This is a genomic window from Williamsia phyllosphaerae, from assembly GCF_014635305.1.
Taxonomy (GTDB): Bacteria; Actinomycetota; Actinomycetes; order Mycobacteriales; family Mycobacteriaceae; genus Williamsia_A; species Williamsia_A phyllosphaerae.
This window is the reverse complement of the sequence record NZ_BMCS01000001.1, coordinates 969,441-1,024,468: the sequence shown is the minus strand read 5'-3', so window position 1 is coordinate 1,024,468 and position 55,028 is coordinate 969,441. Positions and strand designations below refer to the sequence as shown.

The following is a 55,028-nucleotide window of genomic DNA, read 5'->3' as shown; positions in this document are numbered from 1 at the left end:
CGACGACGGTGTCGGCGTCGAGCCCGCTCGGGATGGCGCACTGCGTACCGACGTGGGCGCGGGTGTCCCGGCGGAACCGCGGGAGGGTGACGAACCCCTCGGTCACGATCGCGGCGACACCGGCACGCAGGATCAGTCGAGCGTCCTCGCAGCAGAGGAACCGCGGCGTCCAGGTGGGCAGGTACTTGTCGTTGGACCGGTACAGCGACTCCATCTGCACAAACCGTGAGGCGAAGGTGAGGACGCCGTGGGCGCCCTTCATCACCGGCCCGGCGCCGATCTTCTCGCCGTACGCGAACACCTCCCGGAAGGCGGCGAAGTTCAGCGAGATCCGGGTGATGTTGAAGTTCGATGCACCGGCCGCGAGTTCGGTGACCATGGTCTCGACGATCCCGTTGATCGAATCGCGGTCGCGACGCATCAGGTCCAGGGAAACCCCGGTGCGACCCCACGGCACGAACGACAGCATCCCGACGACCTTCTCGGCGTCGGTGTCCGCGTCCGCCACCGCCTCCACGAGCAGGCAGTCGTCGTCGAGGCGATCACCGAGACGGCTCAACGCCATCGCGAACCCGCGCTCCTCGTCGGTGTCGCGCCAGGCGTCGGCGCGGGCGATCACGCCGGCCATCTCGGCGTCGGAGAGATCGCCGTGGCGACGTATCCGCACGGTGATCCCGGCGCGCAGGCAGCGCGTCACGGCCTGGCGCACACCGCGCATGTCCGGCCCGGCGAGGCTGTAGGTGCGGGTGTCGACGATGGCTTCGTCGCCGATGTTCAGCGCGGTCATCCCGGCCGCGGAGAACGCCGTCGCGCCGCGTTCGCTCGCCCCCATCGCGGCGGGGTGCCAGCCGTACTGCTCGCACAGGGCGAGGAACTCGGCGATGGCGTCCGGCCAGTGTCGTGGGTCGCCGATGGGGTCGCCGCTGGCCAGGCAGACGCCGACCTCGACGCGATAGGTGATGGCGGCGTGGGCGTTGGGTGCGAACACGACCGCCTTGTCGCGCCGGGTGGAGAAGTACGCCAGCGAGTCGTCGTCGTTGTAGGCCTCGATGAGCGCACGGATGAGTCGTTCGTCGGCGGGGGTCAACAGGCCGGCGAGCCGCTGCGACCGGAACAACACGATGGCGGCGAGGATCAGCGCGAGGGCGCCCAGCAGACCGAGCAGCGAGTTGATGACGGTGTAGGTGTGGTTGCCGTCGAAGGTGCCCTTGTCGACCGAGGAGAAGGTCACCACCCGGTTGAACGCGTAGGCGAGACGTTGGTCGGCGGTGAGGCTGCGGGGGAACGCCTCGACCAGTCCCCAGCCGACGAGGGTGGCCGCCAGCAGTCCGCCCGCGAGGACCGCGAGCGCCTTGAGCAGCGCACCGCGACGCACCCGCGTGTAGAACTGCCGGTAGGTGATCGCCAGGAACACCAACACGGCCGCATCGAGACACAGTCCGATGACCAGGCTGACCCGTCCGGCCATCGTGACGTCGTACTCACGACCGATCTCCGGGACCAGCAGCAGCGCGTTGGTGCCCGCGAAGAGCAGCAGGTAGAGCGCGGTCAGCCACCACGCCACGCGTTTACGCGCCGAGAGCGCGACCGCCAGCAGGGCCAGGACGAACGCCCAGGCGAAGCTGGTGTCCGGGGCCGAGATGACGTAGAGGTCCACCCAGTCCCGCGGTATCGCGATGATGTGACGGAAGGTCACCGAGACGCTGCTGACGAGCGAGATCGCCGCCAGTGTCCCCACCACGAGGCCGGCGTGGTGGGGTGCCCGTCCACCGATCCCGCGCGGCGTACGGATCCGGTCGAGCAGCCGTACCGAGCGTTCCACCGAGTCGCGGCGGGTACCGGGGGAGTCGTCGGCGGGCGTGGCCGACCTGGTCGGGATGAGCGAGGTGAGTCCGGCCATGGTAGTAGACAGTAGTGATCACCTGCGCCCGTCACGACCACAACACAGACGCGGGGATCCCCATGCGGAGGGAAGAGGTCGGTCGATGAGCGCGGTACCCGGGGTCCCGATCCGAGACGACACGATCCGGCTCGGCCAGTTCCTGAAGTTGGCCAACCTCATCGAGAGTGGCGCCGAGGCGAAGCTCGTCATCGCCGACGGCGAGGTGAGCGTCAACGGCGAGACCGAGATCCGACGCGGCCGTCAGCTCGTGGTGGGCGACGTCGTCGAGATCGGTGGGATGGCCGCGCGGGTCGAGGGCGACCGACCCTAAGCTGGCGCACATGAGCGAAGCCACCTTCACCGCAACCGCAGACCTGGTCGACGAGATCGGCGAGGACGTGCGCAGCTGCGACACCCAGTTCCGCCAGTTCGGGGGCCGACGCGAGTTCGCCGGACCCGTCCGCACGGTCCGGTGCCACCAGGACAATGCCCTGCTCAAGAAGGTGCTGGGCACCCCGGGTGACGGAGCGGTCCTCGTCGTCGACGGCGGTGGGTCGCTGCACACCGCCCTGGTGGGCGACCTGATCGCCGAACTCGGCCGCAGCAACGGCTGGGCTGGGATCATCGCGCACGGCGCGATCCGCGACTCGGCGGTCATCGCCACGATGGACATCGGCGTCAAGGCGTTGGGCACGAACCCCCGCAAGTCCACCAAGACCGGGGCGGGCGAGGCCGACGTCGACGTCGCGTTCGGTGGCGTGACGTTCCGGGTGGGCGACATCGTCCACAGCGACGACGACGGCATCGTGGTGACGACCGCGTCCTGACCGACCACGGGCCGGTGGGGGCCGCAGAGGCCCCGCTTATACTTGAAACAACCGCGTGTCAGATCGGCACGCCTGCCCGAGGAGGGTTCTCCATGGCGAAGCCGACCACCGCAACGTTCGAACGACTCGCGCGCCTCGTCGCGATCGACGATGCCGACGCACGTCCCACCCGTCCGGTCCTCGAGGCCTTCTCGGGCCAGGAGATGACGACCATCCCGATCGGCACCGCCGACGACCTGCACGTCGCCGTGCAGCGTGCCCGCGCGGCGCAGACCCGCTGGGCCGCGCTCGCGCCCAAGGAGCGGGCGAACGTCCTCGTGCGTTTCGCCGCGCTCGTCTTCTCCCATCGTGACGAGCTCATGGACATGGCGCAGGCCGAGACCGGCAAGGCCCGCGCGTACGCGCAGGAAGAGGTCCTCGACGTCGCGCTGACCGCCCGCCACTACGCCAAGGTCGGACCGAAGGTGTTGTCGGCCAAGCGAGTCAAGGGCATGATCCCCGGCGCCACCGACGTGCGGGTGCGCTATCAGCCCAAGGGTGTCGTCGGCATCATCTCGCCGTGGAACTACCCGGTGACCCTGGCGGCGTCGGACGCCGTCGCCGCGCTGATGGCCGGCAACGCCGTCGTCATCAAGCCGGACAGCCAGACCCCGTACTGCGCTCTCGCGGTCGCCGAACTGCTGTACGCGGCCGGTCTCGAGCCGGAGCTGTTCGCCGTGGTCCCCGGACCGGGTTCGGTTGTGGGACAGGCGATCGCCGAGACCGCCGACTACCTGATGTTCACCGGGTCCTCGCAGACCGGTGCGACGCTGGCCGAGCAGGCCGGTCGTCGACTCATCGGCTTCTCCGCCGAGCTCGGCGGCAAGAACCCGATGATCGTCACCGAGGGTGCCGACATCGATCGCGCCGTCGAGGGCGCGGCCCGTGCCTGCTACTCGAACTCCGGCCAGCTGTGCATCGCCATCGAGCGTCTCTACGTCGAGAAGCCGGTCGCCGACGAGTTCTCCCGCAAGTTCGCCGCCAAGGTGTCGGCCATGAAGGTGGCCCCCGCCTACGATTTCGGCTCCGACATGGGCTCGCTCGCGTCGGCGGCGCAGGTCGACGTGATCGACGAACACGTCGCCGACGCCACCTCGAAGGGCGCGACCGTGCTGGCGGGCGGCAAGAAGCTCGCCGACCTCGGTCCGTTCTTCTACGCCCCGACGGTGCTGTCCGGCGTCAACGAACACATGACGTGCTTCGCCACCGAGACCTTCGGTCCGCTGGTGTCGATCTACGAGGTCGACTCGGTCGACGAGGCCATCAAGCTCGCCAACGACACCGACTACGGCCTCAACGCCAGTGTGTTCGCCGGGGACAGCGCGCAGGCCCGCGAGATCGGTGCGCAGCTGCGTGTCGGCACGGTCAACATCAACGAGGGTTACGCCGCCGCGTGGGGGTCGACCGCAGCGCCGATGGGCGGCATGGGCATCTCCGGTGTCGGCCGTCGCCACGGCAACGAGGGCATCCTCAAGTACACCGAGCCGCAGACCATCGCGACCCAGCGGGTCATCGGCATCGACGGGATCCGCGGCGTGCCGCGCAAGCTGTTCCTCAAGCTGGTGCCGACGTCGATGAAGGCGCTGCGCTTCCTCCCCGGACGCTAGGTCGCGGGGCGCCGCACCGGCGTACTCCGATCGGTTGAATTCTCGGCCCGAAGGGCCGAATAGTACGAATGAACGATGGTTTGCCTCCGTCGGTCGTCGATAGCGTCGTGACGCATCAGTCGAAGACCAACGGAGGAAATGCTGTGGGAAACAAACGATTTCGGCGCGTCGGTGTCAGCGTGCTCGGACTGGGCTTCGCGGCCACGGCCCTGACGGGCACGGGCGCGATCGCCGGTGCGGCGCCGGTGCCCGGGACCGGGAGCTCGTCGGGCAGCAGTGAGGGCGACGTCCTCGATCTGCTCAACACCGGCAGCGCGATCCTCAAGGGTGAGGGTCCGTCGGGACCGCCCGCGGTGCAGCAGTGCAACGAGTCGACCAAGTCCGGCGGCGACGGTGTGACCGACACGATCCACCAGCTCGGCCGGTCCGGGCCGACTTCTTTCGTGCTGCGCTACGAGACCTATGACGTCCCGGACCGCATCGAGGTCTTGTACCAGGGTGGACGCGTGGCCGACACCGGGTTCGTCGGTGACGAGACCAACGAGGGAACCGGCTCCATCACCGTTCGCCTTCCGGCCGGACTCGCGCAATCGGTCCTGGTGCGCGTCACCGGCGGCACCGGCACCGTGTGGGACTACACCGTCGGCTGCCCCGCGTAGTTCAGGCCCGACGCCGCCGGCGTCGACGCACCACCAGCAGGGTGAGTCCGAGCCCGGCGGCCGCCACGACGTAGGGCACCGGGTTGATCGGGTCGGGATCCGACAGCGCCGTCGGGGCCGTCCGCCGGAGCTGGGTGAACTTCGCGTGCGCCTCGTCCGGATCGGTCATCGCTCTCGAGGCTCCTCTGGGGTCGTCTGCGCGTATGCCGTTCGGGTCATCATGCCCGACGCGGCCGACCGGCACGGTGCGTTGCGCGCACCGTGCCGGCCCGCGCTCAGCTCCGCGCGCGCCGTCGCAGCACGAACACGCCGCCGACGGCGACGATGACGATCACCGCGCCGACGATGAACGGCCACGCCGGGGTGCCGCCATCGCCGTCCGACGACGCGGTCGCCGACGGTCCCGGTGTCCCGGTGCCTGCCGTGGACAGGGTGAACTCGACCTGTCCGCGTACCGGATGGCCGTCGGCCGAGGTGACGCGGTAGTTCACCCGGTAGACCCCGGCGGGCCCCAACGACCGCAGGTCGACGCTGATCCTGGCGCCGACGACGCTCGCGTCGCCCTGTTGCCAGAAGTTGCCGTCCGGGCCGACGACGTTGAGCACGTCGTAGGACTCCTGCAGCGCCTCGTTGAAGGTCAGCGTGACGCTGCCGGGTCCGGTCGACACCGTCGACCCGTTCGCCGGGTCCGACGACTCGAGGACCGAGTGCGCCGAGGCCGTCGAGGCGCCGAGGAACGACAGCCCGACCGCCAGCAGCACGGCGGCCAGCAACGTCGAGGCGGTGCGCACTCCTGCTGCGCCCCGACCCGACCTCATGGCTTGCGCCGGATGGCGACGCCCGCCGCGGCGATGCCGAGGACACCGACGACGAGGCCGGCGCCACCGAGCCAGCGTGCGGTGGTGTCGGAGGTGTCCGACGCCGCGGTCGTGGCCGTGGAGTCGCCGTCCTCGTCGTCGGTGGCGGCGGCGAGTTCGATCTCCGGTGCCGGGTGATCCGGCTCGGAGCCGTCGGCGTTGGGCGGCTGGTTCCAGTCCACCGACTCACCGTCGGTGTACTTCTGGACGGCCGGGAACTTCACCGTCTTCTCTTTGGGCAGCGGGCCCGCGTTGAGGACGAACTGTCCGAACTCGCCGACCGCGATGCCGGGCGAGCCGGGGGTCGCGGTCCAGGTGACCGAGGTGGCCTCCTCGGTGGTCGCGTCCTTGGAGACGACGGCCCGCCATCCCGCCATCGGCTCGGTGCGAGCCGACTTGAGGTTGGGCAGCGTGACCGTGACCTCGGTGGTGGCGGCGTTCGTGTCCGACTCGTTGGGGACCCGGAACGTGATGACGCCGTACCCGCCCTGGGCCAGGCCGGGTGCGACAGCCGAGACGTGTGCGGACGCGACCGCGGGAGCAAGCGCCGAGCCGAGGGCTATGACGCCGGTGGCCGCGACGATGGCGACCGGGATCCGCGCATGGCGGAAGACACTCTTGTGCATGGGATTTCCTTCGTGGAGAGCAGAACTGATTCGGTGGATTCGTCAGGCGATCAGTACCGGCGGTCCACGTTCTCCGGCTCCGGCGCCACGGTCGATGCGATGCCACCGCACGATGTCTGCCCGGGCGACGACGGAGGCGACATGGCCGAGGACCGGGGCCGGCGAGCCGCGCAGCACCGCGAGCACCGAGGTGATGACGGTGAACACCGCGACGGCCGCGGCGATGAGCAGCGCACAGAGGGGGATGGCGATGAGGTGGGTCAGCAGCATGGTCGTGCCGTCGGCGCCACCGAGGTGGGACATCTCGGCCAGATGGTCGGAGACCAGACCCAATGGCCCCCCGTGCACGTCCGCGGGCATCGACATCCCCGCGTGGTCCATCCCTGCGTGGTTCATGCCGGTGTGGTCCATGGCAGCACTCGCGGGCACGCTGACCGCCAGCGCGAGGTGGGAGAGGAACTGCGCGGCGGACAGGACGGCGAGCAGGACGACCGCACCGCAGCGCCCGCCGGTACACACGCCGGCGAGCACGCCGATCATCAGGCAGAGCGCGATCCCGCCGAGACCGGGTACCGCGCCGGAGGCGACACCGTGTGCGGCGATCGCGAGGGTGGGCACCGTGACCACCACCGCGAGACGTCCGACCAGTGCGCCGGGCCATCCATGGTTCAGGGGCGTACCCCGAGTCGGGCCAGCAGATCGGCGTCGATGGCGGTGAGCTCACGGGTGATCGCCTGGTGCGCCGCACGACGACGCGTGGCCGGCATGTGCTCGGCAGCGCCGATCGCGGCGGTGAGGTCGGTCAGCCGTGCCGAGATGGTCGAGACGAACTTCGTGGTCTCGGCGTCGTTGCCACGCGTGCTCGACAGCGTCTGCAACGACCGCTCGGCGCCCGCGACGCGCGCCGACAGCGCCGCGCCGTGACCGCTGTACTTGTTCAGTTCGTCGATCGGCACGCCTGCACGGTTGGCCTGGTACGACGTGATGCTCTCGCGGGCCAGCGTCGAGGCGCGATAGGCGAGGGGTACGGCGATGGGGGCGACCACCTTGGCCACCGACAGGTAGCGCTTGACCTTGCGCGGCGTCAGTGACGTGCCGTTCGACGCCGCCTCGGCGTTGGCCTTGGCGATCTTCAGGTTGGCCTTGTTGGTGTCGGACACCGTCTTCGCCGCGGTCTTGGTGGCGTTCTTCTCGGCCTTGATCAGCTTCTTGCCGAGCGTGCGCTCCAGGCGGCGACGCTTGCGACGGTCCTTGCCGATGCCGCGCGAGTCGAGCCGGGCTTCGAGCTTGGCCTTTGCCTTGAGCGCCTTCGCGTGGGCTTTCTTCTGCGCACGGCTGGTGCGGCTCGAGGTGAACAGACCCATGTGGGGACCCTCCCGGTCGCTGCGGATGACGAAAATGTCTGGCCACTACGGTAGAAGAAGTAGCTGTACCAGCATTACACAGGCCCGATCGGGCGTGGGCTCGGGCGTCGTAGCGGTGCCGCGGACAAGACGAGGGATGGTCGTGATCGATGAGCTGCACCCGACGATGACCCTCCCGCTGCTCACCGCTCGTGATCTGGCCGGGTGCGAACATCGGCTGGCTCTCGATCACCTGCATTCGCGCGAGGCCGTCGCCGCGGCCGACGATCCCTCGGTCACCCGTCGCAAGGAGGCGGCCGCGGCCCACCGCGCGACGGTCGCCGAGACGTTGGCCGGCGTCCACAGCGACGAGCCGGGGATGTTCGTCGCTGTGGACGCGGGTCCGATCTCGGAGCGAGTGGCCGCGACACTGGCCGCCTGCGCGGCCGGTGCGGGCTGGGTCTTCAACGCGGCGTTGCCCGCAGACCGTCGTGCCGGTCGTCGGGGTGGGTCGGAGCTGTTGGTCCGGGTGGGCGACGGGTACGTGCCGGTGATCGTCGTCAACCACCGCGTCAGCGTGCCGGGCGGCGAGGGGACGATCCGGACGAGTCCGCTGTTCACCTGGCTGCCCACCGACGACCCGACGCGGTCGATGCGCAGCCACCGTCGCGATGTGCTGCGGCTCGCGCACCTGACGCGGCTGCTCGAACACGCCGGGCTGTCCACCGACACCGGGTTGGGCGGATCCATCGGACTCGACGCCGACTGCATCGTGGTGCACGACCTGACCCCCGCCATGCCCAACTACGACGAGACGCTGGCCCGGCGGCACTCGATCGCGGCGGGCGCGCTGTCCACCGCCCCCAGCCGGATCGGTGAGTGTCGGACCTGCCCGTGGTGGGTGCGGTGTGGGCCCGAGCTCGTCGCCTCCCGCGACGTGAGCCTGGTGATCAACGGGAACCAGGCCCGGGTGGCCCGCGACGCGGGGCTTCTCACCGTCGACGACCTGGCCGAGTACACCGGTCCCGCTCCCGAGGACTGGTCCGGCGGCGACATCGCCGACGCGGTGGTGCTCGCCCGCGCCTGGCGCCGCGGGGTGTCGCTGGTCCGCCGGGTCGAGGTGCCCACCGTGGCCCGGGCCGACGTGGAGGTCGACGTCGACATGGAGAGCTACGGCGAGGACGGCGCCTATCTGTGGGGCACCCTGCTGACCGACCGCACCGACCCGACCCGACCGGTCCGCTACCGCCCGTTCGCGACCTGGGATCCGCTGCCCACCGTCGACGAGGGACGGTCGTTCGCGGAGTTCTGGGCGTGGCTGACCGCCGAACGCGAGGCCGCCGCCGCCGCCGGGAAGACGTTCGCCGCCTACTGCTACTCCCAGTCCGCCGAGAACCGTTGGCTGCTCGGATCCGCGTCGCGCTTCTTCGGTCTGCCCGGTGTGCCCACCCTCGACGAGGTGAAGGCGTTCATCGCCTCGCCGCAGTGGGTGGACGTCTACGAGGCGGTGGGTACCAACTTCATCTGCCCACAGGGCAAGGGACTCAAGAAGATCGCGCCGGTCGCCGGTTTCGGGTGGCGCGATCCCGACGCCGGGGGCGAGGCGTCGATGGAGTGGTATCGGGTCGCGGTCGGTGTCGCCGACGGCACTCCCGACGCCGCGCAACGCGACCGGATCCTGGCTTACAACGAGGACGACGTGTGGGCCACGAAGGTGCTCCGCGAATGGATCACCGACGGTGCGGCGGAGCAGATCGTGCACCGCGACGACCTCTGAGCCCCCGGCGAGAAAAGCTCCGACGGTAACGCCCAGGTGAGAGGTCGTATACGCTGCACCCAAGTCTGGCGGTTGCGTGGGGGAAACGATCGCGATCGTCGGGCCCGTGCCGCGCATGTCTCAGGGGTGAGTCGTAGGAGATGCGTGGCATCGACATAGTCGGAGTCACTAGGGGTGGAGACACACATGTCTGCGGAGCGAGATTCGGCTGTGGCCGACAAGGATCTGGAATCGGTCGAGCCCGGTTTGTTCGCGCGGCGGCTCGAGGAGCTGTTCCGAACGGTACCCGGTCCCAACGGACGGGCGTACAGCGCCAAGGCGATCGCCGCGTTGTCGACCGACCGCGGGTTCCGGCTGGGCGAGTCGTACCTGAGCCAGTTGCGGTCCGGTAAGGCCAAATCGCCGTCGTTCCGAACGGTGGAGGGCATCTCCGCCGCCTTCGGCGTCGATGTGCACTACTTCCTCGAGGACCACGCGGCGCAGCGCACCCGCGACCAGATCGATCGCATGCGGATGCAGGCCGACACCACGGTGCAGATCGCCGCGTTCGGACTGGCCGGGCTGTCGAGTGACTCGGTGTTCGTCGTCAGTGAACTGATCAAGATCCTGCGGGTCCAGCAGGGCTTGCCCGCCGACCCGCCCGACCTGGTCTCGGCCATGGCCGAGGGAACGCACAGCGGCCTGCGGATGGTGCAGCGCTGAGCACAGCGCCCCGGTGGATCAGGGGTGTCGCGTCGACTCCGACGTGACCAGGTCGGCCTCGCCGGCTGCGCGGACGGCACGCGCACGTCGCACCACGACGATGTAGGCGGTCCCGAGCGCGAGGATCACCACGGTGGCGCTGATGGCCGCGACGGTGACCGGGGTGCTGGCCGCGGCGACGATCCCCTCGGTGAGCAGCCAGGCCGCGAAGACGAAGAACAGCACTGCAGCCCCGATGGAGATCGCCCGTTCGGGCAACTTACGGCCCAGCGTCGCGCCGACGATGATCGCGAGCGCGTCGGCGGCGACCATCCCGATGGTGGACCCGATCCAGACCCCGACCCAATTGTTGTCGGTCGAGAGCGTGATGGTCGCGAGCATCGTCTTGTCGCCGAGCTCGGCGAGGAAGAACGACGACATCACCGCGAACATGACCGATGCGCCGGTGCGTTGGGCCCGGGCGGATTCGGACTCGTCGAGTTCGTCCCCGCGGATCGTCCACAGACCGAAGACCAGCATCGCGAGACCACCGACGATCGAGATCAGATCGGTCGGGATGGACAGGCCGAGGAAGTGTCCGACGAACACCGACACCGCGTGTACGGCGGTCGTCGCCACGGTGATCGCGAGCAGGACGACCCACCAGCGGTAGCGGATGGCATAGGTCATCGCCATCAGCTGTGACTTGTCGCCGAGCTCGGCCACGAAGATCACGCCGAAGCTGAGGAGCAGGGCGGTGAACATTGCGCCGACGCTACGGGCGATCGTGAGCAGGTGCAACAGTTCCTGAACCCGCATAACCCCAGTTCGGAAGCCCTTTTCACCCGAGTTTGGGCACCCTTATCTCTGTGCGCGGGTCGCCGGTGCGGCGACGTCGGTGCTCAGGCGGCCAGGAGCATGGCCAGCACGGCGGTGTCGGGGTCGGAGTTGGGGTCGACGCCGATCTGGTTGCGCAGGGTGACCACGGTCCCGTCCGCCTCGGCCTCCGCCCAGCCGGCGCGGTGTTCGAGGCCGAGCTCGGGGACACCGGGCAGCAGCACGCACCCCGACGCGACATCGGAACACTCCGGGAGCGAGGCACGCGTCTGCGACGGGGGATGCAGCATGACCAGTGCCGGGGCGTGGGCCAGGAACGGGTTGTCGCGGACGAAGTCGTCGCTGGAGACGTCACCGATGGCGAGCATCATCCCCACGGTGTCGGGATCGCAGTGCTCGGGGCGGTCCTCGATGACGCCGAAGACGGTCGTCGTGCGGAGGAACCCGGGACGGCACGCGATCCGCACCGACGCCACCAGCGTCTGGGTCCATTCGAGGGTGGTGTCCGGCCAGCGGCCGGAGATCAACATCCCGCGCAACTGACCGTCACGGTGGAACGGGGTGAGCCCGATCGGCACGAGCGAACGCGCGGAGTAGTCCATGGCTCATGATGCTCGTCAGAGCCGCTGGCACACAAGGGGAGTCGAGTGCTAAACGATCGCTTGACGGCAGCGTTACGTCTGCATGTCCCGAGCGGCCACCGACAACACCGCCCCCGGACACGTGGTCCGGGGGCGGTGTCGTGGCTGTGCGTGAGATCAGGCGGGAACGATGAGGCCCTTGCCCTGGCTCTGCGCCTTGGCGAAACGCTCGCCGGCGTCGGCCCAGTTCACGACGTTCCACCATGCCTTGACGTAGTCAGGCTTGACGTTCTGGTAGTCGAGGTAGAAGGCGTGCTCCCACATGTCCAGCATGACGATCGGCACGAGGCCGACCGAGGTGTTGCCGTGCTGGTCGGTGAGCTGCTGGATGACCAGCTTGCCCTCGATGGTGTCGAATCCGAGGATCGCCCAACCGCTGCCCTGCAGTGTGGTGGCCGCGGCGGTGAAGTGCGCCTGGAACTTGTCGAACCCACCGAACTGGTCGTCGATGGCGGCCGCGAGGTCACCCTCGGGCTTGTCGCCACCGTTGGGCGACAGGTTCTTCCAGAAGATCGAGTGGTTGGTGTGGCCACCCAGGTGGAACGCGAGGTTCGCCGAGAGCTGGAAGACCTTGTCCGCGATGGTCCCGTCCTCGCGAGCGGCGGCGGCCTTCTCCAGTGCGGTGTTGGCGCCCTTGACGTAGGTGGCGTGGTGCTTGCTGTGGTGCAGCTCCATGATCCTGCCGGAGATGTGCGGCTCGAGTGCCGCGTAGTCGTAGTCCAGATCCGGCAAGGTGTAGTCAGACACGTTGTTCCTCTCCTCGGGGGCTCTACCCGTTGTGGTCGCTGTTACTTGTCCAGCCTACGTAGGGGCGGGGGTAATGCAACAGAGTCGAGCATAAAGACTTCAACCATGGTTGAAGTCAAGCGAGCCCGCAGCCACCTGCGTCGAGGCAGGTGAGGGGCGAGGAGCGGCCGGCTCAGAGCAGGATCAGCGCGAGCAGCAGCGCGACGAGCGCAAGGACGCTGACGCCGGTAGTGATGCAGCGGGCGCGGATGTTGAAGTCCTCGCGCGTCGCGGGCCGGTTGTGTCGACCGAGGGTGCGGATCAGATCGGGGTGGGAATGCGTGGCCACTCACTTCTCCTGTCGTCGTCGACACGGCGGCCGTGAGAACGGTCACACCGGTGCTGTGATCGCCATCATAGGCACGCGGTGACCGCGCGCCAAATCGCGCTCGGGCGGCGTGCGTAGCATGACTCCCATGACCTGGTTTGATCAGCTTCTCGGACACCGCAAGAAGGAACTGATCTCGGCCGACAAGGCGTTGGCCGGGCGCTCGGAGGCGGTCCCCGTGGCGGACCGGCACGTGGTCAACGGACACCCGATCAGCGGTCCGTTCGATCCGAGGTACTCCGCGGTGATCCTCGCCGGCGGCTGCTTCTGGGGCGTCGAGGAGATCTTCTGGCAGGTGCCGGGGGTGTACTCGACCGCTGTCGGCTACGCCGGTGGATTCACACCCAACCCGTCCTACGACGAGGTCTGCAGCGCCAGGACCGGGCACACCGAGTCGGTGCTCGTGGTCTTCGACCCGGCGGTCATCGACCTCGAGGGGATCCTCACGATCTTCTGGGAGACCCACGACCCGACCCAGGGGATGCGGCAGGGCAACGACGTCGGGACGCAGTACCGGTCGGCGATCTACACGTTCGACGACGCGGATGCAGCCGTCGCCCGGGCGTCGGCGGAGAGGTTCGCCGGCGTCGTCCACGCGGCGGGGATCGGCGAGGTGACCACCGAGGTGAAGCCGCTCGCGCAGGCAGGCAGCGGACGCTTCTACTACGCCGAGGACTATCACCAGCAGTACCTCGCGAAGAACCCACACGGATACCGCTGCCATTCGGCGACCGGGTTGAAGTACCCGGCCTGACGCCTCAGCCCCGTCGGCCCGCACCCAGTACGTCGGCCAGTGCGCCGTCGAGGTCGGGGTGGGCGAAGCGGAAGCCCGCGTCGCGCAGGACGGTCGAGCGGGCTCGTCGGCCGGTGAGCCCGAGTTGTGCGTCCGAGCGCAGCACCACCGCTCCCAGTCGCAGCAGGAACGTCGGCGTCGGCGGTGCCGGCGGACGGTGCAACAGCCTGCGCAGGGTCGCCATCAACTCCGCGTTGCGGACCGGGTGGTCGGTCGCGGCGATCACCACGCCCGACGGCAGCGTGATCTCGGGGTCGAGGCCGAGTCCCGCGCGGACCACGGCCAGCCAGTCGTCGATGTGGATCCAGCTGACCCACTGACGCCCACCGGCCACCCGCCCGCCGAGTCCGACCCGGACCAGCCGTGTGAGACGTTGCAGTGCAGGCGATCCCGGGTCCAACACGATCGATGTCCGAAGGACGACGACGTGGTCGCACGGTGCGTCGTCGGCGGCCGCCTCCCAGGGCGCCGCGACACCGGTCATCTGCGGCAGGCCCTCGGGGACCGGGGTGTCCTCGGTGCACCATGTCTCGCCCGCGTCACTCCAGATCGCGGTCGTACTGGCCTGGATCCAGTGCGTCAGGGGCGTACGCAGTCCCCGGGCCGCCTCGACCAGAGCGCGGGTGGGCTCGACACGCGACCGTCGTAGCTCCGCGATGTTCGCCGCCGTGGGTCGGCAGTCGACCAGGCGCCCGGCCAGGTTGATGACGGCGGTCGGTGTGCCGGTGTCCAGCGCTGCGGCCCAGTCGCCCTGACCCCGACCGTCCCAGAGCACCTGTCGGTGCGGCGACCGCACATCGATCGTCCTGGTCAGGATGGCGATGTCGATCCCCCGGGCGGCCAGGTCGTCGGCCACCCGGCGTCCCAGACCTCCGTTGCCTCCGGCGATGACCACGGTGCGCGGCGAGGGGGCGGAGTTCGAAACAGTGTCCGACATGGGCCAACGCTAACGCCCTCGAGCCGGAGTCGGGGCAGCCACTATCCTTCTCAGGGAACCGCGGCGGTTCGCCCGACGTCGAAACGCAGCACACGAGAGACGGAGGTGAGATGGTCCGCAGCAATGAACGTGACGGTGCTGCGACCCTCTACGCCGCGTTCTCCGAGAACGCCGACGCCGACGTGACGCTGCGACTGCTGCGGTCGCGCAGCGCGATGGTCTACCTCGCGATGATGGCGGCGCGCCTCGCCGACGGGCAGGTCGACGGCGATCACCTCGCCGACGGCATCGACGCAGACCTCGCCGACCTCGCCGCGCACTGGACCGATCGCGGTCTGAGTGTCCCCACGCCCGTCGAACTGCTCGACCGCTGGGTGAAGGACGGATTCGTCGCCCGCACCCTCGATCCCGACCGCCACGTGGAGCGCTATCAGCTCACCCGCGGCGCGACGACGGCGATCACCCAGGTGCAGGCCGTCCGCCACGACCGGTCGGTCGCCACCGAGACGGCGATGGAGATGGTGATCGGTCGCCTGTCGAACATCGCGGTCGCGATCAATCCCGATCCGGGAGAACACATCCGAGATCTCGACGCCAAGATCGCCGAACTGACCCGTCGGCGGACCGAGCTGGCCGCCGGTGCCGTTCCCGCGGTCGACGCCCGGCGGTTGTTCGACGACATCCGCATGGTGACCTCGTTGGCCGAACGCATGCCCGCCGACATCATCGGCTACGGAGAGAAGCTGCGGGAAAACTCGCGGGCGCTGATCACGCAGGGGCTCGACGAGCGTGCGGGGGCCTACGCCGAAGCCCTCAACCGGATGTTCGACGGCCACGACGAGCTGGGGAAGACCGCCGAGGGCAACGCCTTCGACGCGTTCTACACGCTGATCTCCGACCACCGCCTCCGCGAGGGCCTCGAGCGACACATCGACGACATCCTGTCCGGCCTGCCCGACCTCCCGCCGGACCTCGCCGACACCCTCGCCCGGTTCATCGACCGGATGTGGGACGAGGTGCAGCACGTCGACGAGATCCGTGGGCAGGTGTACCGACGCATCAACACCTTCGTCAAGGGCGGCGACTTCCTGCACTACCGGGCGCTGCGCGAGCAGATCGGTGAGGCGCAGCGTGCCGCCGCGGCGGCGTTCGAGCACGCGGGCGCCGGTCGTGACGTGGGCATCATCGTGCCGATGGCCGTGGCGGACACCAACTCCGTCGGTGCGCTGTCGATGCACGACGGCGTCATCGACATCCCCGACGGGGTCGAGGTCACCGCGGGTGAGATCGAGATCGACCCGGCGGAACTGGTCGGGTCTGAGACGATCGACTGGCAGGTGCTCACCGATGCCGTGAACGCCGCGGTGCGTTCCGGCACAGCCGACCTCGCCGCGGTGCTCGCGCACGTCGGGTCACCGCGCGTCGGCGACATCGTCGGGGTGTGGTCGCTGGCGCAGCGCCACGGGGAGGTCGACACCGCCTCGGCCCGGACCGTCGTGGGGGCGCACACCGTACGCGGGATCCGCGAGATCCACATCCCGGCCATGACGTTCACGGCCGAACTGCCCGCACTGACCGGGGCGCCGGTCCCCACCGCGGTCCACCTGCTCGACGACGCGAAGGGAGGCCGTCGATGACCGCTCCCGACGACACCGACACCGACGACATCGAGACCACCGACCACCCCGAGCAGACCGGCGACGACTTGTTCGTCGACCACCCCGGTGCGGAGGCGGATCCGTCGGTCGATCTGTCGCACTTCAGTTTCGACGGGTCGGCGCCGGTCGGTGACGTCTCGGAGTCGCGTGTCGCCCCGCGGTTCGACGGCGACACCTCGGCGCTGCCCGCGCCCGTCTGCTACGCCCTGCAGGAGCTGATCGCCGCCGCCCACGTCAGCGCGAAGTCGCGGAACTGGCGTGCCATCGAGGCCAACGAGGAGATCATCCGGTCGCGCCTGTCGGAGCTCAACCTCGGGCTCGAGATCAACGCCGAGCACCGGTACGCCTACACGCGTCAGATCACCGAACCCGATCCGCGCCAACGCAACATCCTGCGTGCCTCCACCCTCACGCTCGCGGCGTCGGTGCTGGCGCTGTTCCTCCGACAGAAGTACCTCACCGGTGTCGACGAGACCGTGACGGTCGAACGGTCGGAGATGGTCGACCACATGCTCACGTTCAAGCCGGTCCGCGACACCGACGAGGCCGGCTTCGTCCGCCGCATCGACGCCGCGATCAACGTGCTGGAGAACCGGAAGATCATCCGCGCGTTGCCCGGAACCGATCGGTACGCGATCTACGGGGTGATCGCGTCGCTGCTGACGCCCGAGCAGGTGCAGGCGTACACCACGGCCTACCGCACCCTGGCCGGCGGCGGACCCGACCTCGCCGAGCTCGACGAACCCGACAGCGATCCCGGCGCGCTCGACGACGCCGGCCCGGACGCCGATGATGACGAGGACCCCCGATGACCGACACCATCGCAGATCCGATCGCGACGACGCTGCCGTCGGAGAGCGGGCAACACCGACGCACGATCAACATCGGGCAGTTCCGACTGACCCGTATCCAGCTGGTCAACTGGGGAACCTTCCACGGCTACAAGAACTTCCCGATCGACGAGCGTGGGGTGCTGCTGACCGGGCCGTCCGGGTCGGGCAAGTCGTCGATGATGGACGGTCACTCCGTCGTCCTGCTGCCCACCTACGACCAGGGGTTCAACGCCTCGGCCGACCTCACCGCCAAGGGCGCCAAACGGGCTGCGCGGTCGATGGCCGACTACGTCCGCGGCGCGTGGGCCGAGAACGACGACGAGTACAACCAGTCGCAGGTGCAGTATCTGCGCGGCACCGGGGCCACCTGGTCGGCGATCGCCGCGACATATGACAACGGCGCCGGGTCGGTGACCACGGCCATCGCCATCAAGTGGTTCCCCGGCTCCGGCAACGACGGGGCCACGCTGCGGTCCTGGTACCAGCTGCACACCGGTGACGTCGATCTGTTGAGCCTGAACGACTGGGCCACCGGCGGTTTCGACATCCGGGCATACCGCGCCGCCCATCCCGACGTCGCCTGCTTCGACGTCCAGAGCGCGTATTCCGAGGCGTTGCGTCGGCGCGTGGGCATCGGCAGCTCGTCGGCGGCGCTGTCGCTGATGGGCAAGGCCAAGGCGATGAAGAACGTCGGTGACCTCAACCTCTTCATCCGCACCTACATGCTCGACCGCCCCGACACCTACGCCAAGGCCGAGCGGCTGGTGGAGAACTTCACCCAGCTCGACGAGGCCTACCAGGCCGCCGCCCGGGCGCACGCACAGGAGAAGGTGCTCCGCCCGATCCCGGAGGCGTGGGAGACCTATTGCGGTGCAGAGGAATCCACCACCCGCGCCGGGGAGCTGCTCGGACCGCCGATGCGGGCATTCATGCGCGAGCACCGCATGACGCTGCTGCGCGAGAAGCTCGACCACATCGAGGACGCGCGCACCGCCCTCGACAACGAGGTCGCCTCGTGGGAGAACGTCGCCGACGAGCGCGAGGACCGGCACACCTCACTACGGGACCAGCTCACCGTCGACAAGGGTGAGCTGACGTCGCTGGAGTCCGAGCTCAAGTCGTTCGAGGCGCAGGTGACCGCACGGAACCGTGCCTACGAACGGTATTCGGCGGTGGTGTCGCGGCTCGGCGAGCAGACCCCGGAGTCGCGCGAGGAGTTCGAGGCCCTGCGCGGTCGCGCCCCGCAGATGGCGCGGGCGGCCCGGGAGGCGGCGCAGTCGTTGAACGCGCGGGCACACCCGGTGTTCAGCGCCGAGACCGACGCCCGTCGCGAGCACGAGGCCGTCGCCGAGGAGTTGGCGACGCTGACCGCGCGGCGGTCCCTGCTGCCGCGCGAAGCCCTCGCGCAGCGCGACGCGATCGCCACGGCCACCGGCATCCCGGCGCAGGAACTGCCCTATGCGGCAGAGCTGGTCGAGGTCGCCGAGGAGTACCGCGCCACCTGGGCCGGTGCGGCCGAACGCGTACTGCGCGGTCTGGGCATGACCCTGCTGGTGCCGCACGAGCATCGCCGGCGGGTCGCGGAGTTCGTCAACAAGACCGACCTCGGCGGTGTTCTCGAGTTCCGCGCCTACGACGAGAACACGTCGTACGAGGCGCCGCGGCCGGGGTCGCTGGCGGAGAAGATGACCGTCGACCGCGCGCACCCCGCGGGCGCCTGGCTGTCGGGTGTGGTGGCCCGTTCGGCCGATCACACCTGCGTCGACAACCCGATCGAGCTCGATCGGCACGACCTCGCGGTCACGCCGCAGGGCCTGGTCAAGGCGGGCCGCGACCGCTACCGCAAGGACGACCGTCGCCGCGTCGACGACCGCACCCACTGGATCTTCGGCACCAACACCGACGGCAAGAGGGCCGCGCTGGAGGAATCGCTGGGCGTGCTGCGCCACCGGTTCGACGAGGCCCGCCAGACCTCGCAGGACATGCGGGATCTGCTGGAGGACAACCGCGAACGCGCCAAGGCCGCCGATGCCCTGGGCGCCTACTCCTCGTGGACGGAGCTGAACTGGTGGTCCTCACGCCGCGACGCCGACGAGCTCAACCGGCGGATCGACGCGGTCCGCGAGAACCGCGTCGACCTCGCCGAGCTCGAGGAGCAGGTCGACATCGCCCGCGCCGACTGGCGGGAGGCCGTCGCACGGGTCGGCGCGATCAACGACCAGCTGCGTCACATCGGGTCCGACTGGGACCGGTGGCTGGCCGAACTCGAGCAGAACCCCGAGACCGACGACCTCGCCGACGACGACCGCGACTACCTCGAGCGGGTACTGACGTCGGTACTGGCCGGTGGCCAGAAACACCTCACGCTGGCCACCTACGGCGAGGTGCGCTCGGATCTGCGCAACGCGCTCGAGTCGATCCAGGCCGACGCCAACGCCGAACGCGACACCGCCGAGAACCGGATCGTCCGGGCCGCGGAGGCCTTCGTCCGCGAGTGGCCGTCGGCGGCGAACAACCTCACCGCGACCATCGAGTGCGCGAGCGACCTCGTCTCGATCCACTCCGGTCTCGTCGAACACGGTCTGGCCACCACCCAGGAGCGGTTCCGGCAGCTCATCACCACCGACATCTCGCACTCGGTGTCGAACCTCTACAAGGAGATCGGCGACACCAACAAGCGGATCCGTCGCGGCATCGCCGAGGTCAACTCCGGGCTGCGCCGTGTCGACTTCAACACCGGCACGTATCTGCAGATCGCGGTGCAGCACAACCCGACCGACGAGGCGATGGAGTTCGGACGCATCGTCGACGCGATGATCCGGGACGCGCCCTCGGCACGATCGGGTGACGGCGCGGTCCTGGCCCGGCAGTTCTATCGGATCAAGAACCTCATCGTGCGTCTGACCGCCACCGACACCGAGGGGCGGCGTTGGTGCGACAACGTTCTCGACGTCCGCAACAGTTACTTCTTCTACGGCAAGGAGATGTCGGTGGCCGACGGCGCCGACGCGCCGCCGGTGCACACCTATCGCAACACCGCTACGAACTCCGGTGGTGAGCAGGAGAAGCTCGTCGCGTTCTGTCTCGCTGCGGCACTGAGCTTCTCGCTGAGCAGCCCGGACGATCACCGGCCGGGTTTCGCCCCACTCATGCTCGACGAGGCGTTCAGCAAGTCCGACGAGACGTTCTCCAGTCAGTCGCTGCGCGCGTTCGAACAGTTCGGCTTCCAACTCATCATCGCCGCACCCATCCGCATGGCAGGCATCGTCGAGCCGTTCATCGGTCAGGTGATCCTCGTCGACAAGCGGGTCGACGCCGACGGCGCCCGATCCGACGCGCGCACGGCGACCTTCGGTGAGATCGCGTCGGCCCGCTCGACCGGCGGGCGCTGATGGCCGACGAGGTCACCCTCGCGCAGTGGAACCGGACGTTGCTCTCGCGCCAACATCTCCTCACCCGTGTCGACGAGGACGCCGTCGAGGTCCTCGACCGATGCGTGGGGCTGCAGTCGCAGGATCCGCGGGCGGCGTTCTACGGGTTGTGGTCACGGATCGAGGGTTTTGACCCGACCGAGCTCGACGACCTGATGACCGACCGCGAGGTCGTCCGGATGGCGCTGCTGCGCAGCACGGTGTTCCTGATGGACTCGCAGGACGCGCGCTGGGTCCGACCGCTGGCCCAGGCCGCGCTGGAGGGTGAGGTCCGCAGCAATCACCTACGACGTCTCGTCACCGTGACCGCCCCCGACATCACCGCCCACGCCCGAGAGCTACTGTCCGGCAACGAACTCACCGCGAAGGAACTCGGTCAGAAACTGGGACAACGGTGGCCCGACGACCCGCCGTCGACGCTGACCGCGGTCGCGCGGTGCACCCTGCCGCTCGTCCAGGTACCGCCCCGTGGGCTGTGGAACGGCCACGCCGGCGCCACCTACCGACTCTTCGACGACTGGGTGGGTCCCGGGGAACCGGCGGTCGAGGGCGATGAGGCCCGTAAGGACCTGATCCGGCTGTACCTGCGGGGATTCGGACCGTCGACGATCAAGGGCATCCAGACGTGGGCGGGCATGACCCGGATGCGGCCGCTGGTGGAGGCGATGGAGGCCGACTGGGAGCTGAACCGCTTCCGCGGTCCCGACGGCGCCGAGCTGTTCGACCTCGACGGCATCGACATCGTCGACGGCGACGGGCCGGCCCCGGCGCGACTGCTCGCCCCGTTCGACAACGTCGTCACCGCCCAGGCGGACCGACGCCGCATCATCGACGACGAGGTGTACGCACAACTCGTCACCCCGAACGGGCTGATGCCCGGCCTGGGACTCGTCGACGGTCGGGTGGTCGCGCGCTGGTCGGCCGACGACACCGGAGCGGTGCGGATCGAGCCCCTGGCCCCGATCAACGCCTCGGACACGAGAGCACTGGACGACGAGGCGCAGCGACTGACCGAGTTCCACCGGGCGCACCCCGCGACCTGAGACGCCTCAGCGCAGGGTGCGGGCGAAACCGATCAGAGCCGCGCTGACCTCGCGCGCGCACTCGGCCATGATGAAGTGACCGGCACCGTCGTAGGTGTGCACCGCGCGCAGGCACGGCATCGTCTCGCGCATGCGGCCCATCGTCTTCTCGCCCGCGATGGCGAGCGCCGGGTCGTTCTCGCCGTTGAGGAAGTAGGCGGGGACATCGAGAACCGGGTCGTCGTCGGCCATCTCGGACCAGTTGACGTCGGCCGCGCGATACCAGTTCAGTCCACCGGTGAACCCGGTCGCGGCGAAGGTGGTCTCGTACACGGCGAACTCGTCGGAGCTCAACCACGGCCACGGCAGCGGCGGGGCCGTGGGGAGCGCGTCGAGATAGCCCACCCGGACACCGTCGTGCACGCTCGGGTGGTCCCACGTCTGCAGGTAGGGCGCGTCGCCGGACAGCGCGTGGAAGACGCGGGCGAGGAACTCCCCGGGGGCGGAATCGAGTTCGGCGTCGGCGACCCCGGGCTCCTGGAAGTAGTCGAAGTGGAAGAAATGCTTCTGCGCCACATGGGCGTACGCCTGCGTCGGCGGCACCGGCAGCCGATCCGGGGCGTACGGCATGGCCATCAACATCAACCCGCGCACCCGATCGCGGTGTCGCCGGGCCAGCGTCCACGCCGCGGGCGACCCGAAGTCGTGGCCGACCGCGAGCACGTCGTCGATCCCCAACTCGTCGAGGAGGGCGACGATCCGCCCGGCGACCGCGGCGAACGAGTACTCGGCGATCTCGACCGGTCGGTCGGTGCCGCCGTACCCGGGCATGTCGAGGGCGATGGCGCGAAAACCGTTGGCCGACAATGCGTGGACCTGGTGTCGCCAGCTGAAGGCTAGACCGGGGAAGCCGTGACACAGCAGGACCACGGGCCCGTCGCCCTGGTCGATCATCCGCCAGGTGAACCCGTCGACGACCACCGTCGAGTAGGTGAGTGGCTCGGTGGTCATGCGGTGGGCAGTTCGCCGGTCCGGGGATTGCGCGAGGTGATGCAGTAGCGCCGCCCGGTGGGATCGGCCATCACCGTCCAGTTCGGGAACTCGGCGAGCACCTCCGCGCCCCAGTCCTCGTGTCGGGACACCTCGTCGGAGGGGTGGGTGCTGGCGAGGTCGACGTGCCCGCCGATCTCACCGGAGTCGATGCACTGCAGCAGTATCCGGATGGTGATGTGGTTCGGCCGATCGAGATGGCGGAACGCGGGACTGTCGTTGTCGGTCAGCTCCCATCCGGTCAGTCGGTGCCAGAACTCGCATTCGGCCTCGAACGCGCGGGCGGGGATGTCGATGCTGACCTGGTCGATGATGCTGATCGTGTCGCCCGGCCAGCGGATCGGACGTGACCGGGTCTTCTGGCCCTCCCAGGGCACGAGGCAGAACACGAACCCGCCCGGCGACCGCATCGTCACGACGTCGTCGTACCGGTGCACCTCGGTGGCGCCGAGCCGGCCCGCCTCCGTGGCCGCGGCGTCGAGATCGTCGACGTGGAGGTCGAGATGTACACCGCCGGGCCCGGATTCGAGTCGTTGGACTCTCAGATGCGGATCGCCGTTGAACGGTTCGAGGGTCGCGAACTGTCGCTTGTCGCCGCGCGGCGGCGACACCGTGCTACCGGCGATCGCGCGCCAGAACGTGACCTCGCTGCCGAACTCGTCGGCGGGGAAGTCGAGAAACGCGGTCAACCAACGAACTTCGAAAGTACTCATCGTCCTCGTATGCGGTGTCGGCGGTGCCAGTTCTCCAACACGGCGGCGTCGCCCCGGGAGGAGACGATGTCGCCGCCGCGGTTCCACAACCCGAAGTACAGTGCGGCCGCGGTCCCGGTCCACCGGACCTCGGCGTCCTCGTCGAACCCGCGCTCGGCGGTGAGTGCGGACTCGGTCACCCGCAACGTCCAGGCGTGGTCGGTGTCGTCGGGGGCGATGGCGATGCTGAACGGGGTGCCGTCGAAGAGCTTCGACCGACCGCGGGCCAGGAAGCTGACGACCAGCTCGTCGAGACCGTCGGCGGCGAACGCGGGTGTCACGCCCATCGCGGAGACCGGCGCGATCTCACCGCGGGCGGCGCCGACCGCGTCGAGGGCGTGGACCGTCGTCTCGTGGGCCTGGCGACGCGCCCAGAACTCCAGTGGGGTCCGACCGGTCTCGATGAACACGAAGGCGTCGAGATCGGCGGGTGCCGCCGCGAGTGCGTCGACGAGTTCGTCGGATCCCTCGGCCAACCACTCCGGCAGATCGTCGGGATCGACCTCGGCGAGGACGGCGGGGCCGTCGGCGAACGGCGGTTCTGTCGCGGTGACGTGCGCGTGGGCCCAGCGGTGGACCATCCCCTGGTGGGCCAACAGATCCGCGACGGTCCACTCCGGGCAGGTCGGTACCGCGGCGTCGGGACCGGCGGCGAGCGCGGCGGCGGTCATCCGACCCGTCGCGGCACCGATCGCACGCAGATGATCGTCGAGGGCCACCGTGGCTGACATGGGAGTCAGTCTGACACGTCGGTGGCGGCGCCTACAGCTGCGGCAGTACCTGTGAGCCGATCAGTTCGACGTGCGCGAGATCGGACAGGTCGAGCACCTGGAGGTACGCGCGGGTGGCGCCCACGTCGCCGAATCGGCCGATCTTGTCGACGATCTCCGCGGGCGTACCGGTCAGACCGTTCTCCCTCAGGTCCGCCACGTCGCGTCCGATCGCCTCGGCGCGGCGCGCGATCTCGGCGTCGTCGCGACCGCAACAGACGACCTGCGCGGCGGAATGCCGGATCGGGGTCGCGCGCTCGACCTGCTCGCAGGCCTCGTCGACACGGCGGTAGAGCGGGGCGGCGTCCTCGGGCGACATGAACGGGGTGTTGAACTCCGTCGCGTACCGGGCGGCGAGCGCCGGGGTCCGCTTCTTGCCCGCGCCCCCGATGATGACCGGCGGGCCGGGCTGCTGGACCGGCTTGGGCAGCGCGGGGGAGTCGGTGAGCTGGAAGTGGCTGCCGTCGAAGGTGAACCGGTCGCCGACGGGTGTCGACCACAACCCGGTGATCACGGCCAGGTACTCCTCGAGGCGGTCGAAGCGCTCGCCGAGGCGGGAGAACGGGATGCCGTAGGCGGTGTGCTCGGACTCGTACCAGCCGGCACCGATGCCGAACTCGACCCGACCGTTCGACATCGCGTCGACGCCGGCCACCGAGATCGCCAGCGGGCCGGGCAGTCGGAAGGTCGCCGAGGTGACCAGGGTGCCCAGCCGGATCCGCGACGTCTCCCGCGCGAGACCGGCGAGGGTGATCCAGGCGTCCGACGGGCCGACGCCGTCGGCGACGTTCATCGCGAGGTAGTGGTCGGAGCGGAAGAAGCCGGTGTAGCCGGCCGCCTCCGCCGTCTGCGCGACGGCCAACAGCTCGTCGTAGGTGGCACCCTGTTGCGGCTCGGTGAAAACACAGATCTCCATGACCTCCAGCCTAGAGTGGCTCCCATGAGCGACGGACCGCTGACGAGGCTGAAACACGCGCTGGGCACCCCCCGTCCCGATCGGGTCGCGGTGGTCCGGCTCGAGGGCCACATCGGTGCGGTCGGTGTGGGACGCGGAGGTCTGACGGCCGACGGCGTGGAGAGCGTCCTCAAGCGAGCGTTCACCGGCGACCGGGTCAAAGCGGTCGTCCTGGTCATCAACTCCCCGGGCGGGTCGCCCGCACAGTCGGAGTACATCGCCGAGCGGGTACGTCAGCTGGCGTCGGAGAACGGTGTCCGGGTGCTGGCGTTCTGCGAGGACGTCGCCGCCTCGGGTGGCTACTGGATCGCGTGCGCGGCCGACGAGATCTTCGCGGCACGGACGTCGATGGTCGGATCCATCGGCGTCGTCTCCTCGGGGTTCGGAGCGACCGAGCTGATCGGCAAGATCGGACTCGAACGCCGCATCTACAGCGCGGGGAGCAACAAGGCGCGCCTCGACATGTTCTCCGACGAGAAGCCCGAGGACGTCGAGTGGTTGTCGGGCATCCAGGCCGATCTGCACCAGGCGTTCATCGCGTGGGTGCGACAGCGTCGGGGCGCCAAGCTCTCCGGCGACGACGAGACCCTCTTCTCCGGCGACGTCTGGATCGGACGCCGAGCGGTCGAGGTCGGACTGGTCGACGCCGTCGGTGTCCTCCGATCGGTCATCGCCGAGCGGTACCCCGACGCCGAGGTCGACGTGATCGCGCCGTCGAAGCCACTACTCGCCCGGCTCACGGGCGGTCAACTCGAGATGGCGGCTGTGATGGACGGCGTTGTCACCGGGGCCTGGTCGGCGATGGAGAAGCGCGCCCGCTGGTCCTCCGTCGGTCTGTGAGCAACTGCTGTGACCTTCGGAATCTATCCACAGGGGCGGGGTCGCGTCGCAGGCACGGGGCGTGGCGATGGACCCTCAACCTGTGGATGAGGCTGTGGAAACTGTGGACAAACCGGGGCCTGGAGATCTTTTTAGTGAGCCTGGTCACTGAAATTCGTGCAAGTGGGCCGGTTTCATTGAGCGGAGCAAACCATCGTTTGCATACCGCGCAGAATGGATCCGCCGCCGAACCTGTGCATAACTTGTGGAGCAATCCGGTCACGGGACGTCGCGACGGGTGTCGTGCCACCATGGACGGGTGATGGACTTCTGTCCGCGCTGTCGCATCCAGGCACCGCACGACGCGCGTAGATCAGGATGCCCGCGCTGCGGTGGCCCGCTGATGGTCGTCGACGACCCGTCTCGCATCCCGCCGCCCGGGCGACCCCCCGCGCCTCGGCCACCGGTGCCCCGTGCGGCTATGCGTCGTCCCGACCGCCGAGTGCGTTGGGTGGCGCGACGACCACCCGAGGCGAGGCCGGGTCCGCGCGCACGTCGATCCGTCGCGGCGGGTCCGACCCCGCGCTACACCTGGATTCCCCGGTGGGGGCTCGTCGACGAGATCGAGCCGCCCCCGGAGCCGACGCGGGACCGCACCGCGCGCTGGGCGCAGGCCCTGACGCCGATGGTGCAGACGCTGGCGACGTTGCTGGCGGTCACCGCCCTCGCGCAGGCGTGGATCTACGGGTTGCTCGTCGTCAACCGCAGCCGACCGCTCGACGGGACCCTGGTCGCGTGGTCCTACGCGATCACGTGGGGACTCGGCGTCGTGTCGGTCGCGATGGTCATCGCCTGCCTCGTGGCGTTCGTGGCGTGGTTCCGACACCACCGCGAGCGGGCCTACGCCGACAACGACCGCATCGACCCGCGTCCCGGGTGGCATCTCGCCGTCGGATCGCTGGTCCCGGTGCTGAACCTGGTCGCGCCCGCGGTGTTCGTGCACGAGTTGGCGAACTGCGGCCACCAGCTCCCCGCCGATCGCCTGGTGCGCACGCTGCGGCTGTGGTGGGCGGGCTGGGTGGCACTCAATCTGCTCGCCGCCCTGACCCTGGTCATCCGGTTCACCGCCGACTCGATCCAGTGGGGCGCCAACGCGGTGTTGCTGACCGTGCTGTGTGACGCCGCGGGTGCGGTGTTCGCGCTGGTGTCGGTCCGTCTGTTGCACCGCGCGTTCGATCCGGCTGCGCGGGGAGAACCAGCCACGCGGTGGCTGGCGGTCTGATGACGCAGGGGGGCGACGACACCTCGGACCCGCTGCCGGACGCGGCCCGGATCAAGCGTCAGCGGCGCCCGGCCGTGGTGGCCCATCGGGGCGCGTCCGGCGACCGACCCGAGCACACGCTGGCCGCCTACGAACTCGCGTTGGCGCAGGGCGCCGAGGGACTCGAGTGCGACGTCCGCCTGACGCGTGATCATCAGCTCGTCTGCGTCCACGACCGCACCATCGACCGCACCTCGTCGGGCACCGGGGTCGTCAGCGAGATGACGTTGGCGGAACTGCGTGAGCACGACTTCGGCAGCTGGCACCGATTTGGTCGGCCCGCCCAGGTGCTGACCCTCGCCGAACTCATCACGCTGACCCTCGACTGGAGCAGCCCGGCGCGGCTGTTCATCGAGACCAAACACCCGGTGCGCTTCGGTGGTCTGGTGGAGCAGTTGTTGCTCGCCGAGCTGCACCGGTTCGGCATCGCGTCGCCGCCCTCGGCCGATCACAGTCGGGCCGCGGTCATCTCGTTCTCCACCGCGGGTGCGTGGCGGATCCGTCGCAACGCTCCGCTGCTGCCGACGGTCCTGCTCGGCGACACCGCGCGCATCCTGGGGGGCAGCGCGGCGACGGCCGTCGGAGCCACCGGGATCGGCCCGTCGATCGCGACGCTGCGCGACCATCCCGACGCCGTCGACCGCGCCGCGGCGTCGGGGCGGGCGACCTACTGCTGGACCGTCGACGAGTACGCCGACGTACTCCATTGCGCGCGAATCGGAGTCGACTTCGTGGCCACGAACTTCCCCGGCCGCGTCAGGGAATGGCTGGAGCCCTCGCGCCGGTCGTGACCCGCACCCGCAGGGGCTGCGTAGGTGTCGCCGGTTGCGCGTAATAGGTTCGACACCATGGCAAAGAAGAGCAAGCGCGGAACTGGACGTCCCGGCAGCGACCGTGCGGAGCGCGTCGCGGCACGCAAGGCGCGGCAGGCGGAGGCGTCGGCCGCACCGACGCGCCCGTTCGCCGGCCTCGCGGCGGAGTGCGATCTGGTCGCGTTGCGCAGCTTCGTCGCATCGGCCACCGCATCGATCACGGTGCACGGTGACGGCGTCGGGACCAACTCGGTGAAGCTCGCGACGATCCTGCCCGGCGCCGTGCAGGCGTTGACCCGCGACGTCGACGGCGCCACCGAGGGTCTCGTCGCGCTGCAGACCGAGTTCGACACCGCCGCCGATGTCGCGGGCGAGATCGCTAGCGCGCTGCGGTGGGCATCGCAGGCTGCCGGCGGGGACCCGTACGTCGCGTCGTCCGAGGCCGAGGGCGACACCGCCGCCGGGATCGCGGATCTGGCCGCCACTCTGGGCGCCGACACCGACCTCGACATCACGCTGCACGACGACTTCACATGGTGGTTCGCCGATCAGGCCGACGTCACCACCGAGATCGCCGCGATGATCGAGCAGGCCAGCACCTCGATCATGCCGACCGCCCGTATCCCCGGCGGTCTGTCCGGCGCGCCGTGGTGGGTCGACGCCGGCGAGCGCGCACACCTGCGATGGGTCCGCCCCGAGTCGGAGGACGACGTGATGAGCGCGCTCGCGCGGATGCACGCGGCGGGCAAGCTCACCCTCGGTGAGGGCTCGAAGTTCGCCGGGTCGTTCCGTACCCACGGACTGCTGGTGCCGGTGTTCGACCTCGACAACGAGATGCACCCCGACGAGTGGACGACGCCGTGTGCGACGTTCGAGGCCGACCTCGTCGCCGCCCTCGCCGAGACCGGCGATCTGACCGGCGAGCAGCGACGTTCCCGCGACGGGATCCGCGGGCGTCAGGTCACATTGCGCTGAGACAACTGAGCCGCCCCACGGTGTGTGGGGCGGCTCAGTCGGGGCTGCAGAGTGGTCTGACTACATGCTTCCGCCGGCGATCGACGGCGCGGTCGCGTCGGCCTCCGCGGTGACGTTGAGCTCGCGCTGGACGAAGTTCTCCAGGTCGAAGGTGTTGCCGTTGCAGCGCTCGGCGACGGTCTCGAGGGTCGTCATCACGGCCACCTCCTCGACCTGCTCCTTGAGGAACCACTGCATGAACTGCTCGCCGAGGTAGTCGCCCTCGTCACGGGCGGTGCGGGCCAGGGCGATGATCTGGTCGGTGACCGTCTGCTCCTGGTGCAGCGCAAGCTTGATCGGCTCGCGGAACTCGCTGAAGTGGCTCTGCGGCTCGGCGATCCCGGGCACCGCCACGGCGATGTCGCGGTCGAGGAAGTACTGGATGATCATCATCGCGTGATTGCGCTCTTCGACCGACTGGGCGTAGAAGTGCTTCGCCAACTGCGGGAGATCCTCGTTCGCGTAGAACGACGCGAGGGCGATGTACTGCTGCGACGCCGCGAACTCGTGCGCGATCTGGTCCTGGAGGAGCTGGTGGAAACGGGTCATGGTGCTCGCTGCTGAGCGCGTGGTGACGGACATGTGGACGACCCTAGGACGCCCGAAATGTCTTGTCATCCAAGTTGAACCTTAGTAAGGATGAACTTGCCTGCTTCGCACAGGCAATCCTAAGCAACCGTCCGATTCATCGGAACCTTTGCGCCGCAACGGGATCGGCGATCGCTAGCTGATGGCGCCGCCGGTGTTCTGCAGAAGCTGAGCGGGGACCGTCACATCCTTGGCGATGTAGTCGAAGAACGTGGTGGTGTCGTCGTCGACCGCGAGTGCGTCGCCGCTGTCGGTGTTCTCCGACCCGCCGTTCGGGGTCGTGGTGGTCAGCGGACTGCTCCGCAGGGCCCACGCGAGCAGCGCGAGATTCCAGATGTGGTCGCCGTTGTCGACGGTGATCGACGAGACCGTGCCGCTGACGAACGGGAACAGCCGGAACGGGTTGAGCACCGTCGACGCCCCGGACGCCTTCGACATCAGGGCGCTGAGGAACTTCCGCTGATTGACCACCCGCTCGAGGTCGGCGTTGGGGAAGGCTCGTGTGCGGACCAGGCCGAGGGCCTGCTGCCCGTTGAGGTCCTGGCAGCCGGCGCGGAGTCGTAGACCGGCCTTGGGGTCCCGCAGCGGTTGATCGAGACATATGTTGACGCCACCGACCGCGTCGACGAGCGTGTCGAAGCCGCCGAACCCGATCTCGGCGTAGTGATCGATGTGCACCTTCGTGAACGTCTCGATGGTCTGCACCAGTAGCTTCGGACCACCGTTGAACGCCGCGTTGATCTTGTCCGGCCCCTGCCCCGGGATGGTGACGTAGAGGTCGCGGGGGATGGAGATGATCATCGCCTTCCCGCTGCTGGGGATGTGGATGAGCATGATCGTGTCGGTGCGTTTGCCGTCGCTGTCGCCGGTGGCGAGCTGCCGTTTCTGCTCGGCGGAGAGGTCGGCGCGCGAATCCGAGCCGACGAGCAGCCAGTTGGTGCCCGGGGTGTCGCGGACGCGACCGGGGTAGCTGCTCAACGCGTCGACGCGGTTGAGCTTCGAGTCGTAGTAGAACGTCAGTCCGGCTACGCCCACCACGATCACCAGGAGCAGCACCAGCAGGCTGCGGACGATCGGGATGCGACGACGCCGGCGGGGTCGCCGCGACGGCGGACCAGGTTGATCGGCCGGTCGGCGCGGCGGTGGGGGTGGCGGACGACGGAACCCGCCCGGGTCGGGCGAACGCCGATCGCGGCCCGGAGGAGGCGGGACCGGGCCGCGATCGGGACGAAAGGGCTCCGGCTCCTGGCGCGGCGCGTATCGACCGGCCGGGGGCGGAGCGGGCTTTCCACCGCGGTCATCGGGGGACTGCGACCACGCCCGTGGCGGGTCGTAAGGCTGCCCCGGCACCACGCGACGCCGCTCGGGGCCGCGTGGATTGCCGGGGGTGGGCCCGGACCCACCGGGACGCCGGATGAAGGGCCCGTCCTGCTCGTTCACAGCCACGACTGTACGGAGCGTCCCCGGGATGAGACGGGAACTACAGGCGCCCGACGACCTTGCGTGCCGCGTTTAGCGTGTCGCCGTTAACCGAGTACAGGACGTGCAGCGCGTTCGGGCCGGCCAGGCGGGCACCGTTGCAGATGTTGTCACCGGCGATGCAGTAGCGGATGGTCTTGGCCTGGTACTGCGGCGAGACCCGCACGACCGGGGCGCCGGCGTCGCGCAGGAAGCGCGTGGACGGGGTGGCGAAGAGCACGACGGCGGCGACGTTGCGGGCGACCGCGGCGGGCAGCGGCGGCGGGACGTCCCGTGCGAAGCGGCCGTAGGAGGCGGGCAGGGTGACGCCGGGGCTCACCGCGTACTGCGCGACCACGGCGCCCTGCGAGTACCCGCCGACGACGATGCGGGTGCGCGGGCAGGTGCGGGCGATGGACTTGATCTTGTCCTGGGTGGCGCGCACACCGGTGAGAACGGTCGCGCCGAAGGCGACCCGGTTGTTGAAGTTCGCGCTGGCCGGGTAGTTCACGCCGGTCACCGACAACGACCGGCCGGGCAGCTGCGAGCGCAGCGCCTCGACGAAGGAGACGCCGGTGATGCCCAGCGGGGCGGCGGGCTCGGCGGTGCCGCGGGCGAACACCGCGGCGACGTCGGAACAGGCGGGGGCGGCCGAGGCCTGCGAGGTGGTGGTGGCCATGGCGAGGCCCGTCGAGGCGATGAAGCCGCACAGAACCGTGACCAACAATCGTTTGAGCATGTTCGTATCGTAAGGGGCGCAGGGGCCGTGGGTCACCCCCTCGGTCGCTTTCGGCCCGCGGGGCGCAGTCAGCTCAGGAAGCCCAGGCGATCACGCAGGAGCGCGAACCCCACGAAGGCGACGCTGTCGATCAGTGCGTGGGCGATCACGAGCGGCCACGCACGTGACGTGACCTGGTAGAAGCGTCCGTAGACCAGTCCCATGACCACGTTGCCCAGGCCGCCGCCGAAGCCCTGGTAGAGGTGATAGCTCCCGCGCAGCAGCGCCGACGCCAGCAGCGACCGGTTCTCCGACCACCCGAGCTGGCGCAGCCGCGTGATCAGGTAGGCGACGACGAGCAGTTCCTCGGCGGCCGCGTTGCCGATGGCCGACAGCACCAGGATCGGAAGTCGCCACCACGTCTCGGTGAGGTCGCTGGGCAGGACCTGGGCGTTGATGTTCAGTTCGCGTGCGATGACGTAGAGGGCGAGGCCGGGTAGTCCGATCCCGGCTGCCAACGCCGCACCCCATGCGACGTCGCGGCGGCTCAGCGCACGGTTCACGCCGGCCCGCGAGAGGGCGACCCCGCTGCGGTAGAGCAGGTACACCGCGAGTGCGGCGATGGCGAACAGGCGGGTCGCGGCGAGTATCTGCCGGGCGAGGTCGATCAGGTCGACCGCGGAGGTGGACTGGTTGAGCGCGATGGTCTGGCCGCCGATGCCGCCGGAGCGCAGTTCGTCCTCGATCAGCGACAGGATCGCGTAGATCCCGGACATGCCGAACGTCAGGATCAGGACGATGACGATCTCGGCGCCGATGGCGCGGCGTCGGCCGCGGTCGGTGACCACGGCGATGTCGGACGGGCGCGCGGGGGTGAGCAGCGCTCGGATACCGGAGGTCGACACCCCGGCCAGCGTAGTGATGCCTGCGTCGAGCGGGCGGTGACTACTCGGCCGGGAGGCTGTTGAGGAACGGGCAGCCGGCCAGCGCGCGCAACGCCTTGGACAGCTCCACCACGTCGGTCACCGGGCGGTCGAAGGACAGGCGGACGTCGGAGTCACGGTCGCCCTCACCGCAGTCGGCCTCGACGCGGAAGCGGATGCCGAACCGGTCGATGCCGAGCGGGCGGACGCGGCCGGTGCGCATCGACGGCGGGAGCCGTCGCGCCATCTGCACGACCAGCTCCGAGTGCTCGGAGTCGAGATGGGAGATCCAGTCGGCCTCGTTCTCCCAGAACGGGTCGGGGACGGCGCGGGTGAGCTCCTCTGCGCTGACCGACGCGGCGCCGGCCGCGGTGGCGATGACCGCGCCGCTGAGTTGGACCCGCAGCATCGACGATCCGTGACCGAGGTCGAGAAGCTCGTCGGACGGATGGTCCATGGCGATCTCCATGGCCAGGTCGCGCTCGAGGTCGGCCGGGACCCTGTGCAGGGTTCCGTTGAGCCAGATGAGCGACCGGACCGGTTCGCGGAGTTCGATCGGCGCGCAGTCGGTCACCTCGATCATCGCGGCGATCGGGTCGTTGGTGTCGGCGGCCGCGGCCATGGCGGCGGTGTCGGATCCGATGAGCAGGAACGCCTGGCCGTCGAAGAGGTGGACCATCGTCACCGGGGACGGTTCGGCGCCCTCGATCGCGACCATCGCCGCAGTGACCCGCATACACGCCGTGCGGATCGACTCGGCGTCGGTCGGGCGGGCGGTGATGGTCTCGGCCATGGCGTACCTCGTGGTGGTAGGAGCGATCGAAATTTGATTAAGGTAACCCTAACCTAAACTGAAATCCGGGGCCTGGCAAACGGTGCATTAGTCTGACGAGGTGTCCGCCATCGCCTACTTCGGTCCGTCCGGGACGTTCACCGAGATGGCGTTGGACCGACTGCTCGACGAGGTCGTCCCCGCACACGGACATCCCGAGATCGCCGCCGACTCCATCCGCCGGTCGGCGAGCAGTCCGCCCGCGGTGATCGATCTGGTGCGAACGGGCGCTGTCGATTTCGGGTGTGTGCCGATGGAGAGTTCGGTGGAGGGCGCCGTTCCGGCGACCATGGATGCGCTCGTCGCGGGCAGTCGCGTGCAGATCTTCGCCGAGACCGTTCTCGACATCGCGTTCACCGTCGCGACCCGCGCCGACACCGACGCGATCACCACCGTCGCGGCCTATCCCGTCGCCGCGGGCCAGACCCGCGAGAGCCTGGAACGCCTCTACCCGTCGGCACGGATCATCCCGGCGGCGTCGAACGCCGCGGCCGCGGCCGATGTGGCGCAGGGCCGGGCCGACGCCGCGCTGACCACGGCGCTGGCCGCCCGGATGCACGGGCTGACCGTCATCGCCGACGGTGTCGCCGACTCCGCCGATGCGACGACACGTTTCGTGTTGCTCGGTCAACCCGCACCGGTGCCGCCGCGCACCGGTGACGACCGCACGTCGGTCGTCCTCGACCTGGCGAACGAGCCGGGGTCGTTGATGCGGGCGATGAGCGAATTCGCCGGTCGCGGAATCGATCTGACCCGCATCGAATCGCGCCCTCGTCGCAGCGAGCGGGGCTACTACTTCTACCTCGACGCGGCCGGGCACATCGACGACGCCGCGATGACCGAGGCGCTCGCCGCGCTACATGCCTACGCTCGAAACGTGACCTTCCTCGGATCCTGGCCCGCCGCCCGCGGCAACGGTGCGGCTCCCCCTGACCACAGCACCTCGCAGGCCTGGGTCGAGTCGTTGCGGAACGGGCGGAGCTGATGGGCTCGCTGCACCTGGTCCGGCACGGCCAGACCACCTCGAACGTCATGGCGCGCCTGGACACCCGCCTGCCCGGCGCCGGTCTCACCGATTTCGGTGCGCGACAGGCCGTGCGGTTCGCGCTGGAACGTCCCCGCGCTGCGCCGGGCGCGCTGTACTGCTCGTACGCGCGGCGTGCCCGCGAGACCGCCGACCTGATCGGGTCGGTCTGGGGGATCGAGGCACAACCGATCGAGGGCATCCACGAGGTGCAGGTCGGCGACCTCGAGGACCGCAACGACAAGCCGTCCGTCGACGGCTTCGCCGACCTGATCAAGCAGTGGTACGCCGGGATGACCGACCTGTCCATCGGCAACAGCGACACCCTCGACACGCTCTTCGACCGCTACCTGCCGGTGATCGAACGGCTCCGCGTCACTCACCTGACCGACCCGGAGGCCCCGGACATATACGTGGTGAGTCACGGCGCGGCGATTCGGTTGGTGGCCGCGCACCTCGCGAACGTCGACGAGAACTACGCGCTCGAGCACGCCCTGCCCAACACCGGCTCGATCGAACTCAGCCACAGCGGTGGATCCTGGGATTGCGTGCACTGGGGTGGCGACGTCCCCACCCGCCCGACCGAGGGAACCCGCACCAGCGACCCGATGGGCTGATAGACCGGCCCTCAGCCGGTCGCGCTGCCGAAAGCAGGCGGAGAGCACTGTTTCCACTGATCGCCCTCCCGAAGGAAGGTCCATTCGACTCCGCGGACCGAGTGGAGGATCTCGCCCGGCGTGACGGAGTAACCGAGGTCCACCGTGACCGTGGCGGTCCGACCGTCGACGCGCACGTCATCGACACGATCCACCACCACCGCGACCTTCGGCTGCCGGATCGCGGCGGCATCACGTACCGACGCGCACATCGAATCGCGATAGGCCTGCGGATCAGTTCCGTTGCGGGCCCGAACATAGGCGGTGACGGCGGTGACTAGTTCGGCCGCTGGTGTGGTGGTCGAGGCGGGAGATGGGGCATCCCGGACCAAGGATGTCGTGGTCTGCGCGGATGGCCTCGTCGATGCGGCAGACGGGCGTGCGTCGTCTCCGCAGGCCGCTGACACCAGCGTGATCGTGGCGAGGACGCAGATCGCGAGCCGGCGATGCATGGCCCTCAGCCCCAGCCGTGCGCGTGTAGCCATGCGTCGTCGATGCCGAAGTGGTGGGCGATCTCGTGGACCACGGTGATGGCGACCTCGTCGATCACCTGGTCGCGGTCGGAACACATCGCCAACAGCGGTTCGCGATAGATGGTGATCGTGTCGGGCAGCGCCCCGGCGTACATCGTGTCGCGGTCGGTGAGCGCGACCCCCTCGTACAGACCGAGCAGGTCGGGCTCCTCGGGATGATGGCCGTCGACCAGCACGACGACGTTGTTCATCGCCTCGGCGAGCTCGGTGGGGATGGTGTCCAGCGCGTCCGACACGAGTTCCTCGAACTCGCGCTCGGTCATCGAGACCGGCACCGACTCAGCCGACCGGGGCGGGGAGTTCGGTGGGGTTGGGTTGCAGTCCGGGTGCGTTGGGGACCGGGGTCGGGTTGAGGCGGCCCGGCGGCTCGGCCGGCGGCGGCGCCGGGACCTTGCCGTTGATGAGCAGTCCGCCCTTCGCGTCGCCGACGAGCGTCGCGAAGCCCTTCTCGTCCGGCAGGCCGATGTAGCAGACGGCGGTGCGGGTCCCGGTCAGCCAGCTGACCTGACTGACCGTCGACCACTGGACGTTGAGGGTGGTCTTGGTGAACGCCGCGCGACCACCCAGGAAGGTGTTGGTGATCCCCGGGCAGGTCGAGGTCAGGTAGGCGTTCTGCTGGGCGACGGTGGGCCAGGGGCGACCGGAGCCCGCGGCGCCGAACCGGGTCCCGAGATTCACCAGACCGGTCACCTGGAAGGCGTGCTGTTCGGCGCAGTCGACGGGGTCGGTGGGCTGGCGGGTCTGCTGGTTGATCCCGATGCAGGTGCCAGGGGCCCACTGCAGCGCCTGGTCCTGGTCGGCGACGCGGCCGAGGAACGGCATCAGCTCGCCGGCCGAGTTCGTGTACTGCACCCCGCACCGCAGGGTGCGTTCACCGTCGTCCCACTGCGCCTGCGACGGGTACATCATCCCGACCGAGAACCGGCCGTTCGGGTCGAACCGGCCGTTCAGGTACGAGCGGACCTGCGCCGGGCAGTTCTGGTCGCGCAGGGCGACGAACTTCTGGGTACCGGGCCATGGGGCCTTCTTGCCGAACTGGCTGCCCGGATAGACGCTGGTGTCGATCGACCCCGCCACCTCGAAGAGGTGCTCGCCGCCACACCCGATCTTGCTGGGCTTGCCCGGGTTGCCCGACGGCCAGGTGAGGCAGTCGCCGGCCACGGACTGGTTGAACGCGTTCTTGGCCGGACCGCGGTCGTCGGCACCGATGTCGGTCTTGGCGACGGCGCCGGTGTCGGAGTCGGAGTTGGTGAGCAACACGATGCCGCCGCAGACGATCGCGCCCAGCACGATGGCCGCGAGGACCGTGCGCAGGGGATGGGCCCGGAGCCATCCGAAGCGGTGTGCGGATCCGGAGTCTGTGGGGTCGGGGGGTGTGGACATCGACGTCCATGATGCCTGTTCGATCTCGGGGGTCATAGTGGAGTCATGAGCTTCGACGATGCCAACCGTCCCGACGCGGTCGACGATCCCGAGCTCGCCGAGCTCGCCGGTCGGCTGTTCGACATGGCCCGTTCCGGCGACACCGCCTCGCTGGTGTCGTACGTGCAGGCCGGTGTGCCGGTGAACCTGACCAACCAGACCGGCGACACTCTGCTGATGTTGGCGGCCTATCACGGGCACGCCGAGGCGGTGACCGCGTTGTTGGGGCTCGGCGCGGACGTCGACCGGCCCAACGACAAGAATCAGACGCCGTTGGCGGGTGCGGTGTTCAAGTCACATGACGACGTGGTGGGCGCGCTGGTCTCCGCGGGGGCCAGCCCGGATGCAGGTACGCCCACCGCGCGCGACGCGGCCGTGATGTTCGGTCGCGAGGACTACGCGACGCTGTGGGCGTCGCGAATGCAGCGTGAGCGGCCGCAGTAGGGTTCTCAGCGTGATCGACCTCAAGATTCTGCGGGACGACCCGGACCTCGTACGCACTTCTCAGCGCAAGCGTGGGGAGGACCCCGGACTCGTCGACACCCTGCTCGACGCCGACACGTCGCGTCGCGCCGCGATCGCCGAGGCGGATGCCCTGCGGTCCGAGCAGAAGACGCTCGGCAAACAGGTGGGCAAGGCCTCCGCCGACGAGCGGCCCGCGTTGCTCGCGCAGGGCAAAGAATTGGCCGACCGGGTCAAGGCCGCGTCGTCCACCGAGGCCGACGCGCAGGCTGCGATGACCGCGGCGCACCGGGCGATCGGCAACATCGTCGCCGACCCGGCGCCCGCGGGCGGTGAGGACGACTATGTGGTCCTCGAGCATGTCGGTGAGCCCACCGAGATCGCCGACCCGAAGGACCACCTCGAGATCGGTGAGTCGCTCGGCCTGCTCGACATGGAGCGCGGCGCCAAGGTGTCCGGCTCACGCTTTTACTTCCTGACCGGCAACGGCGCGCTGCTCCAGCTCGCGCTCCTGCAGCTCGCGGCGCGGCTCGCCACGGCCAACGGGTTCACCATGATGATCCCGCCGGTGCTGGTGCGCCCGGAGGTCATGGAGGGGACCGGGTTCCTCGGCGCGCACTCCGCGGAGATCTACCACCTGCCCGACGACGACCTCTACCTCGTCGGCACGTCCGAGGTGCCCATGGCCGGGTACCACATGAACGAGATCCTCGACCTGTCGTCGGGGCCGAAACGCTATGCGGGATGGTCGAGCTGCTTCCGGCGCGAGGCCGGCAGTTACGGCAAGGACACCCGCGGCATCATCCGCGTGCACCAGTTCGACAAGGTCGAGGGCTTCGTCTACTGCAAGCCCGAGGACGCCGAGGCCGAGCACCAGAAGCTGCTGGGGTGGCAGAAGGAGATGCTCGCGGCGATCGACGTCCCCTACCGCGTCATCGACACCGCGGGTGGCGATCTCGGATCGTCTGCAGCGCGCAAGTTCGACTGCGAGGCATGGGTTCCCACGCAGAACACCTACCGAGAGCTGACCTCGACGTCGAACTGCACCACGTATCAGGCGCGGCGGCTGTCCGTCCGCTACCGCGACGAGGCGGGCAAGCCCCAGACCGCCGCGACGCTCAACGGGACGCTGGCCACCACGCGCTGGATCGTGGCGATCCTGGAGAACCATCAGCAGCCCGACGGCAGCGTGGTGCTGCCGGAGGCGTTGGCTGGGTTGGTCGGAACCGACGTCCTGCGGCCGTGATCGCGCCATGATGGTCCGATGCTGATCGCCGGAGTTCTCGCCGCTCTCTTCGCCTCGATCGCCTACGGCGTGTCGTCGGTGCTCCAGGCGCACGGCGCACGCAGTTCGCACGACGCCGCGTTGGCCCGGGGTGAGACCGGGCTGAAGACCGAGACCGGCGCGCCCACACTGCGTTCGACCGTCCTGGCGATGCTGACCCTGTACTTCATCATCGGCACCGCGCTCGACGTCCTCGGGTTCGTCGGCGGTGCGGTCTCCGCCCGTCTGGCGCCGTTGTTCCTCTCGCAGACCATCATCAGCGCGAACCTCGTGATCACCGCGATCCTCGGCATCTTCGTCCTGGGGATCCGGCTGCACGCACGGGACTGGATCGCGATCGGCGTGGTCCTCGCCGCGCTGTGCGCACTCGGGTTGTCGGCCAAGGAGAACCCGCGCGAGACGGAATCGATGCTGTTCCACTGGGTGCTGCTCGGGGCCACCGTCGCGCTGGTCGTGGTGTCGGTGGCGCTGGTGCGCCTACTCGGTTCGCGTGCCGCGATCGCGGCCGGCCTCGCCGCCGGTGCCCTCTTCGGCGCGGTGGCCATCTCGGTGCGCGTGCTCGACGGCCTCGATCCGTTCAGCGTGTCCTCGCTGCTGAGCGATCCCGCCCTCTATGCGCTGGCGCTGTCGGGCGGCGCGGGTTTCTATCTGCACACCGTCGCGCTGCAGCTGGGGTCGGTCAACGGGGCGACCGCGGCCCTCGTCGTCGGTGAGACCGTCGTACCCGGCGTGATCGGCGTGATCTTCCTGGGCGACGAGACGGTGCAGGGACTGGCCTGGCTCGCGGTCATCGGATTCATCGCGGCGGTCGTCGGAGCGGTCACCGTGGCGTGGTCCGGTGCGGTCGAGGCCACGGCGCAGGCGGAGGCCGCGGAGACCTCCCCGGCCTGATCGACGGACCTAGGTGCCCGCTAGGTGCCCGCAGCCCGACCGGCGCGACGGGTCTCGTCGGGGGTCTCGCCGACAATCGACCGGTAGCGCCGGGAGAAGTGCGCGTGGTCGGCGAAGCCGAGATCGGCGGCGAGTCCGGCCAGGGCCGTGTCGGGGTGGGCGAACAGGGTGGTCGCGGCCCGCTGCATCCGGCGGCACTCGATCAGCCACTTCGGCCCGAAACCGGTGTGCTCGCGAACCACGCGTTCGACGGTGCGGGTCGACGCGTGGACCTCGTCGGCCAGGGCCGAAGTGGTGAGGATGTCGTCGCGCATCTCGGCGATCTGTGAGGCGTGGTTGGCGAGGTGTCCCGCTTCGGTGACCTTCTCGGCCACCGGCTCCAGCCACGACCGCATGATCTCGGTGATCTCGGCGCGGTCGACAGCGGCATCACGCGGGCGGTCCATGATCCGGGACATCTCCACGGCGATCCGATGGTGATCCGGGATCGAGATCGGTTCTTCGGCGCCGACCAGCTCGACGGCGTGGGTGTCGGTGAGCAGCGGGGTGGCCGCCGGCCGGAACAGGAGTCCGACGGCCCAGCCGTCACCGGTGAGCGTGCGCACGCCGACCCGCTGCTGCGGTCCGTAGAGGGCGGCGACGGTGGGCTCGAACACCACGTTCACCGCCGGGTAGCCCAGGACCCGCTGATGCAGTGGCTCGTCCGGGACGGAGTAGCGCACCGTCCACACCTGGCGCACGAGATCGGGCAGTCCGATGGGGTATCGGTCGAACACGGTGGCCGGCGAGCCGGCGTTGATGTGCCCGCGGTTCGCGACACCGAGTTCAGGGCCGTCGGTCACATCGTCACCTCCGCATCTGTCGGAAATGTTCAAGACCACGCCCGTCGAGCGGCCGAGGATGGGTACATGACCGAGAACACCGCTGCCGCAACCGGACACCACACCGTCGAGGGTCGCCCGAACGGGTCGAGCTCACTGACGCCACACATCGTCGTGACGCCGGCGCGTGCGGCGATTGAATTCTATCGAGACGTGTTCGGGGCCGAGGTGGACTCGGTGACCGAGATGGGTGGGGTGGTGGCCCATGCCGAGCTCGGGTTCCCGCTGGGCCGCCTGACGCTGGGTGAGCCGATGGCCGACTACGGACTGGTCGCGCCCGATGCCGGTGCGCCGGTGGTCTACTCGCTGGCGATCTACGTGACCGACACCGATTCCGTCGTCGCACGTGCGATGGCGGCCGGGGCGACGATCCGCGAGGAGGCGACCACCTTCGTCTCCGGTGACCGCTTCGCATCCATCCTCGATCCGTTCGGTGTCCGGTGGTCGGTGATGACACGGGTGGAAGACCTGTCTGCCGAGGAGAGCGAGCGGCGCGTCGCGGAGTGGGCGGCGAATCAGTCCACGTCGGGGTGACCGGCGGAATGCCGGCCGCGCGGCGACAGTTGCCTCCTGTGACCCCAACCGAGGAGACGATCCGCCGTGCCACTCGTCCACATTCATCTGATCGAGGATCGCCGCGACGCGGCCGCCGTACGGCGCATCGCCGACGTCGTGCAGGAGGTGCTGCGTGAGCACTTCGCCGCCCCTCCCCGCGATCGGTACCAGCTGATCAGCGAGCACAAGCCGGGCCACATCATCGCCGAGGACACCGGACTCGGGCTCGAACGCACCGACGACATCGTCCTGATCCAGATCGTCCAGCAGGGACGCACCTCGGACCAGAAGCAGGCGACCTACCGAGCGCTGGCCGACCGACTCCACGACGAGTGCGGCCTGGCCGGTGCCGATCTCATCGTCTCGGTCGTCGAGAACACGCAGGCGGACTGGTCGTTCGGCAACGGCGTGGCCCAGTTCCTCACCGGCGACCTCTGAGCTCGGTCCCTGCGGTCAGTCCAACGCGGCCGAGATGAGAACGGCCGCAGCGGCCTTGGCGTGCACTGCCGCCTCGGGTCGTCCGCTGATCGCCGAGGTGGTCTGTGCGCCCTCGGCGAGCAGGACGAGCTGGCGCGCCAGGGGGATGGTGCCACCGGCATCGGCGACGAGGGAGTCCACGTAGTCCTGGAAGCTCTGTTTGTGCGCGCGCGCGACAGTCGCTATCTCCGGCGACGACCCGCCGAGCTCGCCGAACGCGTTGATGAACGCGCACCCACGGAACTGGTCGGTGATGAACCAGTCGGCGAGGAAGTCGAAGATCGCCAGCAGCTTGCCGCGCGGCGATTCCTCACCGCGCGCGGCGACATCGAGGCCCTCGACCCACATCGCGTGCCTGCGCTCGAGCACCGCCAGAACGATCGCGTTCTTGCCCGGGAACTCGCTGTAGAGCCGCTTGAGCGAGACGCCGGATGCGCTCCGCAGTTCGTCGATGCCGACCTGCTGGATCCCGCGCTCGTAATACAGCCGGTCGGCTGCGTCGAGGATCGCGGTCCGCGTGGTGTCCATCTACCGAGTGTACTTGCCGGGAGAACGATCGTTCTGTAACGTCGCATGCAGATGGAGAACGGACGTTCTCATCTCACCGACATCGCACTTCTTCAGGAGGCAGTCATGGGCTACGTCACCACCGTGGGAACCGAGAATTCCGCTCCGATCGAGCTGTACTACGAGGATCACGGCACCGGTCAGCCGGTCGTGCTGATCCACGGATACCCGCTCGACGGTTCGTCCTGGGAGCGTCAGACCACGGCGCTGCTCGACGCCGGGTACCGCGTCATCACCTATGACCGCCGCGGGTTCGGCCGCTCCAGCCGTCCGACCATCGGCCACGACTACGACACCTACGCCGCCGACCTGAAGGCCGTTCTCGATCAGCTCGACCTGAACCAGGTCGTCCTCGTCGGATTCTCGATGGGCACCGGCGAAGTGGGCCGCTACCTCGGCAGGTACGGATCCTCACGCGTCGCGAAGGCCGTTTTCCTCGGATCGCTCGAGCCCTACCTCCTCAAGACCGACGACAACCCCGCCGGCGTCCCACAGGACGTGTTCAACGGACTCCTGGACGCCGTCAAGGGCGATCGCTACGCGTTCTTCACCGAGTTCTTCAAGAACTTCTTCAACACCGACGACTTCCTCGGCAACCGCCTGAGCCAGGAGGCGCTCGACGCCAACACCCAGCTCGCGTACAACGCGTCGCCGTGGGCATCGGTCGCCGCGCAGCCGACGTGGCTCACCGACTTCCGTGAGGACATCAAGAAGATCGATGTCCCGGCGCTGATCGTGCACGGCACCGCCGACAACATCCTGCCGATCGACTCGACCGGCCGTGAGTTCACCAAGGCGCTGCCCGATGCGGAGTACATCGAGATCGAGGGTGCTCCCCACGGCCTGCTGTGGACCCATCACGACGAGGTCAACAAGGCGCTCCTCGAATTCATCGCGAAGTGATCTGACCCTGAACGACTTTCCAGCGAGCAGCGGTTCGTCCGCTCGCCGGCCGCATCCTGCGCCCCTAGTTCTACCCAGCGGGGTGCGGCCGGTTCGCGTCGGTGGCACGGTGGGGTGATGGCGAAGCGGGCGATCATCGAGGAGAACCTCGGGGCGTGGGTGTTCAAGGCCGACGGGCGGCGCTTCGACGAATCGATCGCCATCCGGTCCCGCTGTGTGGCCGACAACTACCGCAAGGATCTGATGCGACGCGGGCAGCGGGTGCTGCTCTGGGTCAGCGGCCCTGGAGATGGGCCGCGGCCACGCGGGATCTGGGGTCTCGGCTGGATCACCGGCGAGGCCCGGTCGGACCCCGACGACGGGTGGGTCGCCCCGGCCGACATCACCCTGCTCGCCGATGGTGACCGCGTGTTGGCCACCGACCTACGCGAGATCCCGGCGTTGGCCGACATGGAGGTTCTGAAACTCCCGCAGGGCAGCAACCCGTCCTGGGTCACGCGCGATCAACTGGCCGCGATCGAACCGCTCCTACCGGAGTGGCCGGAGCTCTGACGATCAGCAGACTTACCCGCTCACCGGGAAACTCTGCTGACGATCGCGCGCATTCAGCATGGGCGGCTGGGGAACAGTCCGAGCAGTCGTCGGCCGCCGGCGATACCGGGGTCTGCCGCCGCGGTGACACCGACGAGAGCGGGGAAGCGTTCGCGCACAGCGTTTTCGAAACGGTCGGTGAGGGTGACGTCGGACGCGGGGCAGTGAGCGCACGTGCCGCCGAGCGCGACGGCGACGTTGCCGTCGGCGACCGACACGACGTCGAGGCGTCCGCCGTGCGAACGGATGTAGTCCCCGACCTCTCCCTGCACGACCTCGGCCACCGCGGCCCGCAAGACGTCGTCGGGCCGCGTCTCGGCGATCGGCGCCCACGCACCGGGCTCGGTCAGTGCGGCACCGAGGGCGGAACGGACAGCGCCGCCATCGGACCGCCAGGAATGGTTCTCGCCCAATCTGATCCGAACCGCAGTCGGCTCGACGACCATCGACGCGATGACACCGGAGTCGACAAGCGACTGTATCGATGCAGGCGCGGTCACGACATCACCGACGAAGTCCAGGGTCCCGGCGGGCATCACCCAGCGCAGTTCCTGCGCCGAGCCGGGGATGGTCTCGGGATGGATCGGGATCACGTCAGATCACCGCCGCCACGACGGTGTGTGCCGCAAACGCCATGACCCAGGCGAGCACGAACATGTACCCGAACGCGATGGCCGGCCACTTCCACGTCCCGGACTCACGACGCATGACACCGATCGTCGACATGCACTGCAGCGCATAGAGGAAGAACACCATCAGTGCGGCCAACACAGGTGCGGTGAACAGCGGCTCACCCTCGCGCGCTCCCTCGGTCACCCGCATCTGTTCCAGCGCGTTGCCCGGATCGTCGGGGTTCTCGGCCGCACCGACCTGGCCGAGCGTGGCGACGAATGTCTCCCGTGCCGACAACGACGCCAGGATTCCGATGTTGATGCGCCAGTCGAAGCCCAGGGGCTCGAAGACAGGCGCGATGAACTTGCCGACCGCGGCCCCGGCGCTGTGCTCGATGACGTAGGACGACGTGGCCGAATCATCGTTCGGATCGATACCGGCAGCGCGGAAGTCGGCATCGCCACGGACCGGCAGGTTGAGCAGCAGCCACAGCGCGGCCGTCGTCAGCAGGATGATCACACCGACCTTGCGCACGAACCCGCGGCAGGCGTCCCACACGGACAACGCCATCGACCGCACCGAGGGCAGGCGGTAGGGCGGCATCTCCATGTAGAAGGGCAGCAGCGGCCCCGTCCCCCGACCGATCTTGGAGAACAACCACGCGGTGGCCATCGCCGACACGGCCCCACCGATGTACAGCGCGAACATGATCACGCCCTGCGCGCCGAACGGTCCCACACGATCCGACGAGCTCACCAGCAACCCGGTGAGAAGGATGTACACCGGCAGCCGCGCGGAGCACGTCATCAGCGGTGCGGCCATCATGGTGGCCAACCGATCTCGCGTCGACGGCAGGGTACGGGTGGCCATGATCCCGGGTATCGCACAGGCCAGCGACGACAGCAGTGCGACGAACGCCCGGCCCTCGAGTCCGGCGGTCGACATGATCTTGTCCATCAGGAACGCTGCGCGTGCCATGTATCCGACGCCCTCGAGCAGCGCGATGAGTATGAACAGCAACGCGATCTGCGGCAGGAACACCAACACGCCACCGACGCCGCCGATCATTGCGTCGCCGAGGAAGCTGGCCAGCCACCCTGTGTCCACGTGCTCGGAGACCTGGCCGGCGAGGAAGTCGAAGAACTGCTGCACGTAGTCCTGCAGCGGCGCCGCGACGGTGAAGATGACCTGGAAGAACGCGAACATCGTCGCGAAGAAGACGATCGTCCCCCACACCGGGTGCAGCAGCACGGCATCGATGCGCCGGGTGCGGTCGTCGATGCGCGGCAGGGTGTACTTCGACGCCGTCAGCACGGATTCGATCCAGGCGGTCACCTCGCGGGTGTCGGTGGGCGGCACAACCGCCGGGGTCAGCCAGTCACCGGGGTGGGGGAGCAGGTCGCGCAACGCGCCGATCTCGCGTCGACGCCCACCGACGACGGCGACCACCGGAACACCCACGGCACGGGCGAACGCGTCGACGTCGACACCGCCCTGTCGACGGATCAGTTCATCGGTGAAGGTGAGTACGACGCACACCGGCAGGTCGGCACTCAAGACCTGGGCGAGCATACCCAACGAGCGTCGCAGCGTGGTGGCGTCGAGGGTGACGACGAGCCCGTCCGGGGTCTCGGTGGCGACGTCGTCCGGGTCGAGCACGTCGGAGACGATCTGCTCGTCGGGGCTGATCGCGTCGAGGCTGTAGGTGCCGGGCAGATCCTCCACGAGCACGTTGTGTTCGCCGACCTGCGTGCGGCCCTCGTAGCGTGCGACTGTCACCCCGGGATAGTTGCCGGTCTTGGCCCGAAGGCCGGTGAGCGCGTTGAACAGTGTGGTCTTGCCGGAGTTCGGACTGCCGACGAGGGCGAGGCGTGCGTCCGATCCACTGCCGTCGGATGACTCGGCGTTGCCGTGTGGACCACAGCTCACCAGGGACCCCCGCTCGTCGGCCACCGGTTCGCGAGCGGCAAGGAAAGCCTGGCCTGACGACCGGATGTCATCCACAGTATGTGCAGGGTGAACGGGGGTCGAACGTCACCGATCGGCGATACCGGACAAACAGCACCAAGCGGTCAGGAGAGCGCGGCGACCTTGATGCACTGCGCCTGCTCGCGGCGCAGAGCGATCTCGTAGCCGGCCACCCGCACGACGACCGGCCCCCGCATCGGCGCGCGTCGCATCGCGATCACCTCGGCTCCCGGGGCGAAGCCCAGGTCGAAAAACCTGCGTGCTGTGGTGGCGTCGGCCTCGACGCAGAGCCGGGTCACGGTCGTCGCACGACCGAGGGGGAGATCTGCGATGGTTGTCTCGCCGGCCGAGACGACATCGTCGCCGACGGTCCGGCTGCGCAGTCGCTCTGTCGTGATCGACATCGTGGCCTCCGGATCGGGTCGTGGTGGCGGCCTGAAGATAAGTGAGGCTCACCTGTGTTCGTTGAGGCAAGCTTAACCACAGTCCGAACCACGAGGTTTTCGGGCGAGCACATCGATCCGAACGTATGCGGAAGTAACGGTCACGCCGTTCCGGGCGACATGAGATACACCTACCGGAACTGAGGAGTACCAATGATCGGAATTGCACCGCACAGGCTCGCGGCAGTGGTCGCGGCGGGCGCTCTCGTTCTGTTGACGGGCGCCTGCTCGTCGGGTGAATCCGACACCGGATCCGCGGCGTCCACGGTGACGGTCACCGCCCCGGGATCGTCGGCGACCACCCAGGGCTCGGATGAGGACACCGGCTCGGGGGCGGCACCCGCCACCGACGCACCCGCCACCGAGACGCCTGCGGCCGACACGCAGGAAGACGTGACCCCGGCACCGGTCGCGCGACCCGTCTCGGACTTCGCCGACGGATCTCGGTACTCCTTCGCATCGCCGAGCAAGCAGATCCAGTGCCGGGCGATCGAGGGCAATTTCATGTGCCAGACGTCGGGCAATCCGCACACCGTCACCACGGCGTCGCTGTGCAACTTCTACCCCGGCCTGGAGCAGAGCCGCGCCGTGCGCTTCGGCTGGTTCCCCAGTGGGCCCGCCCCGTGCGCGACGATCATCCAGGGCGAGGGCTTCAACTCGCCGCACACCCTGGGATACGGCCAGCGGGTCACCTTCTCGCCCATGGGCGGCCGTACGATCACCTGCGCATCCGCGGTCGACGGACTCACCTGCACGCAGGTCGGCGGCGCCGGCGCCACGGGGTTCTTCCTGTCGGTCGACTCGTTCACGGTGCTCTAGGTGGACATGCGCGTACTCCGTGGACTCTGTGCGGTCTTCGCCCTGTTGGTGTTCGTGACCGGTTGCTCTGACGACGCGGCTGACCCGGCACCGACCACGTCCACGGTGACAGTCTCGAAGTCGGTTGCGCCGGAACAGAGCTCGGCGGCACCCGCGGAGACGACCACCACCGCACCGACCACAACCGCACCGTCGACCACCCCGGCCGACCCCACCGCCGGTGCGCTGCCCGCATCCGACTTCGCCGACGGCACGAGCTACTCCTTCGCGTCGCCGTCGAAGAAGATCGAGTGCCGCACGACGTCGGAGACCCTGGTCTGCCAGACGCTGGACAACCGGCACACCGTCGACCCGTCGCTCCTGTGCGGCTTCTATCCCGGCGACGAGCAGGGCAACGCCAACCAGTTCGGCTTCTTCGACTTCGACAAGCCGCTGTGCGCCACCATCGTCCAGGGCAACGCGATCCGCTCACCGAACACGCTGGCCTACGGCCAACGCGTCGTGTTCCGACCCCGCCCGGATCTGACCATCGTCTGCTCCGCGGCCACCGTCGGCATCGCCTGCGTCAATCCAGACGGGTTCGGGTTCACGTTGTCCGACACCGAGTTCAAACGCTTCCGCGCGAACTGACCGGCCGCCCGTGGGCTAGGAGAGCATCAACAACGTCGACGAGGCGCTGGCGACGAGTCGGCCCTGCGCGTCATGGACCTCGGCTCTCACGGTGGCCGTGGTGCGGCCGTGGTGTTCGACCTCGGCGCGCACCCGGATCGCCCCGCTGTCCGGACTGATGGCACGGATGTAGCGACAGCTCAGATCAAGGGTGGAGAAGCGCCGGTTGTCGACGTTGACCGTCATCAGCGCGGACCCGAAGGCCGAGTCGATCACCGCTGCGATCACCCCGCCCTGAACGGTTCCGTGTGCGTTGCAATGGAACTCGCGCGGCTCCATCTCGATCACGGCCCACCCCTCGCCGGCGTCGACCGGACGGTAGTCGAGGGTGGACGCGGCCGGACTCAGCTGCATCGACCCGTCGATCTGCGCGCGGATCTGCTGGAGTCCGGGCAGGGTGCTCCGCTCGCGGGCGCCCGGCGGCGCCCAGGTGTACTCGCGCCGGGGCTCGCTCACGACCGGCGTTCGGTCATGACTCGATCTTGGACGACCGGAGCTCGTGACCCTTCGAGGTGAGGCACCGCCCGGTGGGCAGATCCCATGACCAGCCGTGCAGGTTGCAGGTCAGCTTCTCGCCCTCGATGACACCGAACTTCGACAGGTCGGCCTTGAGGTGCGGACACCGGCGCTGGATCTCCCACCCGTCCTTGACGATCGACGCGGAGTCGTCGTGCGCCTCGGAGAACCATCCGTCGGCGTAGGCGACACGTTCGGGGGTCAGGCACTTGAAGAACGTGTAGAGGAACTCGTTGTACCCACCGATACGCCACGTGGTGAACCGCGTCGACAGGAAGATCGTGTTCACCCAGTCGGGCTCGTTGTCCCGCAACACCGTTCGCACCATCTCGGGTGCGATGCGGAATCCGTAGCGGTACTTGCCCTCACCCTCCTTGGGCTCGCGGACGGTGCGGTTGGGGAAGTCGAGCACGACGGTCTGATCACCCATCACGAGTCCGACCGGGTAGCCGATCCCGTCGCAGATGAGGTCGCTGGCCGCCATGATCGGCTCGAACAGATCGCGCAGCGCCGGCAGCAGGGGCTCACCCTCGGCGGGCGCCCACGACGCCTTGGCCTCGGCGATCACCGGCGCGAACTTCTGCGCCATCTTCTCGAGGTAGGCGGCCTTGTTCACGCCGAACACCTGCTCCGGTGGGTACGGATGACCGATCTCGACGAGCTCGGAACCGCGCAGCTCGACCGTCGAACCGGACACCATCATCAGCCCGCGGTGCTTGGTGCCGTCGTCGGTGCCGTGTTCGACCATCTGGTCGAGGAACGTGGCCTGGTCGGGGAAGATGCACGTCGGATCGGGGTTGCCCTCGGCGTCGCCGACGTCGTTGAGGTACCGCAGTTCGTCGTCGAGGAACATCGGCGGTCCGGCCGAGGGGACCACCCATGTGGCGCCGACCTGCTCGATGTAGGACCGCGCCCGGTCCATGCCGCGCTGTCGCTTCTGCGCGGCGAAGTTCGCCTTCGACTTGCGCGGGATGTCGTAGACCATCGGGTACCAGATCGCGCCGGAGTACTGCAGCAGATGGATGTCGATGTGCCCGAACGCCTCCGAGATCACGTCGAGATCCACCGGCCGGGCGTCGTTCATGTTGAAGCAGGTGGTCTCACCGTCGGAGACGATCAGCCCGCTGTCACCGATCGGACCGTCGGCGGGCGCCCGCAACGCGACGATCATGATGTCGAGGCTGCCCTTGTCGTTGCTGACGGTCGTCTTGACCGAGTCCTCGGTCTCGACGAACTTGTGGAAGCCCAGCGCCTCGAGCTCGCGACGCAGATCCGGCACCGGGTAGTCCGGCAACAGGACGGTCGTGTCCTTGTTGACGTTCTCGGCGAGGTTGCGCGCGTCGAAGTGATCGCGATGCAGGTGCGAGACGTAGAGGTAGTCGCAGTCACCGAGCGCGCGCCAGTCGAGCTCGGTGTTGTCCGGGAACGGGAACCACGACGCGAAGTAGGCGGGATTGACCCACGGGTCGCACAGGATCGACCCGGCCGCTGTCTGGATGTGGAATCCGGCGTGCCCGACGCTGGTGACCTGCACTGGTTTCGTTCCTCTCGATCATGCGTCGCTCACGCGACCGCCCCTCCAGGGTAGAGGCGGACGCTACTGTCGTCCGCATGGAACCCGCTTACGACACCGTGATCGCGATCGCCCGCTCGATGTGGGCGGCGCAGGGACTCAAGTTCACCGTCACCGGCGCCGAGAACGTGCCCCTGACCGGCGGCGCGGTCATCGCGATCAACCACACCGGGTACCTCGACTTCACCTACGCCGGGCTCCCCGCGTTCCTGCACGGCCGCCGCAAAGTGCGCTTCATGGCGAAGAAGGAGGTCTTCGACTCCAAGGTCAGCGGACCCATCATGCGCGCGCTCAAGCACATCCCGGTCGACCGCGGGGCGGGCGCCGACAGCTACCGTTCGGCCGTCGAGTACCTGCAGGCCGGCGAGCTCGTCGGCGTGTATCCGGAGGCGACGATCAGCCGCAGCTTCGAGATCAAGGAGTTCAAGTCCGGCGCCGCCCGCATGGCGCTCGAGGCCGGGGTGCCCATCGTCCCGACCGTCATCTGGGGCGCGCAGCGCGTCTGGACCAAGGGCCACCCGAAAAGGATGGGTCGCACCAACACCCCCATCAGCATCGGCGTCGCGCCGCCGATCGCGCCGCTCGGCGACCCGGTCGAACTGACCGCGACCCTGCACCAGGCGATGGTCGACACCCTCGACGAGGTCCAACAGGCCTACGGTCCCCACCCGGCCGGCGAGTACTGGGTGCCCGCGCGCCTGGGCGGAGGGGCTCCGACGCTGGCCGAGGCAAACGCGATGGACGCGCAGGAGAGCGCCGAGAAGGCCGCGCGTCGCGCCGAGCGCGACGGCTGAGCCCTGTGCGTCGGGTTCGCACGGACGCCCGGGACGTGGGTCGCTACTCTGTCGGAGATATTCGCCCGTAACGGGCGTACGGGAACTCACGACACGGGGTACGCACATGAGTCAACCGCCGAATCAGGGTGGTGGGTGGAACGGTCCGCAGGGGCCCGGTCAGCCATGGGATCCCGCGCAGGGGCAGGGATTCCCGCCGCCCGGGCAGCAGTTCCCCCCGAAACCCCAGTTCCCCCCGACATCGCCGTTTCCGCAGAACCCCCAGTTCCCGCAGAACCAGCCCTTCCCGCCCGGAGGGCCGCCGTACGGTCCGCCGCCGGGATACGGGCCGCCGCCCGGTCCGCCATGGGGTCCACCACCCGGGCCGCCCGACCGTGCGCCGTGGTGGCGACGCGGCTGGGTGATCGGTCCGATCATCACGGGCATCGTCGTGATCCTGGTGATCGCGACGACGGTCTCGCTCCTGGTGTTGTCCGACGACGCCGACTCCGACCCGTCGAGCACGGTGACCGCCTACCTGCAGGCTCTCTCCGACGGAGACGCGAAGAAGGCGTTGTCGACGATCGACGCACCCGGCAACACGAAGCTCCTCACCGACGACATCCTCAAGCGTCAGCAGGCCCGGGCCAAGATCGGCGACATCAAGGTCGTGAAGAGTTCCACCACGTCCGAACGCGCGATCGTCAAGGCCACCTACAACTTCGGTCAGCGCAACGCCGACGTCGACTTCCGGCTGACCAAGACCGGCGGCGACTGGAAGGTCCAGCAGGGCGCCATCGAGATCGATCTCTCGTCGAGTTCGATCGAGAAGAACAAGCCCACACTGTTCGGCGTCGACGTCTCCGGCGACTCGAAGGCATACGTCTTCCCGGGTCCGATCGAATGGGGTACGTCGAACAAGTACATCGCCGCGACCGACTCCAAGACCGACGAGTGGCCCGTCGGCCCCTACTCGTCCTACTACCCCCAGCTCGAGTTCGACATCAGCAAGGAGGGCAACAAGGCGGCGTCCATCGCGGTCACCGCCTACCTCCAGTACTGCGCCCAGTCCAAGCAGACCGACGCCTCGGTGGACAAGCCGGGCTGCGAGCAGGAGGTGTTCGCCTTCGACGCGCTGCCGGGCACGGTGACGTGGAGTGACCCGCGCACGATGGAGCTGTCCTCGATCAAGCTGCGGTACTCGGGCTACACCGACGCCGACGCGATCTCGGTGTCCGGCTCGGTGCCGTGGCAGGCGACCTATCGGTCCAGCCGCAGTCCGGCCCCGGTGACCCGGTCGGCGCTCGACTACCTGTCCGGCGACGTCGATCTCAGCCAGGATCCGCCGCGGTTCCAGCCGAACTGATCGCCCCGGCCGCCTAGATCGAGCTGAGGAAGGCTCGTCCGCCGCCACTGCGCTTGGCGTCGTACATGCGACCGTCCGCAGCACGAAGCGCGTGTCGGATCGCGATGTCGACACGATGATCGTCGGGCGACTCGATGACCGCCGCACCCACGCTGACGGTCACCGGCGCGGAGTCGATGGCGTCACGCAGCCGGTCGGGCAGGGAGGTGATCCGGTCGACGACGTCGGGAACCGTGCCGGTCACGACGATGGTGAACTCCTCGCCTCCGGTCCGACCCACGACCGCGGTGGGGCCGGCGAGGCCGATCATGCGGGCCGACATCTGCTGCAGTACGAGATCACCGACGTCGTGTCCGTAGGTGTCGTTGATCCGTTTGAAGTTGTCGATGTCTATGACCACCGCGCCGATCGCGACACCCCGGTCCTGCGCGGCTCGCCACAGCGGTTCGAGCGACGCGTCGATACCGCGTCGATTGTGCAGACCCGTGAGTGGATCCCGCAGTGACTGGCGGGCGTCGATCGACAGCAGGGTCCACGCGACGTGTGCGGCGACCGGGACAGCGCAGACCGCCACCAGCATGACCAGGCCCCCTGCGATCGTCGCGAACGTGTCGAAGGAACCGCTGTCGTGAACTCGCCACGTCGTCCACCCGATCACCGCCGCCGCCCACGCCATGTGGGCCAGCAGCCACCGCGAACTGACGAAGTAGGTACACAGCGCGCTGTTCAGCACGAACAACGCGCAGCCGAAGGCGCTGACCACCGGGGTGTAGAGGAGCAGGACCGAGGTGAGGCCCACGTCACCGAAGATCGCGAACCCGACGAAATACCGCTGCGCCATGCGTGAGGTGGTGGGCACGGGCGCGAGGAGGATCGCGGCGATCGCCACCGCCTGCACCACCAGCACGGCGATCGCCCAGGTGACCGAGGGGACCCCACGAGGCCCCGACGGACTACCCAGCAGAAGGCTGGAACAGATCGCGAACAGCAGGGTGTTCCCCGCGAAGACCAGCCTGATCGGTCGGTGCAGCGAGCGCATCGAGTGGTGGTTCACGATCCACACGTAGTCGTGGTCGCCCGAGATCCATTGCCGAAGCGACGTCCCGAAACCGGCGCTCGACAGTGGAGTGGGGTCGCCGGGACCGGCCGCTGACGGTGGACGACCTGATCGCACGCGTGACCCCTGTGGTGATGAATCGCCCCCGACGGACGGACATGAGTCTGACAGCTGTCGCTGATCACAAACAACTGATTCGACAACTGCCATCGACCCGCCTTGGCCGGAACAACGTCGATCGATGCCGGGCGGGTCGTTAGGCTCAGCGTATGGAACCCGTCTACCGGACGTTGGAGATTGCGGCACATGCGCTGGTCAGGGCGCAGGGGATGCGTCTCGACGTGGCCGACGCCGACAAGATCCCGGCCACGGGTGGGGCGGTGATCGCGATCAACCACACGAGCTACGTCGATTTCCTCCCCGCGGCCATCGGCGTCTACCGCGGCGGACGTCGGTGTCGGTACATGATCAAGTCGGAGATGATGGACAACCCCCTGGTGCGGTTCCTGATCACCCACACCCACACCGTCCCGGTGGACCGCTCGGCGGGCGCCGAGGCCTACGCGCAGGCGGTCGAGAACCTGCGACAGGGGTTTGTCGTGGGGGTGTACCCGGAGGCGACGATCAGCCGCAGCTTCGAGTTGAAGGATTTCAAGACCGGGGCCGTGCGTATGGCGCAGTCCGCCGATGTCCCCGTTGTCCCCTGCATCGTGTGGGGCGCCCAGCGGCAGTGGACCAAGACCGGTGACCAGGTCGGCGGGAGCACGCGCGACATGGGCCGCAGCCACATCCCGGTGATGGTCCGGTTCGGCGACCCGATCGACTGCCCCGGCGACGCCGTCACCGAGACGGCCCGGCTCAAGTCGGTGATGAGCTCGATGCTCGACGACGTCCGCAGCACCTACGGACACCATCCGCCCGGTGCCCACTGGGTGCCGGCGTCGATGGGCGGGGGCGCCCCGACCCTCGCGCAGGCACGCGTCATCGAGGAGCAGGACGACGAACGCAAGGCGCAACTCCGCGCCGCGCGGGCACGCGACGAACACAAGGGAAGTCACTGACGATGCGTCGCACCAGGTTCGGTCCACCCACCCTCATCGTCAGCGACGTCGACGGGACGTTGATCGACGACGACAACACCGTGCGTCCGCTGACGCGCGAGGCGATCCGTCGTGCCGCGAAGGCGGGCACGACGTTCGTACTGGCAACCGGCCGACCACCGCGGTGGATCGCCGAGATCGCCGGGCAACTCGACGCCCTCACCTATGCGGTGTGCGCGAACGGCGCCATCGTCTACGACGTCGCGCAGGACAAGGTGTTGCACACCGCCACCCTCGATCCCGCCGCCCTGGTCCGGCTCGCCGGGTTCGCGAAGGAGCTGATCCCCGGGTGCGGGCTCGCCGCCGAGC

61 protein-coding genes (2 of these 61 cut by a window edge) are annotated in these 55,028 nt (G+C 68.9%); 30 read left to right on the top strand and 31 right to left on the bottom strand.

From position 1 onward, the window contains the following. On the bottom strand, positions 1–1,900 hold the 5' portion of the coding sequence (gene lysX, locus IEV93_RS04680; RefSeq protein WP_188487369.1) for a bifunctional lysylphosphatidylglycerol synthetase/lysine--tRNA ligase LysX. It extends 1,505 nt beyond the left edge of the window; the window shows 1,900 of its 3,405 coding nt (coding positions 1–1,900); its start codon is at positions 1,898–1,900; its stop codon lies off the left edge, out of view. A gap of 85 nt (positions 1,901–1,985) precedes the next feature. Between lysX and IEV93_RS04675 the strand changes: the two genes are divergently transcribed. The 4 genes from IEV93_RS04675 to IEV93_RS04660 all read left to right on the top strand — a co-directional run bounded on the left by IEV93_RS04675 (position 1,986) and on the right by IEV93_RS04660 (position 5,014). Continuing rightward, the gene (locus IEV93_RS04675) at positions 1,986–2,213 is read left to right on the top strand and encodes an RNA-binding S4 domain-containing protein (RefSeq protein WP_188487367.1); all 228 of its coding nucleotides are present in this window, start codon (positions 1,986–1,988) and stop codon (positions 2,211–2,213) included. A gap of 10 nt (positions 2,214–2,223) precedes the next feature. After that, positions 2,224–2,709 (top strand): ribonuclease E activity regulator RraA, encoded by a 486-nt coding sequence (rraA, locus tag IEV93_RS04670; protein ID WP_188487365.1) that lies wholly within the window; start codon positions 2,224–2,226, stop codon positions 2,707–2,709. 92 nt (positions 2,710–2,801) lie between these two features. Continuing rightward, positions 2,802–4,355 (top strand): succinic semialdehyde dehydrogenase, encoded by a 1,554-nt coding sequence (locus IEV93_RS04665; protein WP_188487362.1) that lies wholly within the window; start codon positions 2,802–2,804, stop codon positions 4,353–4,355. Positions 4,356–4,498: 143 nt separating this feature from the next. Then, positions 4,499–5,014, top strand: coding sequence for a hypothetical protein (locus tag IEV93_RS04660; protein WP_229704888.1), 516 nt, complete (start codon positions 4,499–4,501; stop codon positions 5,012–5,014). A gap of 1 nt (position 5,015) precedes the next feature. Here IEV93_RS04660 and IEV93_RS04655 read toward each other — a convergent pair whose 3' ends face one another. From IEV93_RS04655 to IEV93_RS04635, 5 genes are all read right to left on the bottom strand, one after another. Beyond that, entirely contained in the window at positions 5,016–5,183 is a 168-nt protein-coding gene (locus IEV93_RS04655; protein WP_188487360.1) for a hypothetical protein, read from the bottom strand. A 106-nt stretch (positions 5,184–5,289) separates the two neighbouring features. Further along, positions 5,290–5,832 (bottom strand): copper resistance CopC family protein, encoded by a 543-nt coding sequence (locus IEV93_RS04650; RefSeq protein WP_188487358.1) that lies wholly within the window; start codon positions 5,830–5,832, stop codon positions 5,290–5,292. Further along, positions 5,829–6,497: a YcnI family copper-binding membrane protein gene (locus IEV93_RS04645; RefSeq protein ID WP_188487356.1), complete on the bottom strand. Its 669-nt coding sequence runs from the start codon at positions 6,495–6,497 to the stop codon at positions 5,829–5,831. Before IEV93_RS04645 ends, IEV93_RS04650 begins: the two co-directional genes overlap by 4 nt. Positions 6,498–6,539: 42 nt before the next feature. Continuing rightward, positions 6,540–7,115, bottom strand: coding sequence for a hypothetical protein (locus IEV93_RS04640; RefSeq protein ID WP_188487354.1), 576 nt, complete (start codon positions 7,113–7,115; stop codon positions 6,540–6,542). A gap of 50 nt (positions 7,116–7,165) precedes the next feature. Next, the gene (locus tag IEV93_RS04635; protein WP_188487352.1) at positions 7,166–7,861 is read right to left on the bottom strand and encodes a DUF6474 family protein; all 696 of its coding nucleotides are present in this window, start codon (positions 7,859–7,861) and stop codon (positions 7,166–7,168) included. A 166-nt stretch (positions 7,862–8,027) separates the two neighbouring features. On the opposite strand from IEV93_RS04635, the gene IEV93_RS04630 reads away from it, so the two are divergent. Both IEV93_RS04630 and IEV93_RS04625 read left to right on the top strand, forming a co-directional pair. Further along, positions 8,028–9,617, top strand: coding sequence for a TM0106 family RecB-like putative nuclease (locus IEV93_RS04630; RefSeq protein WP_188490374.1), 1,590 nt, complete (start codon positions 8,028–8,030; stop codon positions 9,615–9,617). Positions 9,618–9,803: 186 nt separating this feature from the next. Next, entirely contained in the window at positions 9,804–10,319 is a 516-nt protein-coding gene (locus IEV93_RS04625) for an XRE family transcriptional regulator (RefSeq protein WP_188487350.1), read from the top strand. 18 nt (positions 10,320–10,337) lie between these two features. Here IEV93_RS04625 and IEV93_RS04620 read toward each other — a convergent pair whose 3' ends face one another. From IEV93_RS04620 to IEV93_RS04605, 4 genes are all read right to left on the bottom strand, one after another. Further along, on the bottom strand, positions 10,338–11,063 hold the full coding sequence (locus IEV93_RS04620) for a TMEM165/GDT1 family protein (RefSeq protein ID WP_188487348.1): 726 nt from the start codon (positions 11,061–11,063) through the stop codon (positions 10,338–10,340). 137 nt (positions 11,064–11,200) lie between these two features. Beyond that, positions 11,201–11,737 (bottom strand): peptidase, encoded by a 537-nt coding sequence (locus IEV93_RS04615; protein ID WP_188487346.1) that lies wholly within the window; start codon positions 11,735–11,737, stop codon positions 11,201–11,203. A 156-nt stretch (positions 11,738–11,893) separates the two neighbouring features. Further along, positions 11,894–12,523, bottom strand: coding sequence for a superoxide dismutase (locus IEV93_RS04610; RefSeq protein WP_188487344.1), 630 nt, complete (start codon positions 12,521–12,523; stop codon positions 11,894–11,896). A 172-nt stretch (positions 12,524–12,695) separates the two neighbouring features. After that, positions 12,696–12,851 carry a hypothetical protein gene (locus IEV93_RS04605; RefSeq protein WP_188487342.1) on the bottom strand — a complete coding sequence of 52 codons (156 nt, stop codon included), beginning with the start codon at positions 12,849–12,851 and terminating at the stop codon, positions 12,696–12,698. A 127-nt stretch (positions 12,852–12,978) separates the two neighbouring features. Between IEV93_RS04605 and msrA the strand changes: the two genes are divergently transcribed. Further along, the gene (gene msrA / locus IEV93_RS04600; protein WP_188487340.1) at positions 12,979–13,644 is read left to right on the top strand and encodes a peptide-methionine (S)-S-oxide reductase MsrA; all 666 of its coding nucleotides are present in this window, start codon (positions 12,979–12,981) and stop codon (positions 13,642–13,644) included. 4 nt (positions 13,645–13,648) lie between these two features. Here the strand turns inward: msrA and IEV93_RS04595 are convergent, their stop codons facing one another. Then, complete coding sequence (locus IEV93_RS04595; protein WP_188487338.1) at positions 13,649–14,620, bottom strand: epimerase; 972 nt, start codon at positions 14,618–14,620, stop codon at positions 13,649–13,651. A gap of 110 nt (positions 14,621–14,730) precedes the next feature. On the opposite strand from IEV93_RS04595, the gene IEV93_RS04590 reads away from it, so the two are divergent. From IEV93_RS04590 to IEV93_RS04575, 4 genes are read left to right on the top strand one after another with little or no spacing between them, the layout of a single operon-like run. Then, positions 14,731–16,257: a DUF3375 domain-containing protein gene (locus IEV93_RS04590; RefSeq protein WP_188487336.1), complete on the top strand. Its 1,527-nt coding sequence runs from the start codon at positions 14,731–14,733 to the stop codon at positions 16,255–16,257. Beyond that, complete coding sequence (locus tag IEV93_RS04585) at positions 16,254–17,090, top strand: DUF4194 domain-containing protein (RefSeq protein ID WP_188487334.1); 837 nt, start codon at positions 16,254–16,256, stop codon at positions 17,088–17,090. The genes IEV93_RS04590 and IEV93_RS04585 overlap by 4 nt, the downstream gene beginning before the upstream one ends. Beyond that, positions 17,087–20,503, top strand: a complete 3,417-nt coding sequence (locus tag IEV93_RS04580) for an ATP-binding protein (RefSeq protein ID WP_188487332.1) — start codon at positions 17,087–17,089, stop codon at positions 20,501–20,503. Before IEV93_RS04585 ends, IEV93_RS04580 begins: the two co-directional genes overlap by 4 nt. Continuing rightward, the gene (locus IEV93_RS04575; protein ID WP_188487330.1) at positions 20,503–21,585 is read left to right on the top strand and encodes a winged helix DNA-binding domain-containing protein; all 1,083 of its coding nucleotides are present in this window, start codon (positions 20,503–20,505) and stop codon (positions 21,583–21,585) included. The genes IEV93_RS04580 and IEV93_RS04575 overlap by 1 nt, the downstream gene beginning before the upstream one ends. Positions 21,586–21,591: 6 nt before the next feature. Here IEV93_RS04575 and IEV93_RS04570 read toward each other — a convergent pair whose 3' ends face one another. The 4 genes from IEV93_RS04570 to IEV93_RS04555 are packed head-to-tail and all read right to left on the bottom strand — an operon-like array spanning position 21,592 to position 25,052. Then, entirely contained in the window at positions 21,592–22,575 is a 984-nt protein-coding gene (locus IEV93_RS04570; protein ID WP_188487328.1) for an alpha/beta fold hydrolase, read from the bottom strand. Then, positions 22,572–23,327 carry a VOC family protein gene (locus IEV93_RS04565; protein WP_188487325.1) on the bottom strand — a complete coding sequence of 252 codons (756 nt, stop codon included), beginning with the start codon at positions 23,325–23,327 and terminating at the stop codon, positions 22,572–22,574. The genes IEV93_RS04570 and IEV93_RS04565 overlap by 4 nt, the downstream gene beginning before the upstream one ends. Then, entirely contained in the window at positions 23,324–24,097 is a 774-nt protein-coding gene (locus IEV93_RS04560; protein WP_188487323.1) for a maleylpyruvate isomerase N-terminal domain-containing protein, read from the bottom strand. Before IEV93_RS04560 ends, IEV93_RS04565 begins: the two co-directional genes overlap by 4 nt. A 31-nt stretch (positions 24,098–24,128) precedes the next feature. Then, positions 24,129–25,052: an LLM class F420-dependent oxidoreductase gene (locus tag IEV93_RS04555; RefSeq protein ID WP_188487321.1), complete on the bottom strand. Its 924-nt coding sequence runs from the start codon at positions 25,050–25,052 to the stop codon at positions 24,129–24,131. A gap of 24 nt (positions 25,053–25,076) precedes the next feature. Between IEV93_RS04555 and IEV93_RS04550 the strand changes: the two genes are divergently transcribed. The 4 genes from IEV93_RS04550 to IEV93_RS04535 all read left to right on the top strand — a co-directional run bounded on the left by IEV93_RS04550 (position 25,077) and on the right by IEV93_RS04535 (position 29,018). Next, a complete protein-coding gene (locus tag IEV93_RS04550) occupies positions 25,077–25,931 on the top strand; it encodes a S49 family peptidase (protein WP_188487319.1) in 855 nt (284 codons plus the stop codon). Positions 25,932–26,421: 490 nt separating this feature from the next. Then, complete coding sequence (locus IEV93_RS04545; protein ID WP_188487317.1) at positions 26,422–27,192, top strand: DUF4328 domain-containing protein; 771 nt, start codon at positions 26,422–26,424, stop codon at positions 27,190–27,192. Then, positions 27,192–28,022: a glycerophosphodiester phosphodiesterase gene (locus IEV93_RS04540; RefSeq protein WP_188487315.1), complete on the top strand. Its 831-nt coding sequence runs from the start codon at positions 27,192–27,194 to the stop codon at positions 28,020–28,022. The genes IEV93_RS04545 and IEV93_RS04540 overlap by 1 nt, the downstream gene beginning before the upstream one ends. Positions 28,023–28,079: 57 nt before the next feature. Continuing rightward, the gene (locus IEV93_RS04535) at positions 28,080–29,018 is read left to right on the top strand and encodes a DUF5926 family protein (protein WP_188487313.1); all 939 of its coding nucleotides are present in this window, start codon (positions 28,080–28,082) and stop codon (positions 29,016–29,018) included. A 60-nt stretch (positions 29,019–29,078) separates the two neighbouring features. Here IEV93_RS04535 and IEV93_RS04530 read toward each other — a convergent pair whose 3' ends face one another. From IEV93_RS04530 to IEV93_RS04510, 5 genes are all read right to left on the bottom strand, one after another. Next, positions 29,079–29,639, bottom strand: coding sequence for a ferritin (locus IEV93_RS04530; protein ID WP_188487311.1), 561 nt, complete (start codon positions 29,637–29,639; stop codon positions 29,079–29,081). Between the two features lie 141 nt (positions 29,640–29,780). Beyond that, positions 29,781–31,085 carry an LCP family protein gene (locus IEV93_RS04525; protein ID WP_229704887.1) on the bottom strand — a complete coding sequence of 435 codons (1,305 nt, stop codon included), beginning with the start codon at positions 31,083–31,085 and terminating at the stop codon, positions 29,781–29,783. Between the two features lie 40 nt (positions 31,086–31,125). Next, entirely contained in the window at positions 31,126–31,842 is a 717-nt protein-coding gene (locus IEV93_RS04520; protein WP_188487308.1) for a cutinase family protein, read from the bottom strand. Positions 31,843–31,910: 68 nt separating this feature from the next. Then, entirely contained in the window at positions 31,911–32,726 is an 816-nt protein-coding gene (locus tag IEV93_RS04515; RefSeq protein WP_229704886.1) for a CPBP family intramembrane glutamic endopeptidase, read from the bottom strand. A 40-nt stretch (positions 32,727–32,766) separates the two neighbouring features. Next, positions 32,767–33,537: a DUF2470 domain-containing protein gene (locus tag IEV93_RS04510; protein ID WP_188487306.1), complete on the bottom strand. Its 771-nt coding sequence runs from the start codon at positions 33,535–33,537 to the stop codon at positions 32,767–32,769. Between the two features lie 100 nt (positions 33,538–33,637). Here IEV93_RS04510 and pheA point away from each other — a divergent pair, with 100 nt between their 5' ends. After that, the gene (pheA, locus tag IEV93_RS04505) at positions 33,638–34,561 is read left to right on the top strand and encodes a prephenate dehydratase (protein ID WP_188487304.1); all 924 of its coding nucleotides are present in this window, start codon (positions 33,638–33,640) and stop codon (positions 34,559–34,561) included. Continuing rightward, positions 34,561–35,217, top strand: a complete 657-nt coding sequence (locus IEV93_RS04500) for a histidine phosphatase family protein (protein ID WP_188487302.1) — start codon at positions 34,561–34,563, stop codon at positions 35,215–35,217. The genes pheA and IEV93_RS04500 overlap by 1 nt, the downstream gene beginning before the upstream one ends. 11 nt (positions 35,218–35,228) lie before the next feature. On the opposite strand, the gene IEV93_RS04495 is transcribed toward IEV93_RS04500, so the two are convergent. Genes IEV93_RS04495 through IEV93_RS04485 form a run of 3 tightly spaced genes read right to left on the bottom strand, consistent with a single transcriptional unit; the run spans position 35,229 to position 37,172 of the window. Next, complete coding sequence (locus IEV93_RS04495; protein ID WP_188487300.1) at positions 35,229–35,741, bottom strand: Rv0361 family membrane protein; 513 nt, start codon at positions 35,739–35,741, stop codon at positions 35,229–35,231. Continuing rightward, positions 35,714–36,052, bottom strand: a complete 339-nt coding sequence (locus tag IEV93_RS04490) for a metallopeptidase family protein (RefSeq protein WP_371873794.1) — start codon at positions 36,050–36,052, stop codon at positions 35,714–35,716. The genes IEV93_RS04495 and IEV93_RS04490 overlap by 28 nt, the downstream gene beginning before the upstream one ends. A gap of 16 nt (positions 36,053–36,068) precedes the next feature. Further along, positions 36,069–37,172, bottom strand: coding sequence for a septum formation family protein (locus IEV93_RS04485; RefSeq protein WP_188487296.1), 1,104 nt, complete (start codon positions 37,170–37,172; stop codon positions 36,069–36,071). Between the two features lie 45 nt (positions 37,173–37,217). On the opposite strand from IEV93_RS04485, the gene IEV93_RS04480 reads away from it, so the two are divergent. The 3 genes from IEV93_RS04480 to IEV93_RS04470 are packed head-to-tail and all read left to right on the top strand — an operon-like array spanning position 37,218 to position 39,849. Next, positions 37,218–37,655 carry an ankyrin repeat domain-containing protein gene (locus IEV93_RS04480; RefSeq protein WP_188487294.1) on the top strand — a complete coding sequence of 146 codons (438 nt, stop codon included), beginning with the start codon at positions 37,218–37,220 and terminating at the stop codon, positions 37,653–37,655. 10 nt (positions 37,656–37,665) lie between these two features. Then, a complete protein-coding gene (gene serS, locus IEV93_RS04475; RefSeq protein WP_188487292.1) occupies positions 37,666–38,919 on the top strand; it encodes a serine--tRNA ligase in 1,254 nt (417 codons plus the stop codon). 21 nt (positions 38,920–38,940) lie between these two features. After that, positions 38,941–39,849 carry a hypothetical protein gene (locus IEV93_RS04470; RefSeq protein WP_188490371.1) on the top strand — a complete coding sequence of 303 codons (909 nt, stop codon included), beginning with the start codon at positions 38,941–38,943 and terminating at the stop codon, positions 39,847–39,849. Positions 39,850–39,869: 20 nt separating this feature from the next. Here the strand turns inward: IEV93_RS04470 and IEV93_RS04465 are convergent, their stop codons facing one another. Further along, positions 39,870–40,691 (bottom strand): AraC family transcriptional regulator, encoded by an 822-nt coding sequence (locus IEV93_RS04465; protein ID WP_188487290.1) that lies wholly within the window; start codon positions 40,689–40,691, stop codon positions 39,870–39,872. Positions 40,692–40,757: 66 nt separating this feature from the next. Here IEV93_RS04465 and IEV93_RS04460 point away from each other — a divergent pair, with 66 nt between their 5' ends. Both IEV93_RS04460 and IEV93_RS04455 read left to right on the top strand, forming a co-directional pair. Beyond that, complete coding sequence (locus tag IEV93_RS04460; protein ID WP_188487288.1) at positions 40,758–41,264, top strand: VOC family protein; 507 nt, start codon at positions 40,758–40,760, stop codon at positions 41,262–41,264. A 66-nt stretch (positions 41,265–41,330) separates the two neighbouring features. Continuing rightward, positions 41,331–41,723, top strand: a complete 393-nt coding sequence (locus IEV93_RS04455; protein WP_188487285.1) for a tautomerase family protein — start codon at positions 41,331–41,333, stop codon at positions 41,721–41,723. A 15-nt stretch (positions 41,724–41,738) separates the two neighbouring features. Here the strand turns inward: IEV93_RS04455 and IEV93_RS04450 are convergent, their stop codons facing one another. Next, on the bottom strand, positions 41,739–42,290 hold the full coding sequence (locus IEV93_RS04450) for a TetR/AcrR family transcriptional regulator (RefSeq protein ID WP_188487283.1): 552 nt from the start codon (positions 42,288–42,290) through the stop codon (positions 41,739–41,741). Positions 42,291–42,395: 105 nt separating this feature from the next. Here IEV93_RS04450 and IEV93_RS04445 point away from each other — a divergent pair, with 105 nt between their 5' ends. Together IEV93_RS04445 and IEV93_RS04440 are read left to right on the top strand one after the other, a co-directional pair. Then, on the top strand, positions 42,396–43,232 hold the full coding sequence (locus tag IEV93_RS04445) for an alpha/beta fold hydrolase (protein ID WP_188490370.1): 837 nt from the start codon (positions 42,396–42,398) through the stop codon (positions 43,230–43,232). A gap of 117 nt (positions 43,233–43,349) precedes the next feature. Further along, positions 43,350–43,784: an EVE domain-containing protein gene (locus IEV93_RS04440; RefSeq protein WP_188487282.1), complete on the top strand. Its 435-nt coding sequence runs from the start codon at positions 43,350–43,352 to the stop codon at positions 43,782–43,784. Between the two features lie 53 nt (positions 43,785–43,837). Here IEV93_RS04440 and IEV93_RS04435 read toward each other — a convergent pair whose 3' ends face one another. The 3 genes from IEV93_RS04435 to IEV93_RS04425 all read right to left on the bottom strand — a co-directional run bounded on the left by IEV93_RS04435 (position 43,838) and on the right by IEV93_RS04425 (position 46,807). Beyond that, entirely contained in the window at positions 43,838–44,416 is a 579-nt protein-coding gene (locus IEV93_RS04435; protein WP_229704885.1) for a NifU family protein, read from the bottom strand. A 1-nt stretch (position 44,417) separates the two neighbouring features. Then, positions 44,418–46,439 (bottom strand): ferrous iron transporter B, encoded by a 2,022-nt coding sequence (gene feoB, locus IEV93_RS04430; RefSeq protein ID WP_308690834.1) that lies wholly within the window; start codon positions 46,437–46,439, stop codon positions 44,418–44,420. Positions 46,440–46,507: 68 nt separating this feature from the next. After that, entirely contained in the window at positions 46,508–46,807 is a 300-nt protein-coding gene (locus tag IEV93_RS04425; RefSeq protein ID WP_188487280.1) for a FeoA family protein, read from the bottom strand. A gap of 192 nt (positions 46,808–46,999) precedes the next feature. Here IEV93_RS04425 and IEV93_RS04420 point away from each other — a divergent pair, with 192 nt between their 5' ends. Beyond that, positions 47,000–47,665, top strand: a complete 666-nt coding sequence (locus IEV93_RS04420; protein WP_188487278.1) for a hypothetical protein — start codon at positions 47,000–47,002, stop codon at positions 47,663–47,665. Between the two features lie 6 nt (positions 47,666–47,671). Next, positions 47,672–48,295 carry a hypothetical protein gene (locus tag IEV93_RS04415; RefSeq protein WP_188487276.1) on the top strand — a complete coding sequence of 208 codons (624 nt, stop codon included), beginning with the start codon at positions 47,672–47,674 and terminating at the stop codon, positions 48,293–48,295. Positions 48,296–48,310: 15 nt separating this feature from the next. Here IEV93_RS04415 and IEV93_RS04410 read toward each other — a convergent pair whose 3' ends face one another. Together IEV93_RS04410 and IEV93_RS04405 are read right to left on the bottom strand one after the other, a co-directional pair. Beyond that, positions 48,311–48,790 carry a PaaI family thioesterase gene (locus tag IEV93_RS04410; RefSeq protein ID WP_229704884.1) on the bottom strand — a complete coding sequence of 160 codons (480 nt, stop codon included), beginning with the start codon at positions 48,788–48,790 and terminating at the stop codon, positions 48,311–48,313. Positions 48,791–48,803: 13 nt separating this feature from the next. Then, the gene (locus IEV93_RS04405; protein ID WP_188487274.1) at positions 48,804–50,384 is read right to left on the bottom strand and encodes an MBL fold metallo-hydrolase; all 1,581 of its coding nucleotides are present in this window, start codon (positions 50,382–50,384) and stop codon (positions 48,804–48,806) included. A gap of 77 nt (positions 50,385–50,461) precedes the next feature. Here IEV93_RS04405 and IEV93_RS04400 point away from each other — a divergent pair, with 77 nt between their 5' ends. Next, positions 50,462–51,217 carry a lysophospholipid acyltransferase family protein gene (locus IEV93_RS04400; RefSeq protein ID WP_188487272.1) on the top strand — a complete coding sequence of 252 codons (756 nt, stop codon included), beginning with the start codon at positions 50,462–50,464 and terminating at the stop codon, positions 51,215–51,217. A 106-nt stretch (positions 51,218–51,323) separates the two neighbouring features. Next, positions 51,324–52,562 (top strand): DUF4878 domain-containing protein, encoded by a 1,239-nt coding sequence (locus tag IEV93_RS04395; protein WP_188487270.1) that lies wholly within the window; start codon positions 51,324–51,326, stop codon positions 52,560–52,562. A gap of 13 nt (positions 52,563–52,575) precedes the next feature. On the opposite strand, the gene IEV93_RS04390 is transcribed toward IEV93_RS04395, so the two are convergent. Continuing rightward, positions 52,576–53,736: a GGDEF domain-containing protein gene (locus IEV93_RS04390; protein ID WP_188487268.1), complete on the bottom strand. Its 1,161-nt coding sequence runs from the start codon at positions 53,734–53,736 to the stop codon at positions 52,576–52,578. 152 nt (positions 53,737–53,888) lie between these two features. Between IEV93_RS04390 and IEV93_RS04385 the strand changes: the two genes are divergently transcribed. Next, a complete protein-coding gene (locus tag IEV93_RS04385) occupies positions 53,889–54,680 on the top strand; it encodes a lysophospholipid acyltransferase family protein (protein ID WP_188487266.1) in 792 nt (263 codons plus the stop codon). 2 nt (positions 54,681–54,682) lie between these two features. Continuing rightward, positions 54,683–55,028, top strand: partial view of an HAD family hydrolase gene (locus IEV93_RS04380; RefSeq protein WP_188487263.1) — the start only. It continues 485 nt past the right edge of the window; 346 of the gene's 831 nt are visible here — the first part of the coding sequence; the start codon lies at positions 54,683–54,685; its stop codon lies off the right edge, out of view.

Coding starts and splice junctions, on each gene's coding strand:
- IEV93_RS04675 (WP_188487367.1), top strand. CDS start 1,986: ATGAGCGCGGTACCCGGGGTCCCGATCCGAGACGACACGATCCGGCTC.
- rraA (WP_188487365.1), top strand. CDS start 2,224: ATGAGCGAAGCCACCTTCACCGCAACCGCAGACCTGGTCGACGAGATC.
- IEV93_RS04665 (WP_188487362.1), top strand. CDS start 2,802: ATGGCGAAGCCGACCACCGCAACGTTCGAACGACTCGCGCGCCTCGTC.
- IEV93_RS04655 (WP_188487360.1), bottom strand. CDS start 5,183: ATGACCGATCCGGACGAGGCGCACGCGAAGTTCACCCAGCTCCGGCGG.
- IEV93_RS04650 (WP_188487358.1), bottom strand. CDS start 5,832: ATGAGGTCGGGTCGGGGCGCAGCAGGAGTGCGCACCGCCTCGACGTTG.
- IEV93_RS04645 (WP_188487356.1), bottom strand. CDS start 6,497: ATGCACAAGAGTGTCTTCCGCCATGCGCGGATCCCGGTCGCCATCGTC.
- IEV93_RS04635 (WP_188487352.1), bottom strand. CDS start 7,861: ATGGGTCTGTTCACCTCGAGCCGCACCAGCCGTGCGCAGAAGAAAGCC.
- IEV93_RS04630 (WP_188490374.1), top strand. CDS start 8,028: ATGACCCTCCCGCTGCTCACCGCTCGTGATCTGGCCGGGTGCGAACAT.
- IEV93_RS04625 (WP_188487350.1), top strand. CDS start 9,804: ATGTCTGCGGAGCGAGATTCGGCTGTGGCCGACAAGGATCTGGAATCG.
- IEV93_RS04620 (WP_188487348.1), bottom strand. CDS start 11,063: ATGTTCACCGCCCTGCTCCTCAGCTTCGGCGTGATCTTCGTGGCCGAG.
- IEV93_RS04615 (WP_188487346.1), bottom strand. CDS start 11,737: ATGGACTACTCCGCGCGTTCGCTCGTGCCGATCGGGCTCACCCCGTTC.
- msrA (WP_188487340.1), top strand. CDS start 12,979: ATGACCTGGTTTGATCAGCTTCTCGGACACCGCAAGAAGGAACTGATC.
- IEV93_RS04595 (WP_188487338.1), bottom strand. CDS start 14,620: ATGTCGGACACTGTTTCGAACTCCGCCCCCTCGCCGCGCACCGTGGTC.
- IEV93_RS04590 (WP_188487336.1), top strand. CDS start 14,731: ATGGTCCGCAGCAATGAACGTGACGGTGCTGCGACCCTCTACGCCGCG.
- IEV93_RS04585 (WP_188487334.1), top strand. CDS start 16,254: ATGACCGCTCCCGACGACACCGACACCGACGACATCGAGACCACCGAC.
- IEV93_RS04580 (WP_188487332.1), top strand. CDS start 17,087: ATGACCGACACCATCGCAGATCCGATCGCGACGACGCTGCCGTCGGAG.
- IEV93_RS04575 (WP_188487330.1), top strand. CDS start 20,503: ATGGCCGACGAGGTCACCCTCGCGCAGTGGAACCGGACGTTGCTCTCG.
- IEV93_RS04570 (WP_188487328.1), bottom strand. CDS start 22,575: ATGACCACCGAGCCACTCACCTACTCGACGGTGGTCGTCGACGGGTTC.
- IEV93_RS04565 (WP_188487325.1), bottom strand. CDS start 23,327: ATGAGTACTTTCGAAGTTCGTTGGTTGACCGCGTTTCTCGACTTCCCC.
- IEV93_RS04560 (WP_188487323.1), bottom strand. CDS start 24,097: ATGTCAGCCACGGTGGCCCTCGACGATCATCTGCGTGCGATCGGTGCC.
- IEV93_RS04555 (WP_188487321.1), bottom strand. CDS start 25,052: ATGGAGATCTGTGTTTTCACCGAGCCGCAACAGGGTGCCACCTACGAC.
- IEV93_RS04550 (WP_188487319.1), top strand. CDS start 25,077: ATGAGCGACGGACCGCTGACGAGGCTGAAACACGCGCTGGGCACCCCC.
- IEV93_RS04540 (WP_188487315.1), top strand. CDS start 27,192: ATGACGCAGGGGGGCGACGACACCTCGGACCCGCTGCCGGACGCGGCC.
- IEV93_RS04535 (WP_188487313.1), top strand. CDS start 28,080: ATGGCAAAGAAGAGCAAGCGCGGAACTGGACGTCCCGGCAGCGACCGT.
- IEV93_RS04530 (WP_188487311.1), bottom strand. CDS start 29,639: ATGTCCGTCACCACGCGCTCAGCAGCGAGCACCATGACCCGTTTCCAC.
- IEV93_RS04520 (WP_188487308.1), bottom strand. CDS start 31,842: ATGCTCAAACGATTGTTGGTCACGGTTCTGTGCGGCTTCATCGCCTCG.
- IEV93_RS04510 (WP_188487306.1), bottom strand. CDS start 33,537: ATGGCCGAGACCATCACCGCCCGCCCGACCGACGCCGAGTCGATCCGC.
- IEV93_RS04500 (WP_188487302.1), top strand. CDS start 34,561: ATGGGCTCGCTGCACCTGGTCCGGCACGGCCAGACCACCTCGAACGTC.
- IEV93_RS04495 (WP_188487300.1), bottom strand. CDS start 35,741: ATGGCTACACGCGCACGGCTGGGGCTGAGGGCCATGCATCGCCGGCTC.
- IEV93_RS04490 (WP_371873794.1), bottom strand. CDS start 36,052: ATGACCGAGCGCGAGTTCGAGGAACTCGTGTCGGACGCGCTGGACACC.
- IEV93_RS04485 (WP_188487296.1), bottom strand. CDS start 37,172: ATGTCCACACCCCCCGACCCCACAGACTCCGGATCCGCACACCGCTTC.
- IEV93_RS04480 (WP_188487294.1), top strand. CDS start 37,218: ATGAGCTTCGACGATGCCAACCGTCCCGACGCGGTCGACGATCCCGAG.
- IEV93_RS04460 (WP_188487288.1), top strand. CDS start 40,758: ATGACCGAGAACACCGCTGCCGCAACCGGACACCACACCGTCGAGGGT.
- IEV93_RS04450 (WP_188487283.1), bottom strand. CDS start 42,290: ATGGACACCACGCGGACCGCGATCCTCGACGCAGCCGACCGGCTGTAT.
- IEV93_RS04445 (WP_188490370.1), top strand. CDS start 42,396: ATGGGCTACGTCACCACCGTGGGAACCGAGAATTCCGCTCCGATCGAG.
- IEV93_RS04440 (WP_188487282.1), top strand. CDS start 43,350: ATGGCGAAGCGGGCGATCATCGAGGAGAACCTCGGGGCGTGGGTGTTC.
- IEV93_RS04425 (WP_188487280.1), bottom strand. CDS start 46,807: ATGTCGATCACGACAGAGCGACTGCGCAGCCGGACCGTCGGCGACGAT.
- IEV93_RS04420 (WP_188487278.1), top strand. CDS start 47,000: ATGATCGGAATTGCACCGCACAGGCTCGCGGCAGTGGTCGCGGCGGGC.
- IEV93_RS04415 (WP_188487276.1), top strand. CDS start 47,672: ATGCGCGTACTCCGTGGACTCTGTGCGGTCTTCGCCCTGTTGGTGTTC.
- IEV93_RS04400 (WP_188487272.1), top strand. CDS start 50,462: ATGGAACCCGCTTACGACACCGTGATCGCGATCGCCCGCTCGATGTGG.
- IEV93_RS04395 (WP_188487270.1), top strand. CDS start 51,324: ATGAGTCAACCGCCGAATCAGGGTGGTGGGTGGAACGGTCCGCAGGGG.
- IEV93_RS04385 (WP_188487266.1), top strand. CDS start 53,889: ATGGAACCCGTCTACCGGACGTTGGAGATTGCGGCACATGCGCTGGTC.